This is a genomic window from Mesorhizobium sp. B2-4-3 (assembly GCF_006442815.1).
In the GTDB taxonomy this organism is placed as follows: domain Bacteria; phylum Pseudomonadota; class Alphaproteobacteria; order Rhizobiales; family Rhizobiaceae; genus Mesorhizobium.
Window position 1 is genome coordinate 1 of the sequence record NZ_VFVL01000025.1, and the last position, 57,013, is coordinate 57,013.

Sequence of the window (57,013 nt, forward strand, 5' to 3'; positions counted from 1 at the left end):
GTTCCTATTGGAGTCCCTGAAATGCCCATAGACCTCCTTCAAGCTTGCGCTGGCCGGAGTTCCTCGCACAAGAGCAAACAGGTCATAGTAGGGCTTGAAGCGCCTTGCATCGGAGTTGAGCTTCCACTTCCATCGCCACTTCCAACTCAGTTCCGACTGTCGGTTGTTTTGATCAGTTACGGTTCTGTCAATAACGAACCTGAAGATGTGATTGTTGCAGGCCTTTACGAATTGCTGGAGGGCGTCCGCAATGGCAGCAAGATCATCTCCCGACGCCGAGAAGATCGCGCCTACCAGATGTCCATGCCGAGGAAGCCCCAAGTCGTGCGCGTTCTTGTGCCCAAGGTAGCCAAAACGATGAACACAGCAATGTCTTAGATGGCAAATGCGATCGTACGTGACCATGGCTGCTTCGATTTCCGTCGGCAGGTGTTTCATGCCGATTTCGTTGAGCCTTGCCTTGAGTTCCTTCACTGACGCAAAGGAGTCCTCATAGAGGGCTTCGGCCAAACTATCGCGGTGCACAGCCATCGCCACTGAGAACAGTAGCTGCTTCTGGCCTAGGGCCTGCATAGTGATTTCGTCAATGTGAGCGAGGCGACTCAGCAGGGTGCGGAAGTATGTCTCAACCGCGGAAAGGTAACCAAGCACAACGACGGAGCACAGTTCTGGGCTGGGATCGCCTTCGGGCGCGGCGTTGGAGAGAATCCTGTTGATCGCGTTCGTGTTGATAATGAATTTGTCGATCGGACTCAGCGTCTCGCCAACGGTTCGGAACAGGCGAGTGGTGTCGATCGCCGGAATAGGATTGACCTCCACCAGAGGTGGCACGATGTGGCTGCTCACGACATCATCTCGTCGACGTAGGCTTCGACGCGGCCAAGAATCCTGTCGGATCTTGCCTTGGCGATGTTGGGAATCTTGCGCAATTCGGTGCCTGGATCACGAAATGAACGCAGGTCTCCGACCGTCCGGATGTTCGCACTTTCCATCTTCGAGATCAGGAAATCGGTGAGACCGGGCACACCATTAATTTCCATCGCCATGATCCGCGTGTAGATAAGTTCGTCGACAAGCTTGTTTCCGCAGTTCTGGCAGAACTTCTGCTTCGCGTTGTCCCGAGGAGTTTGACAAGCCTGACAAGGCGGGAGGTCGAGCTTCAGGTTTTCGTCTACACCCTGTTCCGCGAAGATCGTCTTGAACTTCCGACGGACGGGATGCTTTTCGTTCGGCCGATCGATGAAGTCGACGATACTGCCCAGCGAAGTACCGCGTTCGCCGGCGGAGAACGCTCGGGCGGCGATAAGCGCGGCGAGATGCGGCGTGAATCTCCGGTATTGTCGATCCCGACCGTGAGAGACATCCTCCTCCCTGTACAGAAGGCCAGCCTCCGCCAGGAGATCCACCATACGGGTTGTGAGCGGCTCGAAGTCATCGGCGTCGATGCCGAACGTCGTGGATTTTACGTTCTTGCCCTTGAGTTCTTCGTTGCGAGCCGTCATGGCGGTAACCACTCCGTCGAAAAACCGTTCCCCGACCCGGATCAAAGTCTTCAGCTCAACGACCTTCTCACCCAAGGACTGGAACTCGCGAATCCTGTTGTCGCGATGAGCCCGGATAGCCTTGGTGACGATGGCGGCGAGGCCCGTCTTAGTCGGCTTGGCTGCGTGAACGGAACGCAGAAGCGTCAGGTAGGCACGGGGAATACCGAACGCAGCATATTGCAGCAGGGTATTCGCCTCCGGCGTGACGGATTCGAGCCCTTCGCGATAACGCCGCTCCGCGATGGTCTGCATCATGGAGCGATATGCTGGGTCCCCAACCGCTGCCCAGGCGGAAATTGTGCGGCCTTCGTGGTCCGCATGGAACCTGGTACCGAACACCGTTGTGCCAGGGTAAATCGAGCACTTGGGGGCAATCTCAGGCGATTTTACCACCCGCAGGATGTCCAGGAATTCAGTCATGAACGCCGGAGTCAACGTCAGTGCCGCGTCGTCAAGCAGGAGAACCGCTCTCTTCCTGCGACTACGCCGGGCCAGGCCAATCAGCGCCCCCTGAACAGCCTGTACTGAGAGCTTGCGGTGAAGCTCCTCGTCCTCGCTGTCCAACTCGAAGTTCCGTTCGAGATTTTTGATCAGTTTTTCGAGCTGCTCTGGATCGGCGACCAGTTCCTGCCCGTTGTCCAGTTGCTGGTCACCAGTGATACGGTTGAAAGTTTCGTACGCTGCAAACAGGATTCGCGCCAGAATCCACGAATGAAAGAGGCTGTGCGCGTCGCTTCGGGTGCGGGACCATGGTTCCAGACTTAGATATCGATTGAGTGACGTGTACACGCAAAACGGTCGGGACGAATCCTCCAAGCATTCCAGCCACGCATATCGCATGAGATGCGTCTTCCCGCAGCCGCGAGGGCCTACCAGCAGTACGAGCCCCTTTGCGCAGAGGTGCTTGACCACCTCGTCGAATTGATCTCCGGTGGCTGTGCCGGACTTTATGACAGCCTCTTCGACATGGTCAGCACGTTCTTCGAAAGAGTCGTCCAGAACCTCATCGAACTCCTGATCGTTTCCGACAGCTGCCTCGCTCATGCGGTTTCGAGCTCCAGGTCCAGAAGGTCTTCCTTGTTTAACATCCGCGCGCCTACTCCTCGAGAGGCACAGACCAGGGCGGCCTGACCATTCGCTGACATTAAGGCGCGCGCTACCGAGCTGCGCCACATCGCCGGCACGCGAATGCGGTAAACGCAGTCGGTCATAACGGCCCGGCCCTCGATGACCAAGCAAACCTTGCGATGTAATTCCCGATCGACGCGAGCAAGAAGGATGTCGCCAGGTTCCGCAATACGTCGGCCGAGACGGTCTTGTCCTAGACGCTCGCGGGATAGCCTATAAGCAAGGGGATCGGCCTGCACGAAGCCGTTTGTATGGAAGACAGGATCACAGCATTCGCGCGCTTCGGACGATGAGAGTGAGCCTCTTGTAATGTCCGCATGGATTTCTCGGAGTGTGAACCTGTGGCCTGTCGTTGCCGTTCGCAAGCCGTAATAGCCATAGTCCATCCGAGCCTCGGCGGCCGAAGAAGAAATGGATAGCGGAGACGAGACGCCGTTGGCACCGAGGTTGCTGATATCGACGTCCTCGCCTCTCCCAAGTTCATTGCGGAAGACGATGACATGAGCCTGGGCTTCGGTTCCTCGGAATGACCCGCGGGGAAGCTGGACGACCCTCATAACGCGCACCCGCCTCAGCAGGGCCTCCCTTACGGCCCGCGAGCGACGCGCTGAGATCAGGCCGTCCGGCACGATGATACCGACCTCAGCGCCGGGTTCGGCAAGTCGCAGGATCTGCGCCAAGAACATGATGTCGGACGGTAGGGCCTCAGCCGGTACAGCACGAAGGTCTGCGAGGCCTGCCTCCGAAAGGATCCGGGCAAACCCGTCACGCCAGCGAATCTTTGCGTATGGAGGATTGCAGACTGCAAGATCGAAAAGAGGCCCACCAATCAATTCTGGCAGGTTTTCGTCGAGCACGTCCGCCACAAGATGGCTGTGCGCGAGATGACCGGCCGAGGCCATGCCAAGCCGAATGTTCTCTTCGGCGCCGAAATCCAGATCTACCGTTTGTATTCGAGCATCCGTCCAACGTTGGGCGGCAGCTACGGTGAGCGAGCCCCCTCCAGAACCCAAATCCAGAATCGAACTGGCATGCCGACGATCGAGGAGGCTCACGAAAGCCTGACCTATACTTGGGTCGGTATAGTACCGCCCCAAGGGATCACGTCCCGAGCCGAACTCCTGATGCATTTCCCCACTCACAGTAAATTGGTTCGCAAGAATCGGAGACGCGTCCCTTGCCCTCATTGGATCATTTTCCAATGGCCTCCGAGTTACAAGAGGCGGGCGCGAGGCAGTGGCAAGTCGGCGCTGTCATACATGTAGCTGCCTTCATCGGCCAGAACTGATCTGAACGGCACCGGGTTCGGACAAGGCGCACTTGGGCACAAGTGCTTTCCTTTTTCGAAGTTGTTTCAGGACGGATGCTCTGTCGTAGACCCAGGCGTTCGGGGAGCTGATCTCGAACCGCTCAATGTCCGATCTGTCATAGAAGAACGCGCCGATCTTTCCCGGAACCAGGTTCGGTACGATTCTGGCCAGCTGGAGAAGGGCGCGGACTCTCTTGTGATGCATGCCGGTCTTCTGGCAGAGCTCTCCAAGCGAGACGAAGCGTGACTTGAATGCCTCTGCGCTATCCCTCGAGACCACCGGAATCACGCGCCTTGCATCGGGACTGAATTCCTCGACTAGCGTGAGGTGGCCTGCCTCGATCAGCCTGTTCACGACGCGCTCATGTGTACCGGGAAGGAATGCCTCGGCCTCCGCCTTGGTGAGATTGGTGCGCGTCCCGCTTGAGCGCACCACCTGCGTCACCTCGTCGGCGTCGAGCAGCAACGCCATGTAATCATACCTGCCAGCCAGCCGTCCTTTCCACGTGAGCTTTCCCGTGAAAATCATGTCAAGGAGGTCAGGAATGGTACAAGTGGCCGCACGCCGCGCGCCGGTTACGTCAACCTGGCGTTCCGCCGGCTCGGAAATCTCCTGGGAGCCGTCGAATAGCCGATCTCGCAGTGCCGCGACATCGGCCTTCGAGAAGCGGCGCTTCGCGTTCCGTCTGCTGCCGGTTCCGGCCAGCCCGATCAGATATCCCTGGGCGACCAGTTCCTTCAGATGCAGTCGCGGAACGCCGAGCAAGCGCTCGACCTCCGGTGCGGTGATCGCGTCCTTCAACTCTGCGACTACGCGACTGACCTCCTCGGACTTGACGAGGATGCGATGGTCCATGACCCCGGAATGGTCCGCGGCCTCGTTGATGCCCATTCGCGTGAAAAGCCGACGGATGCTCAGGGCATGCATTCCGGAATCACGGGCCGCGGTTCGGACGGTATGAACCTTGCGCTTGCCTGCGATTTCGCCAAGGACGTCGGTGCCCGGCTCGATCGGCATAGTCTCGAGCGCGAACCTGCGCACCGCGTCTCGGAGCTTGCCGTAAGCCGGATCGCCGACCGTCTTCTGCAGGAGACCATAGGCATAGCCATAGGTGTCGCGCGGTCCCCAGAAACCCCTGGTCGAGGCCTGTCCACCGTTGAGCCGTTCGAGGAGGGTTCGCAGAGAGTCCTCGCCGGCGCTGGCGATGCGATAGCCTTCGTCGGCGGCTTGCGCCCAGTCTGATGTGGTGAAGCGCGCGACTTGGACCTTGGGCGGGTGCAACGACGACACGCCGAGCGCTTCGCAGAATGGAGCAGCGACGTAAAGAGGGAGGTCGTCGAGCCAGTTTTCCGTTGAACGGAGACCACGGAGCCGGCCCTGCAGCCATAGCTGGAAGGGAGAGGTGGCTGCGAACAAAGCCTGGGCGGCAGCCTGCCGCAGGGTTGGGACCAGGCTCTCAATCGTACCGCTGAAATCGAAGGGGGCGAAGGGTGTGCGCGTGGGATTCGTCGTCGTGAGGAAGACGTTATGCAGGGGACATGAACGGAAGTGCGAAAGCGTCCATTCGAGCCGAAGCCATGGCCTGCTGGAGGCCGGCCCTTCGTATCGGTTCATGTCCTCGAGCGCGCACCGCGGGCAATAGCGGAAATAGGTTCGGTTGACCGCCAGCCGGACTAAGGTTTCACCAGCGACTTCGAATAGCTTTTCAGTCGTGCGGACGGGTGTGTACCGAAGCAGCCGCGCGGGATCGGCCCGCCCCAGAATGGCCACGTCCCGTACCGCCGAGGCGATGCCCAAATCCAGGCTTCGCTGCCGAATGCTCATGTCGCGAAGGAGGTCCTTCAGCGATCTGCCATTCAGCGCAGCGAGGCGGGAGGCGAAGCCAGCCGCAGGCTCCAGCTCCTCAAGCTGGTAGGAAAATCCAAGCGGCCCGAGAATCCAACCGTTCGTCCTCACAATCACTCGTCCTCGATCAAGAAAAGGCCTGGCTCAAGCCGGTTCCAGTCGTCCACAAGGAAAGGGTTCATGTGGTCGTATCCACGGGCCTGCGAATGGTCGATGTATGCGTAGGCGAAGTGATCGCGCGTGAGGGTAGTTGCGTTCCTCAGTGCAGCCTGCTCGATCCCGGCGAGGACCACCTGTGCGATGCGCCCGTACCGATACCTGGCGACATGGGCAATGCGGTCTGGAATGTCGCTCTCGGTGATTGCGCGATAGCCGAGCCCCACCGCGTCGCACATGGCAGTGACAATGTTGAGGATCAGGATACGCTCCTCGGGAAGCGTGACGTCCGGCAGGTGCAAATGCCGTGACCGCCGCTCGATCTGATGGTCAAGCTTGCCAAGTGCGGTGATGCCGGGCATCCCCGACATGACGAAGCTCACCGGCCACGGCTTGTAGTTCATCACTCCCTTGATCGCCTTCCTGATTGAATCCCGCTCCCTGTCGGATTCAGTGAGCTTCAACAGGTGCTGCGTTTCGTCGATATGGATGAGCAGGATCTTCCGCAGGTGCAATTGCTCGGGCAGGATATCCCATACTTCACCCTGCTCGTATTTCCGCGTGATCTTGTATCCGGCCTCTTTCAGGATGTTCAGGCCTAAGAACTTGAGGGTAGAAGGTCCCATCAACGTGTGGCTGATAACGGGTTGGATAAGTCCGTACGATCTCTGGATCGGAGCCAGGGTAGCGTTCCCTGCGAGGATACGTTCAACGAGGGCGGTCTTGCCGGCGCCGCTTTCGCCGGTGACGAACAAGACGCGTCCGTCGTCTCGCCGGCCAGCTTTCTTTGCGAGCATCATCGCCACGAAGCGGGAAAGAAGCTCCTTGGCGCCCTGGTCGCGTCCGCAACTGACATAGACGCTCTTGGCCAGCTCGAGCGCCGCTTTGACGCGCTTCTCCTCGTTGGTCAGACGTTCGGAGACGGCGTCGAGAAAGTCGTCGTCCGACGCGGCGTCATTCCATTCCGATGCCGGCTCGATGTCTTTCGTGGCCGTCATTTATCTTCTCCGTCATAGAGGTTCAGGCTTCCGCCGAACGGCTTGGGCTTCGCTCTAGCCTCATGACTTTGTGGCGTGCTGGATTGGTCGGGACCGTCGCGCTTGGCCCGGCGCCTTGTCGCTGTCGCGACGAGTTCGCCCACCTGTCCGCCGTCGGTCTCCTCGGCCGCATGCTGGTCGGGGCCAAGCGCCGCTTGAGCGGCGAAGCGGATTCGCTTCTCCAGTATATCCAGGGCCTTCTCGGTGATCTCGTGGCTCGGGATCGCCGCCCTGTCCATGACCCCCCTGGAGAGATCCAGCAGATCCCGGTGCGCGCTGATGCGGATAGGCCTTCCCAACTCCTCCTCTTGCTTCAGGAGGTCGCGGACAGCGCGTTTGCCGAGCAGGTGATCGGCCAGCGTCTTGCCTTTGAAACCTTGGTCGACGGCAGGAACCCGTAGGAAGTGCTGGTTCTCAGGGATGCCTTCGAGCCGTCCCCGGATGCGCTTTGGGATCAGGACGTACAAATGGCCGAGATCCTCGGGCTCGACGATGGCGTCTACCTTCTTCTGGCCGATCTTCATGTGAAGCGTCGTCAGTTCCGTCGAGTTGTACGAGATGCCGACGGACTCCACTCCATGCTTGGTGATCGACCGCTGCCTGCGCGTCAGCCCGAAGGCCACGGCCAGCTGTTCATCAGAGGGAGAAGGCGGCAGCCCCGGCTTGGCGAGTTCCTCCCACATTGCGTAGGGAGTTCGCCCCTCAAGGCCGCGATGTGGCCTCATGTGGTAATGGTCCACGATGAACCTGATGAGGCTCCTGTAGAACTCCCCGACGGTCAGCGAGGCGAGTTGTTCCGCGGGATAGTCGCCCTGTTTCACGACGTTGGAGAAGGAGCGTCCCGCGAAATAGCGACAGAGCCGCTTGATGACCCTGAAGAACGCTTCGATCGTGCCTCGCTTGCGCGGATCCTGCTCCGGGACGACGCGGGGGACGCTGACCCTCGAAGCCGCAGTGTCGAATTCGCTACGAAATACGGGGCCGCCGTCCGTGGCCACGTTGAGCGGGCGGCCGTGCATGTGCCAGGACGCCGTCGCTCCCGCAGCATCGGCAAGTGCGCTCTTATCGATCATGACCGACCTGAGGGCGCTCTTCGTCGCGGCGGTTGAGGGCGGGCCGAACGCGAGGTTGAAGCCAACGATGGCTCGCGACGCGCAGTCGATCCCTGCCGTGAAAGTCGTTCGGATGCGCGGCACGAGGCTGCGTTGCTTAGGCGTCAACGATTTCCAGAAGCTCGACTTGGCGACGAGCGTGTGGAGGTCGACCTCCCAGTCGTCCATTTCGACGCGTCCTAACGCCTGCGTGACCTGCAATCCCCTACCGACGGGCGCGTATTTCCGAAAAGCGTAGTCGAGTCCTTTGCGGCCGGCGTCCACGATGAACGGATCGAGCAGGTGGATCTTGCGTCGAACGGCGTTGTGGCTCGCGTATACCTGCTGGTGTTTGGGCAGCTTCTTGTTGATGTCGTACATGGCGAGGTCCACGTTCTCGCAGATGTCGGCCATCCTGGGCTGCAGCAGGCTGGCGAATTTCCGGACCTCGATCGCGATCACGTCGGCGGCGCGAGGGTCCAGTTGATTGCGGTTGCCGCATTCGGAATAGTGCGGGCGCAGGCTCTCCATCCGGCAGTTGCCGCCGATGAAGCGCGCCAGCCATTTCTTCAGGGCGGAAGGACTAGGATAGTCAAAGGCCTTGCGGACCTCGCCCTGAATCCTTCGCCCCGGCCGCCTGCGCTCTCCGAACGTGTCGAGGTACCATCGATCCATGCGATCGTGGTTCTGCTCAATGAACCGAGCGAAGTCATCGATGATGCGGCGTGGGCGCCAATGCCCTTGCACGTTCGCGGCGGCGTCCAGGAAACGGACGCACCATTCTTTCTTCCAAGCGAGTGTCCTAAGTTCCTCCTCAGACAGGTCGGTCAAGTCGGAGTCGTCGAACCGCACACGCAGGATAGCCAAGGCTTTCGAATAGTAGCCCTCGTCGATGCGGATACGCTTCGACCGGATCAGCGCGTTGATCTCCTTGTCGGACTTCGTGACGAGGTAGTCTTCCGCGATCAGGTCGCCTGTCACGGGCTGGAGCACGTGCGTGTCCTTGACCTTCCTTTCGACCCTGAAGGATTGGCCATCGATGAGCAGCCTATCGTGGCGGCCAAACAGATGGGCTCTCTCGGCACTTGTTGCCGAGGCAGGATTCAATACTTTCATGCCTCCCCCCTTTTGTTGTTTTCTTTTGCCGTATCAAGCTTCTGTGATGAATGGATTAACGGCGCCGCTCATTGGCGCCGTGGTTGACAAGGATTGCTTGATCCCCGAGCCGGACGTTGGCAGGGACCACCAGGAGGCCCTTCTGGATCAAGGTGACGGCAGCCCGCCAGCCGCGCTCGCCAAGGCCGCTTGCTTGGGCGATCGCGTGGAGCGAGATTCGAGCGGGGAGTTTTGGCAACGCAGCGGCCACGATCGTCTGGGCTTCGAAGTCGTAGTCCGCTGCGTACGCCACGATGTCCTTGGCGTTCTCGATCTGTGTGAGGGTCAGGTCCTTCTCGGTGAAGATGCGGAACTCTTCGGCGATGCGGTCGCCGATCTGTTCGCATACGAGCCGAAGCGTCTCGCGCAGGTCTTCATCGACGTCGACCTTGTGCTTCACGGCGTACGCGATCCTGCCGCCCGACTGCCGCTGGATGAAGTCGATCCAGCACGTGCGCCTTTGCCCATTCTGGAAAAATTGTACCTTCTGCTGCTCGCGCAGTTCCAGCGTCTCGGGTTTTGCGAGAAGAAAGTACGCTACCGATTCCTCAAGGCCGCTCTCGTACCAGACCCTCCGCATGCGGAACGGGTCGGTAACGAAGCCGACCTTGGAGTCGCGCTTCTTTGGCTGCGGCACGCGGTCAGCGAAGCCTTCCTCAATTTCCAGGGCAGGGGCGTCCCGGCCCCAGTCACGTGCAGCGTCATCGGTATGGACAAGCCCCCGGCCGAGGTGCGGATGCTCTTCAACTGGTGGGCGACGACAGGTCCGTGCCCGAACTGGAATCCGTGGCTGTAGTTCTTCAAGGCTTCGGCCAGCAGCAGGTTATGACAACGCATTTCAAGGTCCCTTTCTTTGTCGATGCCGTGCATCGCCGGCGGGCGGCGAACGCCCGCAAGCCGACGGCTAGGCGGGAACAACGCGGGCAACGGTGAGACGCCGCGACCGTCAAGTCGCGAAATCCTCACATTCGCTGCCGCGGGGCAACCGCGTCGCCGTCGATCGATAGTGAAGGGACCAAAAAGCCGGACTTGATGCCCGGCTGAATATACCGGGGCCTCAGCCCTGAGCTTCGCGGACCTTCCGCACAGCTATCGATATGTTCATCGTCAACATGACCTGTCCTCGTAGGCGGACCTGGTCAGACAGGCCCGCGAGCGGGAGGCGAATACGGCGTCGACGCGAAGGTTGTCAAACGCTTTTTGGGACTTGCCTTCCCTTTCGGTGAGTGTGGTTAACAGCGTTTCGCTTGGTCTTCCGCGCCTAAACGAAGGGCAAACCATTCCGAGGCGGCGCGAGCGATCCAAACCAGTTGGGAAAGCCCTGCAACAAGGGCCCATTGACGTCTGCGACCTGGCGCCTGACCTTGGTTGGGTTCAAAGCTGAGGGGGGCGAAAGTTATGGGAGACGACAGCCAGAAGATCTACAGGACGAGCGAGGCGGAGAAGCTTGAAGTTCTCGCCTCGCTCGAATTGGCTGGGAGCGTCCGTACCTTGGACCGCCTTCTTAGGACGAGCTACGCCGGCTTGGCGACGTCGGTGTCCGAGGATGTCAGGGCGAGGTATGCACGATGGCAGGAGGTGGCCCGGAAGGGACTGGCCATCGAAGAAGAATGGGGCGAGGGTGCTCTCCTTAACCTCAATGATCCAATCTTCGTAGATATGCGGGCACGCGGCGAGATGAATCCGGTCCGTATCCGGAATGCAGAGGCATATGCCGTCGCTCATCTCCGGCGTGAGTTCAGTTCTCCGAGCTTCTTGTAAGCATCCCCCTGAGTGCCGACTATTTGGTTCCGCTCCCTAGTGCTGGCCGGAATCACAACGAAGGTTCCTTTGCGCGGGTCTGGCGTCTCTGATGGTTTCAGAACAATATAGATTTCACCGTCAGCGCTCTGATCGACGAGAAGCTCTTCATATTCAATGGCATTGTCTGGTTCGTCGCTTTCGTTTGTATATTCGGAACGTTCCGGATGCATATCCAACCTCCTCTTAGGGCCTGCACGTCGGCAAGCAGTAACCTCTGAACCTTGCGGTTTCGTTATCGCGCTTGTCGCATCAAAGGATTCGGGGGTGTTGCACCTAAGAATTACCTGATGCTTGCAAAACCTCTCGCCGGGTGTGGCGGTCGAGCTGTTTGATGTGTCCGGCGAGGGTGATCGCTCGGCCTGGCGCTGCGAGTCCGATGCAGCCGAAGCGAATACCATCTACGAATAACGCCTATTGACTCCGAAGTTTCTGTTCACTATTCGTTCCGTCGCCATGAAAACCGCCACGCACCTCATACGCTGACCGTTCCGACCCCCGCACTCTGCGGGCATTGCCGAACGAGTCCGCAGGTGCAGCAGTGACCAGCCTTACATACCAGCCGAACGAAGCCCTCGAAGTCGCGCTCTGCCGCGCGCAGTCGAATGCCTTCTTGCCGCGGGGAACGGTCCGCTGTCAGGGACCGCCTGCCTTCCGGACACAGCTGGCGCGAGATCTCGGCTGCCTTCTCGACGTTGACGAGGAAGTCGACGCTTGGTCGTGCCTTCCGGCCGCCCTTGGTTCAGCAGAAGGCACGCACATTCCGGATTTCCTAATTAAGCGCGGCCGCCGACACACGCTCGTCGACGCCGGCCCGGGGCCGGAACATCCTTGGCTCGACTGCGCGGCCAGGGAACGCGGTTGCGACTACCAAGTATGGCCGAAGCCCGCCATTCGGGAGGGGTTCCGTCTCTCCAACGCCAAGGACTTGCTGAGATACGCCCGATGGGAATGCCCCTTGGGCGACCGGATTCGGTTGCTTGGAGCGCTGGATGAGGAGGGTTCCCTGTCCGTAGGGGAATGCCTAGCCGCCTTCCGAGAAACCCGCCCGATGGCGGGGCTGGCGTCCTTGGTCCTGCAGCGCTTCGTTGAGGTCGAGCTCGACCAGGCCAGAATAGGTCCGGAAACGGCCGTTCGCCGCCGCCGGGATTGATCCATCCGACCAAGGTTGCCCGAATCACCCTAATCCACAGCTTTCATCGGAATATAATCATGAAGAACATGTCGCCACGCTTGCGCGCCAAGATCGTCTCAAGACCTGCGCGCTTTCTCGCATACTGCAGTTTAATGCGCGCCTTGCGAGGGCAGCGCACCTTCCTGCAGGACGGTCCCGGCGTCTTCGTCCTTGTCGTTCCCCAGGAGGACAGTGTCGAATTCTACGAGGATGCTTGCAAGTTTCCCGCCTTTGGGGAGAGCCTTGGCGGAGGATTTAGCGCAAACCACGAACGTACCGACATCGTAGCCTTGAAACCGGCGGCGCGCGGCAAACGGACAGCGCCGTACGATCTCGTTGACGCGTCCGTAACGAAGGACCGTCTGTTGGTGGTGACGACGTCGCGCGATCTTCTGGCAGAGGGCTTCGACAGCTTCGCTGACGCGGTTCTGGACATCGAGCCGCCGGATCCTCGCCATGTCCTCGCAGCAGCAAGGGTGTGCCATGGCGTGCAAATGGCCGCGGAGCAAGCGGAAGTGATCGCTGCCGCGCCGCTCAAGGCGATTTCTGCGGCTTGGCGAAAGGGTCGCCCATTCGACCGGGTCCTTAAGATGCTCAACGCTGCAACAAGCCCGAAAACGGTCGGGCCCGTCCTCGATGTCGCGCGTCCGTACCTGGACGATCTCTCTGGGCTGGGCGAAGCGGCCGAATGGGGCAGGGAACTCGCGATCGACTTGTTGGATTGGAAGGCTGGCCGCATCCGATGGGCGGATGTCGACAAGGGCATCCTGCTTTCGGGGCCGCCAGGATGCGGGAAGACCATGTTCGCTAAGGCGTTGGCTCAGACCTGTGGCGTCCACCTGGTTGTCGGGTCCCTGGCCCAGTGGCAAGCGCAAGGCCATCTAGGCGATCTGTTGAAGGCGATGAGAGGGGCATTCGATGAGGCCAAGAAGAATGCTCCCTCAATCGTCTTCATCGATGAGATCGATTCCGTAGGAGACCGAACTCGCTTCTCGGGCGACAATGCTACCTACTCCCGGGAAGTGGTAAACGGCCTTCTGGAATGCATGGATGGTGCGACGGGCCGGGAGGGCGTGGTTGTCGTCGGGGCGACGAACTTTCCGGACATGATCGACACGGCGATCAGACGGCCGGGCCGCCTGGACAGGCACATCCGGATTCCGTTGCCGGATGCCGAGGCACGTAAGGGCATCCTTAGTTTCCATCTCGGAGGGAAACTTGAGGATAGCGATCGGGCGCTGGTTGCCGATCGGACGGAAGGCTGGACCGGGGCCCGCCTCGAACAACTGGTCCGTGACGCGCGCCGTCGAGCTAGACGTGCCAGGCGGGAGATCAGTCGCAACGATCTCCAGTCGCAACTCCCTGAGCTTGTTACCGTTCCTGATGCTATGTTGCGACGCAATGCAGTTCACGAAGCGGGCCACGCGGTTGTCGGGCTTGTGCTGGGTATCGGAGAACTGGTTTATGTGGAAATCAAGGATACTTTCGATCCGTCCGGAGACGAACAGCAAAGGGGTGGCGGGGCCAGGTTCGATCGACCCTTCCTGGCCGAACGGACCAGACAGCAGTTCCTTGACCTGATCGCGATTGGACTCGCCGGACTGGCCGCGGAAGAAGTCGTGCTTGGGCAGAAGGGAGCGGGCGCCGGCGGAGCGAAGGGATCCGACCTTCATGGAGCCACGCTGCTGGCGCTGCAGTTCGAGGCTTCGTACGGGTTGGGGAGCGGGCTGACATACCTTTCGGGAACAACCGATCAGGAACTGCTGGTCACGTTGCACATGGACGGGCATCTCAGGAAGCGGGTGGAAGGAGTCCTGACCGCTGAGTTCGCTCGTGCCAAGAGCCTGCTCGAAGCCAAGCGGACGGAGCTGGCCAGAATCGCTGAGAATCTGTTTGCGAAAAAGAGATTGTTGGCCGACGAAGTGCGCGCTCTTGCGGGCATCGACGCTTCGACTGCGCGAGGCATTGCGAGCCGGTGCGCGTTGGATTGCCTTATAATTGATTTCGGAATTGGGAAGACATTTCCCGACTTTCTCCTGCATTCTTAAATGAAAGTGTCCTAAGTGACGGCACTTGGTACGTGAGCCGGATATGGAGTTTTGGTCCGTTCCGCAGTCGTTTCGACAAGCATAGTAGGGAGATTATATTGATGGATAGTTCGAAGGCATTGGGCGAAGCCACGCAGGAGCTCGAGCATGCTACGCGGCCAAGCGACGTCGCCGCGACTGCTCAGCGGCAGCCGAATAGCCGCCGGTCCGGTGCGGCGGAAACCGGCGAGCAGTCGATCGACTACGACAGCCTCGGCATCCCGAAAGCCGCTGTGGCCTCGTTCGAAGAGGCCCGGGAGATGTTCGCGTCGCTCGGCCGGAAGAGGACCGAGGAGGTCTTTGACTGCGGAGAGATGCTCGCGAAAGTGCGTGGCAAGTCGCCCAGCCAGGAGGTATTCGAGCGCTGGTCCAAACAGGCATGCCGGCTGACCAGGCGAGGGGCCGGCAACTACATCGCGGTGCACACCAACCTGCGCCCGCATCGGAAGATCCTGATTGGCTGCAGCGTGCCTGCCGCCGCCATGTACGCGCTGGCGACTGCACAGGACGAAACCGTCGCTTCCGTGGTTGCGGACCTCAAGGCGGGCAAGCGGCCAACGGTTCGCGAGATCAAGGTCCTGGTTTCAGGTGAATCCCATGCCGTGCAGCCGGAACCTGCCGACATCGCCGGTGTCGACGGCCTGAGAGCCTTGGCTCGCGCGAAAGTCCAAAACGGAGTGCCCATCCTCGTCGGGCGGCTTCGTGAGATGCTCTACGACATTCAGGCGGCACTCGAGCCCCATTTCGAAGGCAAGAATGTCGCCAAGGGAGCGCTTCTCGCGAAAGTGGAGCATCCCGCACGAAGGGCGCGCAGCGAACTGCAGAACCTGGCACTGTTCGTCGAACCGAACTCCCAAAGCAGCGAAACCTGGCGAGTACACTCTGCGCTCTTCCCGCATGGGAGCCAATGGGAGAAGGTCTCCATGGTTCTTTATAAGCTTGGTGGGCGCGAGGATTGGCCCGACGCCAAGGACCTGGGACTCTGGCTTCTTAAGGACGTCGTGCCCGCCCTCGAGTTCGCCATCGGAGCAAAGCCCTCAAAGGGTGCATCGAAGGAGTGAAGGCGCAGTGATTGCCTGATGGCGCGGGCGAGCAACTGCCACGAAACGGTGCGTCGGTGTCCGTGGCCGTCGTTGTCCGCCTTTCGGAAGGATGCTCCACTCGAGTGAAGCGGGGTCAAAAAGTCCCGGCAGCGGGAAATGACGGTCAATCCGAAGGAAGTCCTTCGTGTTTATCGTTGCCACGACGGCGCGATGCACGATGGCGGACGCCGCGATCGCGAGGTCCTGGTTCATTCTTGCCGACTTGGCTTGGGGAGATTGCATCCACAGGTCCTTGAGGTCGGGAACCAGGGTCATTCGGGCGTATAGCTTCGAAGTGTCAGCGTCCATGGGGAGGAAAGCCATGTCCGACCTTAAAAGGCGGTCAAGCCAATCCTGCAACTGGAGAGATCTTGCTACGTCCCTTTGTTGAAGCATCGCAATGCCCCGCTGAATCTCGATGACGCAACCAAAAGGGATCGCGAGCGAGGTGTCCTTTTCCGCTATCCAGCCGACCACGTTTGGGTGCGGTCTTTTGCGGATGAGCTCACTCACTACATTCGTGTCTAGGACAAACATTTTCAGATGTGGGCTCAAGGGTCCGATCCGACTACAATGGTGGCTTGAAATGTGCGGCGCGAACGTATGCAAGAAGCACCGGCAAATCGTTAAGCATAGTCTCAGAGTGAGTATAAGGATTCGGCATGGGCAAAGGTCCGGGAAAAGGGAGGGGTCCAAAGCCTACGGATACCGAATTGAACTCCTGGCCGGCTGCCGATGCGCAGGAGAGATTCGCGGAATTGCTCGACGCCGCAGCCAACCGGGGCCCCCAGACAATCGTCGACCACGACCGCAGTTTCCAACTGAGCCTGACGGGAAGCCGCTGGTCGCCCGAAGGAAAGGGGTTGCTCCTGAGCGGTCCGGACTCCGCGGACAGGAAGCGGAACAGGCCGAAGAAGTGACGGCGTAGGTCGGGAAATGTTTTCCCAAACAAGACCTGAACCGCGATCGTAGCTCGAGCGTTCCTAGATGCCCTGCTCGCGGGCAGCGCGCAGGGCATAGTTAGCTATAGCGACATGGAGAGCTACGACTTCCCTGATGGATTACGACGGGCGAATTCCACGTACTGCCGAGCCAAGAACTCTCGCCTGGCTTTGTGCTGCACCAGTCGCCCCGCAAGTTTCTCGTAGGCGCTTCCCTTCAGAGATGGCGCGACTATCACCCGGCTATCCACCGGACGAATGGAAATCAGCGACTTATCGAACAGTGTATGGATGTCGGCCCGAAGCAGTAGCCCGTTGCCCACGTCGTTTCGGAACTCAACGCCCTCAGAGAAAGGGACAATGTGGGCAGCCTCGATAACAGCTTCAACCTGATTTCCGCTAATCAAACATTTCGTGCCATATAGACGGATAAGGGCGCGCCTGAATGCTGCCTGCTCAGGACGCACCTCGACGTTGGCGAACCGCCTTTCGAACCCTTCAGCAATCTGCTGCCTATCGCCGTCGAGAGCCTGCTCTTCGGCGGATTTCGGCATGGATCGCATATAGGCTCCAATGCGCGCCTGCCTCTCGCGGTCAATCTTTCCAATCGCATTCCAGAACTGAGAGAGGTCCTCGTCGCTGACCTCGATCGTCCGCCTGTGACGGTTGCCTTTCAGGAAATCGAGCAGCGCGCTTCCGCTTGGTCCGGGCGGCTGTTCGTTCAGCCGAACATGAGGCTGTACTAGCTTTACCTCCTGCAGGACGACATCCAGAGTTTCCCCTCGATCCGTAACGGAGCCGGCCGTCGCCGTCGCCGTCAGGCCTTGCCCGTTTCCGAATTCAGGGTCCTCATGGGTCCAGACGACTAGCGCATCACCGGAGGCAATTTCCTTTCCTGGTCCACCTTCCAGCTTGCGAGGGCGCAGGGCCGATACGGTCGCTCCCTCCCATTGAGAAGCGTTGATCGGCCGCGGTTCAGCCCCGTGGAGGTGCAACTCGCAGTTTGTCTTCAGCAGGAAAGTCGTCATCGCTTTGATTGTCTGTTGGCCTGTTGTGGCCAACGGATCCGATTCAGGACGAATAGGTGATCAAGAATATTCTCCGGGCCGACGAGCCGGAAAGAACCTCTCGGCTAGCTCGCGGGGAAAGGTCTGGAATCCCTATCCGGTCACCAGTTCAAAAGCCAGCGGCATACGGTAGCGCATTAGGGTGACGTTCGGCGTGACCCTAGCTGCCAGAACCGCGCGCTCCTGGAAGTCAGGGGCGATTAGAATGCCTCGGATTTGTGCTAATGGCAGTTCCTTGGTGACGACGACCTCGCCCATGTAGGCGAGTATTTGAGCCAATGCTTCCTTGGTGGCCTTTTTCGCCTTCAGTTCGATGACTACGTGGCGACCCTTCGCATCCACTGCGGTGATGTCTCGAAAATCCATTTCCGATCCGCCGTCGAGTCACCTCAGACCCGGTTCGACGAGATCAAGGCTGTTCCTTAGGGTACGTTGCAGAGCGAGTTCGTCGCTCTTGATCAAGTTGTCGGAAACGGGCTCCGCATCGGCGGGGAATGGAATGCCGTTCTTATGCCGAAGCCATATCCGCATACCGCTTCCGTTGCCTTCGTAGACGACATCGTGGCCGAACTCCTTGAAGCGCTTGAACACGTTGTATTGGCTCTGTCCGGTGTGACTGCTGATCTCGCCCATGGTCGTACCATTCTTGCGTGCTGCCAATGACACGGCGATCGCGGCGTTTTCCCCCACGTTCAAGCCCCAGAAGTCCTTAAATTTCATCTGAGTACCTTGCCCTAAAAATTCCCGCAAACAGTTTGGCCGGCCGGAGGGTACATCATCGGCACTATTCCATCTGCCACTCGTCTCCGCGCGTAGGTAGTTCGGAACTGATGCGTCCAATCAATAGCTGTCACTGTCGGCATCGATACGGTGGCAACTGCAATGCGACTGAAGGTAAACGGCGAAGAAGCCTGATCCTCGGCCGTCAGTGGTAGCCGATGTCCGCCTTCACCTTGCCGCGGAACACCCAGTAGGACCAGCCGGTATACATGAGGATGACCGGCAGAAGAAACAGCGTGCCCACCGCGAGGAACGCCTGCGTGCTCGGTGCCGAAGCGGCATCCCACAGCGTGTAGACATGCGGCACGATCATCGGCCAAAGGCTGATTGCGATGCCGAGATAGGAGATCAGGAACAGGCCGATGGCGGCGCTGAACGGCGCCACTTCGGAGCTGTTGTTGAGCGAGCGCCATTCGAGCCAGCCTAGCAGGGCTGTCACCAACGGAACGGGCGAAAGGAAGAGCAAATTGGGCCAGGAAAACCATCGCGCGGCTATTCCGGCATTCGCAAGTGGCGTCCATACGCTGACGATCGCGATGGCTGCGAAAACGCCCAGGAAGCACCAGCGGCCGTGACGTCGCGCGCGCACCTGCAGCTCACCCTCCGTTTTCAGCACCAGCCATCCGGCACCAAGTAGCCCGTAGCCGAACACCAGTGCGACGCCCGTCACGACGGAGAAGGGTGTGATGAAATCCCACGACGATCCGGCGAAATGCCGGCCATCCACCTCGAAACCCTGGATGAAGGCGCCCAGAACCATGCCCTGCGCGAAGGTAGCGACGGTCGAGCCCCAACTGAAGCCATGGTCCCAGAAAGTTTTGTGCTCGGCATCGCGATAGCGGAATTCGAAGGAGACGCCGCGGAAGATCAGCGCTAGGAGCATCACCAGAATGGGGAAATAGACGGCAGGAATGATGATAGCGAAGGCCAGCGGAAAGGCGGCCAGGAGCGCCAGCCCGCCCAGCACCAGCCAGGTTTCGTTGCCGTCCCAGATCGGCGCGATCGAGTTCATGACCAAGTTGCGAGACGCGGTGTCCGGCTGGAAGCCGAAGAGGATGCCGACACCCAGGTCGAAGCCGTCCAGGATCACGTAGAAGCATACGCCGATCCCGAGGATCAGCGTCCATAGTGGCACGAAGTCGAGAACCAGCGGCTCCATGGATCAGCCAGCCTTTCCATGTCGCTGCGCTGGGCCGGGCAGGGCGCGCACGGGGCCGCCCGGGCGGCCGCTTTCGATCTCTTCCGGCTCGCTCTCGGCCACTTCCCGGCCCTTGCGAACGAAGCGCGCCATAATGATCAGTCCGGCCGGGAAGATCACCAGATAGGCGACCATGTAGCCGACAAGCGAGATCAGCACGTCGCTCCCCGTCAATGACGGGGAAACGGAATCAGCGGTCCTGAGAAGCCCATAAACCGTCCAGGGCTGACGCCCTACCTCGGTCGTGGTCCAGCCTGCCAGCACCGCCACGAACCCGAGCGGAGCGACCCATTGACAGGTTTGCAGATACCAAGCGGTATCGAAGAGCCTGCCTTTCCAGCGCAGCCACCAGCTAGCCGCCACCATCGCTAGCATCAGGAGGCCGATCCCGACCATTATGCGGAAGGCAAAGAACGGAATTGCCACCGGCGGTCTCTGGTCGCGCGGCCATTCCTTCAGGCCTCGGATCTCGCCATTGATATCATGGGTTAGGACCAGACTGCCAAGCAGGGGCACCTCGACCGCATAACGGTTCGCTTCGTTCCGCTCGTCGGGCAGGGCGAACAGCACTAGCGGCACGCGCCGTCCAGTATCCCAATGCGCCTCGATTGCCGCCAGTTTCGCGGGTTGATGCTCGAGCGTGTTCAGCCCGTGCTCGTCGCCGAGCAGGATCTGCAGCGGGACGAGGATCGTCAGCAGCCAGAACGTCATCGACAGCATGCGCGATCCCTCGGCCACGGAGCGGCCGCGCCGGACCAGCCAGGCGGCCACGCCTACGACGACGAATGCGGTGGTGACATAGAAACCGACCACCGTGTGGCCGAGGCGGTACGGGAAGGAGGGATTGAAGACGATCGCGAACCAGTCTTTCGGATAGAAGCGGCCGTCGACCAGTTCGTAACCAACCGGCGTCTGCATCCAGCTATTGGCGGAAAGTATCCAGAAGGATGACAGAAGCGTGCCGAAAGCCACCATCAGCGCCGCCACGAAGTGAGCCCAGCGCGGAACCAGATTCCGGCCGAACAGCAACACTCCGAGAAACGCGGCCTCAAGGAAGAAGGCGGTCAACCCTTCGTAGGCGAAAAGCGGCGACAGGACATTTGCCGTGGCATCGGAATAACGGCTCCAGTTGGTGCCGAACTGGAAGGGCATGACGATGCCCGACACCACGCCCATGCCGAAGGCGACGGAAAAAATCTTTATCCAAAAGCCTGAAATGCGGAAGTAGATCTCCTGTCCGGTGAAGAAATGCAAGCCTTCCAGGAGGGCGATATAGGACGCGAGGCCAACGGTGAAGGCAGGCAGCAGGATGTGCCAGCCGATGACCCATACGAATTGAAGCCGGGAAAGGAGCAGGGGATCGAGGTCCATCGATGGCCTTGCGTGCGCTCGGCCCCGTTCGGGAGGGACCACGTGGGCGAAGATAGCACGGCGAAGATGGGGAACAAGTCCGAAAGACGAGCCCGCAACGCGGCTTTCGGCGCGAATGGGCCCTCCCGTCCAGCGGCGAGCAGCCCGCGGAACGCATCCTCGACCGCATTGCGGGCAGATCTACGGTGCCAGGCAAGTCGAACAGATTTGACGACTCGGGCAGGCTGCGCAGATTGCGCTTCGAACGGCCCGCGAGACGGTGCCGAAGCTCGCCAGCTTCGCGGACAGCCTGCCCTCTTTCGAGGCTGCGACAAGCTCGTGAGCAGGCAAGCCGTTCACGTGCGCGCCTCCCGCCGGAGTCCCAGGGGGCGGGTATAGCACCGCCCTCAAAGGATGCCGTTGGGTGGCTCGGCGACCCTTTCGTCGAAGGATGCCATCCAATCGAGAGCCTCAGCCGGCGTCCCTGAAGTACGAACGCGGTCGCGGAGCTCGGGGTGGCGCACGAGACGGCAAAGTTGAGCCAAAGCGGGCAGGAAGCCCGCGCTGTCGGATTTCGGCCATAGGACGGCCAGCAGCAGATCGACCGGATCGCTATCGGGCGCGTCGAACCAGACAGGGCGCTGCAGCGTCGCGACCATCGCCGCCGGCGCAGATACCCCGTCAAGTCGTGCGTGGGGGATCGCGACACCGCGCCCGATCGCGGTCGAGCCGAGTCGCTCGCGGCGAAGCAGGGCCGCAAGAACGGCACCTTGGCCCACGCCCGCTCTTTCCCCGAGGCAGGCCGCGATTCTGGCGAGGGCTGACCGCTTTCCCTTGGCGTGCACGCCGAGCAGGATGTCCTGTTCTTCAAGCAGGTCGGTCACCGTCATCATGGGCCGTGCTTGGTCGCCCCGTTGATGCCGCGAGAAGCCGTGCGATTCATCGAGGGCAACGGAGCCGCCAAGATGGACGGCCCTCCCGGACGCAAAGCCAGCGTGGGGATCGCGTCCGGGCCGATGAGCGGCAGTACAGTCGAAGGCGATGCTCGCCGTGTCGGCACGTTGAAGCGCCAGGTTCAGCACCGAGTTCATAGCATCACCTGCCACGACGCGAAGCGGCCAGCCGGCGGACGGTGCGGCGGCGGGTGATCCACCAACGCGGCCGGCACGACTACCGAGGCTATGCACCAAGGGAACCGGGAGGCTGCTCTTGGCAATGATCGGCCGCAGGAAAGGCAAATGCGCCTCGAACGGGAAATTTTCATGTAACGCTCCATCGACGCGGCGCCGCAAGGGGCCGCTGGAATGAACCGCAGGTTTTATGGAAGGTCCCGGAGCAGGATTACGTGCGGGATCGAGGGATGGAGGGTCTGCTCCGGGAAAGGATCCGTCCTTGCCGGGCAAGCCTCGAAATTCTGACGAAAGTCTCCATGCACATGATACGCACCCTAGCCGATAAAGCCTCGTCTCTGAAAGCGACGCCAGTCCCGGCAAGCCGATACGCGAGGTTCAGATCGCCAGGAAAGCGACGAGCATCAGGGCGAAAAGGCCCACTGCGACAATTGTTCTTGTTGTCGTGTCCATTGCTGCTGCCCTTGTTAGACAGGTCGCTGAAATTGCCGATCGATTGGCGGATGCCTTGCGACGGAGCTCCACCTTCCATGTTCCGACGGCCTAAAGAAGCTTTCCGCTAACTGCGGGATTTCGTTTCGCGCTATCCCGATGTCTTCAAGGGTCCTGTCGTCCAGGCCTTCAAGCGCGGCCATGGCACGGTTCCGTTGCCAGCGTTGAACCGCCCGTAGGAACAGTTGCGCGACGGTGGCTCGGGATTGGCGAAGCGCAGGAGCCTGCCGTCGAACCGTGCGCGAGCAATACTTGGATATGGACATGTTGTCCTCCTTCGAGTTCGCCAGGCCCGTTCCACGCGGCCTTCGAATAGGCATCGGTGAACGGACTTGACGCAAGGCACCGGGCGCGCGTCTCCGACGCTCGCCGCATCGCTAGGAAGCAGCGCCGTGCCAGTCTGTCTGATTGTGGGTGAAGGTTCCCGAGACGGCGAACGGAGCGTTCGAGCCGCTCGGGCTACGAACGCGTCAGGAGGGACGCCGAGACGACCAGGTATTTTTTGCGACTGCCCGGAATAACCATGCTCCGGATATGGCCATTGGACGCAGCCGATTCAACGGGTTGGGACCGGGTGCGGCCTTCGGACGCTGGCAGTGCCATGCGCTGGCGATAATCGGGCGCAACGCCGCAAGCGAACCGCGCGGCGCCGTGCGGCATTCCATCCATTTGACTTCGAGCGCAGCCTGGCCATGATGTGTCTGTGAACAGGATTCCAACACGCGGACTTCCCTTCCGGAAGCGGCCCAAGACAGGCCGCTAGCCCTGGCCTAGCGGATCAATTCCGTCAGGTCAGGGAGCTTCCTATCGACTCAAATTCTCAGCGTTGCGCGTCCGCTTCGGTGGACCGCTCAACCATGCACGAAGGAAACCGGAAATGGCCAAGAGAAACGGCAATCGAGAAGCCCGCAAGCCGAAGCAGGGCAAGGACAGGAAAATTCAGGATGCGGCCACGGTATCGGAACTTGGCGCCAAGGCGGCCGGGGCCGGACGACGGCGTTAGGCCGTCCACAATCGTGGCGGCGCGTTCATTGGCCGCCGCCACTTTCCCCCTGCTGGTTTCGGCCACGCGGCGGTCGCAAGATCGATCGGGCAGGCACGCCCTGTTTTCCCTCCGCCCGGTCGCGATAAAGGGCTGCGCGTGCGAGCAGCATCAGCGTGACCGGGGTTGTGACGGTGATGAAGACGCCGATCAGGAGTTCATTCGCGACAGGGCGCGAACCCAGCGCCGAGAAGCGGACGATCGAGGCGAGCACAATGGCGACTGTTCCCCAGCTTGTACCCAGCGTCGGAGCATGCACGCGCTCGAAAAAGCTGCCGAACCTCAGGGTTCCGATTGCACCGAGGAGGGTCAGTCCGGCGCCCAGCAGAACGAGGAAAGCTGTCAGCAGCGCCGCCCAGGCGGGTAGTGCTCCAGCGTGTGTCATTCAATCACCTCGCCGCGCATGAGAAACTTCGCCAGAGCCACGCTCGAGGCGAAGCCCAGCACCGCGATGATCAGGGCCGCCTCGAAATAGATCGGGCTTCCGGCGCGGATGCCGACCGTGAGCACCAGAAGCATGGCGCTCACATAGATGGCATCGAGGCAGAGTACCCGGTCCTGCGCGCGAGGGCCGCGGATCAAGCGGTAGGTGTAGCAGCCCATGGCGGCCACCAGCATGATCTGTGCGGCCGTCACGGACCAAAGGAGTATGATGGCGGTCATTCGAATATCTCCATGAGAAGACTTTCGTAGCGGCTCTTGATCAGGGTGATCCATTCCTCTTCGTCGACGAGGTCGAGAACATGGATCAGAAGGACGTTCAAATCCTGGGCGTACTCGATCCATGCAGTGCCAGGCGTGCTGGTGACGATGCAGGCGAGCACGGCGAGCCCCGTCCTATCGCGAAGGTCGAGCGGTATGGCCACGAAGCCGGATTTGCGTTTGCGGCCGCGACGTTGGATCACAATGCGAGCGACAGCGATGTTCGAGCGCAGGATGTCCAGTGCCACGATCCCGGCAAGGCGGGGGATCAACTGCCACCGTCTCAGCCTTGGCTTCGACGGCTGCAGCGCCGCCATCGCACGGGAGGCCGCGACAGCGACCAGCCCTCCGAGTATGAACTGCGGTGGCGAAAATGACGTCAGCAGCATCCACGTCAGCAGCAACGCCGCAGTCAGAATGGGGTAGGGCAGCGCACGGGTCATCTGGCGACGGCCTTCGCTTGCTCCGGGCCTAAGACGCCCTGGATGTAGCTCGAAGGATCGTGCAGCGAGAGGGCCGCCGCTTCGGTGTACTCGATCATCGCGCCTCCCTTGACCGTCAGGAACAGGCAGAGCGCCAGCAGCCCAACGACCGGCGCGATCTCCACCACCAGCACGCGCGGAACGACGGCTTCGAGCGGCGCCCAAAAAGTGCCGATGCCGCTGCGCATCATGGCGAGCAGCGCCGCCAGGCCGGACAGAATGACCAGTGCGACCAGCAGCCAGGTTCTCGGTGGGATGCCGGCCGGAGTTCCCAGCCCGTCCAGGTTCAACATGCCCGTCAGCATGGCGAACTTGGCAACGAAGCCCGAAAGCGGCGGCAGGCCCGCAAGCAAAAGAGCGACGCATCCGAAGCACACGCCGAGGATGGCGAGCGCGCCCGGCATGACGACGCCGACTTCCTCGTCGTCACGTTCCTCGTCCTCGCCGCCGTCTTCGCCATAGGCTTCCCTGGTGACGGCGAGCAGGTCGGCGCCCGGTTCACGCGCGCGCTCCACCAGTTCAACCAGCATGAAGAAAGCCGCTGTCGTCAGGGTCGAGCTGACGAGGTAGAACAGCCCTCCTGACACGACCGCCGCGTCGCCCATGCCGACAGCGGCCAGCAAGGTCCCCGAAGAAACCAGCACGCTGTAGCCGGCCAGCCTCCCCATCGCCTGCGAGGCGAGCACGCCGGATGTGGCAAAGGCGACCGTCGCCATGCCGCCCCAAAGCATGACCGTCCCGCCGAAGCCTGTCAGTTCGCCTGCTTCGCTGCCGAAGAGCAGCAGGCTCAGGCGCAGGAGCACGTACACGCCGACTTTGGTGAGAACGACGAAGATGGCGGAGACTGGGGCGGCGGCAGCCATGTAAGCGGAAGGAAGCCAGAAGCAGAGCGGCCACATGCCAGCCTTGACCAGGAAGGCGATGCCCAGGATCGCCGCACCCGCCTGCAGCAGCATCCGGTCCTCGGCCGGAACGGCGTGCAGGCGAACCGCCAGGTCGGCCATGTTGAGCGTGCCGGCGACTCCGTAGATCAGGCTGACGCCGATGAGGAAAAGAAGCGACGCCGCCAGGTTTATCGCGATGTAGTGCAGTCCCGATCGGACGCGGAATGCTCCGGAGCCGTGCAGCAGCAGGCCGTAGGACGCCGCCAGCGTTACCTCGAAGAAGACGAAGAGATTGAAGAGGTCGCCCGTCAGGAACGCGCCAGCAAGTCCCATCAGCAGGAACTGGAAGAGGCTGTGGAAGTGCGGTCCGGCCCTGTGCCAGCGAGCCAGCGAGTACACCAGCGACGCGAACCCAATGACGGCGGCGAGGACGAGCATGAGGGCGGCCAGTCGGTCTAGCACGAGCACTATGGCGAACGGCGCGGGCCAACTCGCGACCGCGTAGGACAAGGAAACGATATCGCTTGCGCCCGGAACGCTATTCGCCATGCACATAAGCATCACGCTCGCGACGAGGAGCAGCGCCGTTGAAGCGAGGCTGACCAGCGCCTTCAATGTGTGCCGCGACTCGTCGATCAGAAGCAGCAACGCCCCGGTCACCAGCGGGAGCAGGATCGGAACGACCAGAAGGTGTCGCGTCCACTCCATCAGCGCGACTCCCGCCCGTCGACGTGGTCGCTGCCGGTGAGGCCGCGGGCGGCGATCAGGACCACCAGCAGAAGAGCGGTCGTTGCGAAGCCGATCACGATTGCAGTGAGCACCAGCGCCTGCGGAACCGGGTCCGCGAAGTCGGCAGGATTTCCGGAGCCGTCCGCACCCAGTACGGGAGCTGCCCCTACGCGCAGGCGACCCATGCTGAAGATGAAGAGGTTCACCGCGTAGGAAAGCAACGAAAGGCCGATGACGAGCTGGTAGGTGCGCGGTCGTAGGATCAACCAGACGCCCGATCCGGTAAGAACGCCGATGGCGACTGCAAGCGTCAGTTCCATTGCCGGCTCTCCTCCACGACCTGGCGTTCCTCCTCGAGGCGAGCCGCCCGCAGGCGACGGATCGACTGGTGGGCGATCGCGATCAGCATCAGCACCGTGGCGCCGACGACGAGACTGAACACGCCGAGATCGAACATGGTTGCGCTCGCCATCGGGAGTTTCCCGAGGAGCGGCAGGCTCACGTACCGAAAGTATGAAGTGAGGAAAGCGTCGCCGACCAGCATGGAGGCGGCGCCCGTCAAGGCCGCCAGCAGAAGGCCGGCGCCGATCCATCTGACCGGCAGAATGCGCAGCCGGTCTTCCACCCAGACCGTTCCCCCTGCCATGTACTGCAGGACGAAGCCCGCCGCCATCGCCACGCCCGCGGCGAAGCCTCCCCCCGGGGCGTCATGGCCGCGCAGGAAGAGATAGGCCGCCAGCACAATCACCACCGGGAACATCCATTGCACGAGCACAGAAGGCACATAGAGGTATTCCGCGGGCGTCGCGCCTGCCCCCCGGTCCGGCTCGGCCTCGTCATAGGACAATTGGACACGCTGCTGCTCCGGTCGTTCAATACTGTCCGGCGCAGGGCGGAAGCGCCGCAGCAGGGCGAATACGGTCAGCGCGACGATGCCAAGCACGGTGATCTCACCCAGCGTGTCGAAGCCCCGGAAGTCGACGAGGATCACGTTTACGACGTTGCGTCCTCCGCCTTCGCTGTAGGCCTTTTCAATGAAGAAGTGGGCGATGGTGTCGGGCGGTTTGCGCGTCATGACGGCGTAGGAGATCGCCGTCATCCCGACACCCGCCACCACGGCGATCGTGAGATCGCGGAAATGTCGCGCGCGGGCGAGTGGCCCGATTGGCTCGCGCAGCGCTTCGGATCGTTTGGGCAGCCAGCGCAGGCCGAGTAATATGAGCACAGTCGTAACGATCTCGACGAGGAGCTGTGTCGCCGCAAGGTCCGGTGCCGACAGCCAGACGAAAGACAGGCAGGTGACGAGCCCGGTTCCCCCGAGCAGCACCAGAGCCGCGAGACGGTGGAACTTGGCCCGCTGCGCGGCCGCGACCGCGCAGACCATGCCAATGGCCCACAGGCCGGCGAAGGCGAAATCCGTCCGCCCGCCGCTATAGGTTCCGAAGCCAAGCCCCGAGGCGAAAAGCGGGGTCGCGGCGGCGGCGACCGCGGCGGCGACGAGCAGATGCATCTGCGGCTGCAAGCGCCTCGTGCCGAAGACCTGCTCGACAAGGCGCGCGCCTCGCCATGAGATCGCGACCATGACCAGCTCGAAGATGCGTCGGCCCTGTATCCGGCCGAAAAGGAACTGGCTTTCGGCCCGTTCGAGGTAGCCGCCGGCGAACAGGTAGAGCAGTGTGCCGGCCGCCAACGCTATCGCGCTCATCGCCAGCGGCAGGGTGAAGCCGTGCCATACCGCCAGACTGTATTGGGGTGTCGCGGCGCCAAGCACCGAGGACACCGCGACCTGCAGGAACGGTCCGATTGTCAGCCCCGGAATGATGCCGACGACGAGGCAGGCCACCACCAGGAACATAACGGGGAAGCCCATCCAGAAGGGTGGTTCGTGCGGCTCGCGCGGAAAGCTCTCGGGGGGCACCCCGAGGAAGATCGAGTGGATGAGCCGTATTGAATACGTAACGGCGAGCGCGCTGCCGAGAACGGCCGCGTAAGGCGCCGCCGTGTCCAGCCAGGAGTCGGCATGGGTCTCGACCGCTTCCGCGAAAAACATCTCCTTTGACAGGAAGCCGTTCAGCAGTGGCACGCCAGCCATGGCGGCGCTTGCGACCATGGCCAAGGTGCCCGTGACTGGCATGTATTGGAACAGGCCGGAGAGTCGCCGCAGGTCGCGCGTGCCCGTCTCATGGTCGATGATACCCGCGGCCATGAATAGAGATGCTTTGAAAGTGGCGTGATTGAGCATATGGAAGATCGCGGCGACCGCGGCGAGCGGGCTGCCGAGACTGAGCAACAGCGTGATCAGCCCCAGATGGCTGATCGTGGAATAGGCCAACAGTCCTTTGAGGTCCTGCTGGAACATCGCGAGATAGGCGCCGAGCACCAGCGAGATCATTCCTGCCAGACCAACGATGAGGAACCATTCAGGCGTACCTGAAAGCACTGGCCACAACCGGGCCATGAGGAAGACGCCCGCCTTGACCATGGTTGCCGAATGCAGGAACGCCGAGACGGGCGTGGGTGCGGCCATGGCGTTGGGCAGCCAGAACTGGAAGGGAAACTGCGCGCTCTTGGTGAGCGTTCCGAGCAGGATCAGCAAAAGCGCCGGGACATACAAATCGTGGTTCCGGATAGCGTCACCCGATGCCAGCACCGTGTCGAGATCGTAGCTGCCGACGATATGACCAACTACGAGAACTCCGCCCAGCAGCGCTAGGCCGCCGATCGCCGTGATCGTCAGCGCCATGCGGGCGCCGTCGCGCGCGGCCTGGTTATGATGCCAGTAGCCGATCAGCAGGAAGGAGAAGATGCTGGTGAGTTCCCAGAACACGACTAGGAGGATCAGGTTGCCGGCGAGCACCACGCCCAGCATCGACCCCGTGAACGCCAGGAAGAAAAGATGGAAGCGGCGGACGGGATCCTCTGGCGAGATGTAGTAGCGCGTATATACGACGACGAGAAGCCCGATCCCACTGATAAGCGCCGCGAAGATCCACGCGAACCCGTCCATCCGCAGGGCAACGTCGAGGCCCAGCGAGGGAATCCATTCGAACCTTTGCCGGACAATCCCTCCGCCATGGACGGAAGGGTAGAGCGAGAGCGTCAACGCCAGACAGGCCAGCGTCGTTGCGCATGCCAACCAGGTCGCGGGTGCGCGCGAGTCCGACGGAAGCAAGGTGGCCGCAAGACCTGCCACGAACGGAAGAGCGATGATCAGAGGCAGCGAATAAAGCTCCATCACTCTCCTTGTGTCGAGGCGGTACGATCGTGCGGTATGCTACGGTTCTACGCTATCGTTGATTGTCCGCCAATGACAGGCCTGGTGCTCGCGATGGACTGGCGGGGAAGAAGGTCGGTCGCCGGGCGAGGCCCCCGGATGCCGCCGAGCCGATGGCCAAGACTTCGACCCACGGCGGTTCCGGCAGGCCCGTGCCGACGACGGGCATGCGGTCGCCGGCCGACAGCCCGAGCAGCGTGATTCCCAAAGGCGTCGCCACGGATACCTCCGCGGGGGGCCACATCTGGTCTTCCGGATGGATCAGAAGGCGCCGCTCAGATCCCTCCGAGCCCATGATCCGGTAGGTAACGAAGCGGTCGAGTGACACCGTGTCTTGCCGCATGTCGTCCGGATCGCGCAGTTCAGCAAGGTCGAGCTCGCCTGCAAAGACCGCCGCCAGCGGATGCGACTGTTCCGCGAGCGAACGGGCGAGCGCTTGCAGGCGCATATGGTCGCCCGCAGATATGCGGCGATGGGGAAGGGACAGCTTGCTCATCATGCTTGCCTCCAGATGGATAATGACGGATCCCCGGTGCCTTCTGGTTAGACTAGACGGCACCGGAGATCGTGACTCGTGCGAAGAGAGGACGATCCAAAGCCTTCAGCCTCACGCGGCGGAGGGGTCCGGATCGTCGAGACCCTCGGATACCGCGGAAACCAGCTGCGGCTGGCCATCGAACGCGCAGCGGATCAGCTTCAGCGACGGCTTCCGTCGTGCATGATCGGACAGGCCGACCAGCGCTTCGTCTTCTCGGCGTGCGGCCTCAGGTTGGTACTGGACCTTCTCCAACACGACCCTTTCGTCGCGCCCTTCGTTGCCCGTCAGCACGAAATCCTGTCCCTCGACGAGTCCCAGCAGCGCTAACCCCCCGCGCCGTCGTGACGGGCAGGAAGATTCCGACCGCCGGCGTCGTGCGCTCATGGGACAGGATGCGGGTGTCCGGATCCCGTCCATCGACGCTGAAGGTGATGCGGCTGCTCATCGTAGCGACGTTCACGGGAACATCCTCGCGGAAGACTACTACGGCGGTCTCGATTTTCCTCTTCAGGATCTCCGCCAGAGGATCCTCCATGCTGAGGCAGCGGTCGCGCAAGACCTCAAGAATGGTGAAGTCTTTGGTCGTCAGTATGCAGGTATCGGTAAACATCGCAGCTCTCCATCGCTCCGCTCGGGAGCGGTTGCGTTGAAACGGAAGGGAGATCCCTGGCCGCTATACAGCGGCGCAGGGGCTACGATCCTGCGAGGAGGCAACCTCCGAAGAGCGAGAGGCGACAGGGCGGCCGGACCTCCGTCATGACCCGGCCCGCAACTCGACAGGCCGTTGACGGTGTCGAAGCCGGCATCGGGGCCTCGACGCTTTCCGCCGTCAAGCGATGGACGCGGCCGTCGCGCGCGGTCCAGTTGATCGACTGCCCAGCCGAAAGGCCGATCAGCGCAGCGCCGATCGGCGTAAGGATCGAAACCTTGCCTTCGGCGATATCCGCCTCGCCTGGGAAGACCAGCGTCACGCGCCTGTCTTCTCCAAGGTCGCTGACAAAGCGAACGGTTGAGCCCATGCGGACGACGTCGACCGCGATCCGTCCGTCTGCCACGACACGCGCGCGATCGAGTTCCGCCAGAAGTTCATCTGCGGCCGCAGGATTTCGCGTCGCGTGAGTGTCGGCCAGCCGCAACAGCCTCTCATGGTCGGTGCGTGTCATGGTGATCGTCGGTTTGCGAAGTTTTTTCGTATCGGAAGCCATTCGTGGACTTCCTTTCTGATGCTTGGACCGCAGGCGTATTGTGGCGCCGCTACGGTCGATTATTGGATATGATGGATTTCTGTCGCCCTGACTGCCCGCGTCGATCCCACTTGTGGGACTGCAGGCTCGACCCCCTCACCCGGAGCGCGACACGACCGGGCCGGGGGTCAGTGGTCCGCGATTGGACACAACCGCGTAAGGAAAATGGCGAAGCGCTTGGTCGACATGCACCACACATGGGATGTCTGGCGCGGAAAGTCAAGGATCGACAGGGTAGGCAGCAGCATCGAGCAACCGAGTTGCTGCGTGTCAGCGGTGAATTTGCTGCGATCGGGGGCGGCTCGACAAGATTTAAGTCGACATACGCAAGCAAGAACCATACGTTTGCTCCACGAACAGCATGCGCATGACCCCAACACTTCAAAGAACCGTGACAACCGTCTGCGGCAGCATTTCCGACATTCGGAGCGGTTCTTTTTTCTGAAGCCGAAAGATGGTGTGCATGGCCATGCTCCGATTGTCGGTCTCACTGTGTCAGTGATGTCGGCCCTTCTGAGCGCTGGCCGCGATCAACCACGCGCGGGCAAATGCTTCGCCACCTCGATAAAGTTCCGGACCGCCTTGGCACGGTTGGCGCGCTTCCACACCAGCACCGTTTGAATGCGGAAATCCTGATGGAGGATCGGCCGGATCTCGACGTTGCGTCCGAGGAAGTTGATCAGGCTTTCTGGATAAATCGTGATGCCGAGCCCCGCGGCGACAAGGCCGAGCAGCGCCAGCGTGTTGGAAGCCTCCAGCTTGATGTTGAGCCGCGTGCCTTCGGCAGAAAACATGTCGTCGAGGCGCCAGCGATAGGCCTCCCACTCGATCATGTCGCCGAGAATGATGTCTTCTTCGGCAAGGTCTGTCGGCCGCACTTCGTGCAGCCGTGTAAACCGGTGGTTCCTCGGAGTGACCACGTAGAGCGGGTCGGCAGAGAGAAGGAGGGTATGGAAATCGGCGTGGTCGAACGGGCCGATCATGTAGCCGACGTCGACTTCGTCATGCGCGAGTGCAAGCTTCTGGCCTTGGGTCCGGATGTAGCGGAGGTTGACGTCGATATGCGGATAAAGCTGCCGGTAGCGTGACACGGCGAAGGGCATCAACTCTGTTGCGGCAAAGGCCATGTACGCTACCCGCAGGCTGCCAGTCTTGCCTTCGGCGATTAGCCGGGCCGCCTTCACCGAATTGGAATAGCTCTGCAGAAGCGCGGCATTCTGCTCGTAGAAGGAGCGTCCAGCCGGCGTCAGGGTCACTTCGCGCGTCGTGCGTTCAAACAGCGCGAACCCCAATATGTGCTCCAGCTTTTGAATACGTCGAGTGAGCGCCGACTGATCGACGTTAAGACGCTCGGCGCTGCGGCGGAAGTTCAGCTCCTCCGCCACGACGAGGAAGGAATGGGTGAGCTCCAGGCCCGCTTCGGTGTCCATGACCATCCCTGCCCGATTGATGCGTTTGGCGCAAGAATAATTGGCCAAAGACCATTTCAGCTCAAGATGGAGACGCGGCAATCTTTCGGCGGATACCGGCGGACGGGAATGTTCCTCGGTCATCGGAAGCAACAATGCCGCAATGCCGGCACAGACAGAGGAACCGTCATGAGCGACGTGGACAACAAGGAACTCGATCGCATGCTGCAGCAGGCGTTCGCGGCATCGACCAAAATCTATCAGGAACGCGGTTTTCAGCGCCGCGTAGGCTTCGGCAAGCGGCCCGCGCTGGTTAGTGTCGATCTCGCCAACGCATGGACGCGACCCGGCAACCCTTTCACCTGCGACCAGGATGCAATGGACAATGAGATCATCCCGGGCATGCAGAGGCTGCTGAAGGCCTGCCGTGCCCACGGCCACCCGGTCATTCACGTCACGACGGCCTATGAGATCACCGATCGCAATGCCGGTTTCACCGACATGGGCCTCTGGCACTGCAAGATCCCGATCGATGTCGTCAACCTGAAAGACAAGGAACTGTGGGCGATCGACTCCCGCATTGCGCCGATCGAAGGCGAATACACGCTACTCAAGAAGCGGGCGAGCTCTTTCCATGGCACCGGCTTGGCCGGCCTGCTTCGGGCGGCTGGCGTCGACACGATCCTGGTGACCGGTGTCACCGCGACGGCATGCGTGCGCACCACGATCTGCGATGGACTGGCAGACGGCTTCCGTACCATCGCGGTGCGTGAGTGCATCGGTGATCGCGTTCCGGGCGCGGTTGCGTGGAACCTCTACGACATCGACGCGAAGTTCGCCGACGTCCACAGCGTGGACGAATGCGTCGAGTATCTCAACACGGTCAACGCCGCGCGGATTGCGGCTGAATGACTTGGCTGGCGCGTCCCTCGGGACGCGCCTTCGTCCATCGGGAGGAAGTGAACATGGCGCGCATTGGCGTTGACGTCGGCGGAACAAATACGGACCTGGTGCTCGAATGCGCCGGAGGAGTGTTCTATCACAAGGTTCCGACGACCTTGAAAAACCAGTCCATCGGCGTGGTCGAAGGCGTCAGGGGCATTTGCGGCCTGGCCGGGATCGAGCCGTCCGAAGTGGATGTTATCGTCCATGGAACGACCACCGCGACCAACATCACGATCGAGCACAACGGCTCGGAAACAGGGATGCTCACGACGCGCGGCTTCCGTGACATCCTGCATATCGGGCGGCACAAGCGCCCGTACAATTTCTCGCTTCACTTCATGGTGCCATGGCAGAGCCAGCCTCTGGTGAAGCGCCGCAACCGCATCGCCATCTCCGAGCGCATCCTCCCGCCGCGCGGCGATGTCGAGACGGCGCTTGACGAGAACGAGGTGCGCGAGGCGACCAGGCTCTTCAAGAAGCGCGGCATCAACTCGGTCGTGATCGGCTTCATGTTCTCGTTCCTGAACGATGCCCACGAGCGCCGTGCCAGGGACATCGTGCTGGAAGAGATGCCGGATGCCTATGTGACGCTGTCGAGCGAGGTCGCCAACGTCATGAGGGAATACGAGCGCTTCTCGACCGCGGCGATGAACTCGTATGTCGGCCCGAAAACCGCGTTCTACCTGCGCGATCTGGAATCGAAGCTGCGCGAGGCCGGAGTGTCGTCCAAGCTGCGCATCATGCAATCGAACGGCGGCGTCTCCACCGTCCAGGCCTGCGCGACGCGCCCGGTGCGCATCCTGATGTCCGGTCCGGCCGGCGGCGTCATCGGCGGCGCCTCGGAAGGCGAGATGGCGGGGGTGAGAAACATCATCACCGTCGATATCGGCGGCACCTCGGCCGACATCAGCACCATCCCGGACGGGCGGGTCAAGATCATGAACCCGCGCGACACCTACGTGTCCGGTCATCCCGTGCTAACGCCGATGATCGATCTCGTCACGATCGGCGCCGGCGGCGGTTCGGTCGCCTACATCGACGAGGCGGGTGCCTTCAACGTGGGGCCGCGCTCGGCGGGTTCCGAGCCGGGCCCAGCCTGCTACGGCCGCGGCGGCACGGAGCCTACGGTGACCGACGCGCAGATCGTGCTTGGCCGCCTCGACCCCGACCTGGTGCTGGGTGGCGACCTGAAGCTCGATCCGGCGCTTTCAAGGAGGGCGATCGAGGAAAGGATCGCGAAGCCGCTCGGTCTGTCGGTGACGGACGCGGCGCTCGGCATCATCAAGATCATCAACAACAACATGGCGCTCGCCATCCGCTCCAATTCGGTGGCGCGCGGCATCGACCCACGCCAGTTCTCGATCCTACCTTTTGGCGGCGCGGGACCGCTGCACGGCGCGGCGCTGGCGGAGGCGATCTCGGCGCGAGACGTGATCGTTCCTGTGGCGCCGGGCATAACGGCAGCCGTTGGCCTGTTGAAGACCGACCTCCAATACGAGCAGACCGAGGCCATTATCGTCGAGCTCAACGCGGCCGGCGATGCGCAGCTCGAGCGTGTCAACCGCGCCGCTGCCTCGTTGCGCGAGCGGGTCGTGGCGGACCTCGACGCAGACGGCATTGCGCGCGACCAACAGAAGATCGAGATCGTCGCGGAATGCCGCTATCACGGCCAGGGCTTCGAACTGCGCGCAAAGATGCCGGAGGAACCAGTCACGCAAGCCAACAAGGCGGTAATCGTCACCAGCTTCCACGACCAGCATCAGCTCGACTACGGCTACAGCTATCGCGAGCAGGAGGTGGAGCTGATCACCTTGCGTGCCATCGGCCGCGCCGCCGTGAAACGTATCGCTATACCGAAAGTCAGGCCCACAGACGGCTCCAGCATCGATCGGGCACTGATGTTCGTCCGGGCGACGACCTTCGACGACGGCCGCACGCTGGAGACACCTCGCTACGATCGCACGAAGCTTTACGCGGGCGACAAGGTGACCGGACCGGCGATCCTCGTCCAGCACGATTCAACGACCCTGGTGCCGCCCGGCTACGTCGCCGAGACGCTCGAATACGGCAACACGCGTGTCCATCGCGCCGGCGTGGCTTGAAACAAAGGGAGGAAATCATGATCAGTATGGCTCAGGCCGTGGCGCTCAAGGAGATGCCGGCCGAAATCGATCCCATCACGCTGCAGGTCATCCGCGGTTCATTCGAAACCATCGCCGAGGAAATGGCGCATGTGCTCTACCGCATGTCCTTTTCCTCGATCATCCGTGAATCCGAGGATCTCGGCGCTGGCCTGTTCGACGTCGAGTTCAACACGCTGTGCGAGTCGGAATCGACGCCGATGCACATCGGTTCGATCCCCGGTTACCTGCGCGGTATCCAGGCAACGCTGGAGGACGGCGAGTGGTACGATGGCGACGTGGTCGTCCACAATCATCCCTACCACGGCTCCAGTCACACCCCCGACCTCGCGATCGTGGTGCCCGTGTTCTGGCATGGCCGCCTGATCGGTTTTGCCGGCAATACCGCCCACCATGTGGACATCGGAGCGGCGACGCCCGGCCTCATCATCGACGTTCCGGATGTCTTTGCCGAGGGCATGCTGTTTGCAGGCACCAAGCTTTACCGCAAGGGCCAGCCCAACAATGCGATGTGGACCTTCATCCGCAACAACAGCCGCGCGGCCCAGCAACTGGTGAGCGACATCGAGGCCCAGGTCGCTTCGGCCAGGCTTGGCGCCAAGCGCTTCGTCGAACTAATCGAGAAGTTCGGGGAAGACACGGTCTTCCGGGCGGCCAACCAGCTGATGGACTATGCCGAGCGCATGATGCGACAGCGCATCCGCGAAATTCCCGACGGCGAATATACGGCCGAGGGCTGGCTCGACGACGACGGGCGCAATCGCGACCAGCGCTTGAAGGTCAAGGTCACCGTCCGTGTCAGGGGCGACGAACTCGACGTCGATCTCACGGGCTCTGCCGACCAGACACCGACCGCCTACAATGTGCCGTTCGAGGGTTCGACCAAGGTTGCCGCCTATGCGGCTTTCCGCAAGCTTCTGCTCGACGCCTACACGTCCGACGTGCGCGTGCCCTCCAACGAAGGTTCGTTCAGGCCGATCAACGTGATCGCGCCGCTTGGCTCAATTTTCAACCCGAAACCGCCGGCATCCGCGGAGGCGCGCTTCACCCAGTGCAATCGCATGATCGACCTGATCATCCGCGCGCTGGCGCCCGTCATGCCGGATACCGTGATCGCAGGCAGCTCGGCGTCGATCTCGTTCGCCGCCTATTCGGGTGTGCGTCCGAGCGGCGACTACTGGGTGTTTCTCGAAGTGAACGAGGGAGCCTATGGCGGTCGCCCGCGCTCGGACGGCCCCGACAGCATCGATAACCTGATGGCCAACACGCGCAACAATCCGCTCGAGGACCTGGCGATGCATATTCCGATGATCTGCGATCGCTACGAATTGCGCGACGACGTGCCTCCCGGCGCCGGGGAGTTCAGGGGAGGGCTCGGCGTGGTCAAGGCGCAACGCGTACTGACCGATGGCTTCATCACCCATGAATCGGAACGTCACAAGGATGCGCCATGGGGCATCTTTGGCGGCACCGACGGCGCGGTTGGCAAGTGCCTGATCTACAACGCCTTGGCCGCAGGCGAGGCCCGCGAGATGCATTCCAAATTCTCCGGACTCGCCGTAAAGGCCAACGACACCATGGCCTATTTCAGCCCCAATGGGGGCGGGTACGGCTCGCCGCTGAAGCGGCCTGCCCAGAAGGTGCTCGAGGACGTGCTCGACGGCTTCTATTCGGCGGAGCATGCGCGCGATGTCTACGGCGTCGCGGTCGATGTCGAGCAGGAAACGGTCGATATCGAGGCGACCGCCGCGCTACGGGCAGCGCTCGCAAAAGCCTCATAGCACCCGCGAATTGACTCTTGGGCGTCTGGAACACGCCCTGATCCACGACAACAATGGGAGGAGAGCATGTTCGAGACTACCGCAAATAGCGCTGGCAAGGGCGCGAAGGACGTACGCTACGCGACCTGGGTAACCCTTTTCGCCTGGGTTTTCGCGGTTTACGACTTCATCCTGTTCGGGACGCTGCTCCCGGAGATTGGCAGGCACGAGGGCTGGAGCACTGCCTTTCAGGCGGAGCTCGCGACGTGGATTGCCGTCGGCACGGCGGTCATTGCCTTGCTGGTTGGACCGGCGGTCGACCGTATGGGGCGGCGAAACGGAATAATTCTGACTGTCTCCGGGGCAGCCGTCTGCTCGGCCCTCACGGCCATCGGCGGCGGTTTCGGCAGCCTGGTGCTGGTGCTGATCCGCTCGCTCGGCGGCTTTGGCTACGCCGAGCAGACAGTGAACGCTACCTATCTCAGCGAGCTTTATGCCTCCGCGCCTCCCAGCGTGGCGCGGCGCCGAGGCTTCCTCTACAGCCTCGTGCAGGGAGGTTGGCCGATCGGCGCGCTTTTGGCCGCCGCGCTGACGGCAATCCTGCTGCCATTTATCGGCTGGCAAGGTTGCTTCATTTTTGCGGCGCTTCCCTCGCTCGTGATCGTGCTCTTCGCACGCAGGCTGAAGGAAACCCCGCAGTTCTTGGCACACCAGCTGGAACGCAGCCAGCCCGCAGCTCAAGATCGGGATCAACACGGTTTGCGCGCGACGCTGCAGGGCTCGACGCGGCGGAAGACGCTGGTCCTTGGAGCCGCGTTCCTGCTCAATTGGTTTGCCATCCAGGTATTTAGCGTGCTTGGGACGACCGTGATCACCGACGTTCATCATGTCTCGTTCGAGAACTCGTTGATCGTCCTGATCCTGTCCAATCTCGTCGGCTATCTAGGCTATCTCGCCTTCGGCTTTCTCGGCGACCGCATCGGCCGGCGCAATGCGATCGCTTTGGGTTGGACCATAGCCGGCATATTGTTCACCGGCATGCTTTACGCCCCTCATAGCCTCGGTCCGGTCATGGCGCTCTACAGCCTTGGTCTGTTTTTCCTTATCGGTCCTTACGCGGCGCTGCTGTTTTTCATCGGCGAGAGCTTCCCGACGACCATCAGGGCCACCGGTGGCGCGCTCGTCGCCGCAATGGGACCGATCGGCGCAATTCTGGCCGGGCTTGGTGCAACCTACCTTCTAAACGCCGGGTCGACATGGCAGCTCGCCGCGCTCTATTTCGGAGCCGTGCCTTGCTTCGTGTCCGGACTGCTGATCTGCGCTGCCCCGAAGGTCATTCCGGACGATGTCTCCGAAGCGAAACTTGGCGGCGCGGCAGGGTCACTGGCTTGATGCGCAACCGATGCGCCGTGAGTGAGCACCCGGGAGGGGAATCCCCCTCCCGGCCGACAGCGCCGCTCGTCGCGAGGCCTACCCTGTAGGCATTCGGAACCTTTGCTTCCCTAGGCGAATCTCTGACCACCTGTTCTGGTTCCTTAGCTGCTACGGAACTTTCCTTTCAGCCAACCGCGGCATTTCAGATCGAAATGCAAATATAAGCGGTATCAATTGTTAAACAAAAAATAGAGCGGCTATTCTGGATTTGGCTGTGGCGGGTCTCAACTGAGAAGTGTGGCCAACCGAATACAAGAGTGGCTGGCGATAACTCAATCTCATTGCCACGCCGACCTTCGGTCATCGTCCGCCTGCTAGGATAGTCGTTGTAAACGCCCTCCTTGATGTCCGTCAGGAACGGGATTGACTGGGAACGGACGCAGAAATGAAAAAGTTTGGATTTGTCCTCGTCCGAAATTTCACGCTTTCTCCACTGTCGATGTTCATCGACACGCTTCGCCTGGCTGGTGATGATGGCGATCGAAGCAGGCGCGGGAGGTTTGACTGGCAGATCATCGGAGAGAAGGGCCTGCCAATTCGATCAAGCTCCGGTGTAGAGGTGTTGCCAACCAGGCAGATTGCGGCTCCTGAGGACTATGACAATATCGTGGTCGTCGGAGGCCTTCTCACCGGGGGCCAGCATCTTAGCGCCGAAAAGGAAGCCTTTCTGCGGCTCGCTGCTCGACGCGGTATCCCGCTAACCGCACTCTGCACGGGCAGTTTTGTGCTTGCTGAGTATGGGCTGCTCGATAGCTATCGCGCGTGCGTAAGCTGGTTTCACGTCAAGGAATTCCGAGAACAGTTCCCTCACGTTCGGGCCAGCGCCGACACGCTTTTCCTGGTCGACAGAGATCGGGCCACCTGCGCAGGCGGAGCTGGTGCAGCGGATTTGGCCAGCCACTTCGTGTCCAAGCTCGCAGATGACAGAGCCGCCGAAAAGGCGGCAAGGATCCTAGTCCTGGACCGAATACGCACTGACCGCGATGTGCAACCCAACGGGGAGCTATTCCCGACAGCTGTCAGCCGCCATATAAGGCGCGCCCTGCTTATGATGGAAAGCAGTATCCAGGAAAGGACCTCCGTGTCCGACATAGCGAAGAAGCTCGGCATTTCCAGGCGGCAACTGGAACGGTTGTTTTCCGAGGAGATTCAGACAAGCCCCGCGGCGGCACATCTCGCATTGCGTTTGCGGTACGCTGGGACCCTTTTAGCCAACACTGACCTTCAGATAGGCGAAGTCGCGTACAGGTGCGGCTTTCAGAATGCAGGACACTTTAGCCGGGTGTACCGTCAGCATGTAGGAATTCCGCCGTCGAATTTTCGAAGGACCGGGACACCGCCGGGCCCCGCAACGACTTGTCAATGCATCGCGCCCAATTGATGGTAATCTCCTTCTCTCAGCCGATAGGTCATATTTCAAGCGCGCTTTGGGAACTACCGCGTCTTGACGGCCTAGATGGCCAGGACAGGGGCACTGCGCGGCATTCGTTGAAGGTGAACGATGGAGCCGCTCTGGCCTCTGTTTCTAGACGATGATCACGATGTTCGAAAAGGCGGAGAGCTAAAACGTCTGCGGACATCAGCGGAAAGGAACACGCGCTGCCGCGACATGCCATGCGGACTAAAGACCGCATTAGGCACGCGTCAGCGGCCTAAAGGAATAAAAGTCTGCTGGCTCCTGAAGCGTTTCGCCTCCTAACCCGTTGCCTCGTCTTTCTACGTCGGATTGGTAACGCGCAGCAGGATTGCTGGCTGCTCCACCTTGAAGGAAGACGTAACGCCATCGAGCGAATCGAGCTCGGGCGGAATGCTTGGGCCGCTGCCTGACGATCGTGATTTGATATAGCACGAGCGTGAGATTGCTCGGCGCTGAAAAGTCCCATGGTGCGGAGCTTCGCGCCCGGATTGTCTCGATCGCAATCTGCAGGAGGCGCGGCATTTGGACTGCAGCAAGGTAGACTTGAGGCACATCAAGGCCAGGGCTGCGCGTTTCGTCAGCCCCTGAGTTCTTCGGAAGGGTCGATAACGGTTCCTCATGAAACCATGCGATGTACTTATTTGCTGCCAGCCCAACCGCAAATTACCGTTCCGGAATGGCCGAGGTTCATAAGAAAAGCGAAGCCAAGGCCTCCTTTGCCAACAAGAATGGGAGTGGCGGAAATGGGAAATCGCTTTAGGGGTAGCATGCTTGCTCTGTCGTTGGTGGCGAGCCTGCCGATGTTCGCAACGTCAGCGCTGGCGCTAGATAAGCTTTCCGTGATGAGTTTCGGCGGCGCGTACCAGGAAGCGCAGCGCAAGGCTGTGTTCGAGACGTACGCGTCGAGCATGGGCATCAAGATCGACGAGCAGGAGTATGGCGGCGAGATCGCCAAGATCAAGGCGATGATCGAGTCCGGCAACACCACGGTGGACGTCGTCGACGTCGATGCTCCGACGCTGTTGCAGGGCTGCGACGAGGGCATCTTCGAAAAGATCGACTGGTCGGCCATCGGCCCGAAGGAAGACTGGATCGCGGGCACCACGTCCGAATGCGGCGTCGGCACCATCGTATACGCGACCACGCTGGCCTATGACGGCGCCAAGCTGCCAGACGGCCCTAAGACCATAAAGGACCTCTTCGACACCAAGAAATTCCCTGGCAAGCGCGGCCTATGGAAGAATCCGGCAACCAACCTGGAATTCGCCCTCCTTGCCGACGGAGTGCCCGCCGACAAGGTCTATGAGACACTGTCCACGCCAGCGGGCGTCGACCGCGCCTTCGCCAAGCTCGACACGATCAAGGACAGCATCGTCTGGTGGGAGGCTGGCGCGCAGGCGCCGCAACTGCTTGCATCGGGCGAAGTGGTCATGACCACCGCCTGGAACGGCCGCATCTACAACGCCAACAAGGAAAGCAAGGACTTCCGCATCGTATGGGACAACCAGATCCTCGATTCAAATTACTGGGTCATCCCAAAGGGCGCCAAGAACCCAGCGGGTTCGCTCGCCTTCATCAAATACGCCGTGGAGCCGAAGGTGCTGGCCGGCATCATCAAGTATATCCCCTATGGTCCGGTGCGGAAATCATCCGCCCAGTTCGTGGCTCCAGAGGATGCCAAAAACCTCCCCACCAGCCCGCAGAATCTGACGGTGTCGCTGACGCTGGACAATGCTTTCTGGGCCGACAATGGCGACGAGATCCGCAAGCGCTTCACGACCTGGCTCGCAAAATAGACGAGGGCATAGAGGAGAGCATCGATGAACTTTTCCCAGCGAAGGTCGTTTGCGGCGGACAAGCCAATCGATGCCCTCGTTCGTTTTGAGGACGTGAAGAAGTCCTATGACGGCGTCAACTTCGTCGTGAAGGACCTCAACCTTGACGTTAGGCGCGGCGAGTTCCTGACCATGCTGGGACCTTCGGGCTCCGGCAAGACCACCACGCTGATGATGCTAGGCGGCTTCGAACGACCGACGCTCGGCCGCATCCTTCTTGACGGCAGGCCGGTCGAGCGACTGCCGCCCGAGAAGCGCAACATCGGCTTCGTGTTCCAGAACTACGCCCTGTTCCCGCATATGACCGTGGCGGAGAACGTCGCCTTTCCATTGCGCTACCGCGGCATCAGCGGACCCGCCGCGGCGGCGAAAGTCCGCGAGGCGCTCGGTCGCGTCAGCCTCGATACGCTGGGGGACCGCCGTCCTTCGCAGCTTTCGGGCGGCCAGCAACAGCGCGTCGCATTGGCACGGGCGCTAGTGTTCGAGCCTTCACTGGTGTTGATGGACGAGCCGTTGGGTGCGCTCGACAAGCAGCTGCGCGAACGCATGCAGATCGAGATCAAGCAGTTGCAGACCTCGCTCGGCATCACCATGGTCTATGTCACGCATGACCAGTCCGAAGCGCTGACGATGTCGGACCGCATCGCGGTTTTTCATGACGGCCGCATCCAGCAACTGGCCGATCCCGAGACACTTTACAATGAGCCGGCCAACCGTTTCGTCGCATCCTTCATCGGCGAGAACAACACTTTGTCCTGCACGCTGATGGGTCGCGAGGGAGACCTCGGCATCGTGCGCATGGCCGATGGCTCAACGTTCAAGGCCGGCAGCTCCTCAACCTCCGGAACTGGGGCCGAATTCAGCCTGTCCGTACGTCCGGAAAGCATCGCCCTTGCCGGCAGCGGCGCCGGCACCGACGTCAACCGGATGACGGGCACAGTCCGCGACGTCTTTTTCCTTGGCGATCACATGCGCCTGTCGCTGGAGGCGCTCGGCGGCCAGCTCGTAACCGCGCGTATCCCGGCGCGCCGCGTCGGACCGTTCGCGCCGGGCGATGCCGTGACGCTCGAATGCAACGTGCGGGACTGCCGCCTGCTGGAGGCCTGAGAGATGACTGCCGTGGACATCGACCGCATCAACATCTTCATGGCCGTGCGTCGGGCGGCGAGGCCTGCCCGGCGATCGGCGTTCTCGCTCGCGCTGCCGCTGCTCGCTTTCCTCGCGGTGGCCTTCGTCGCCCCCATCCTCTACCTCCTTGTCACCGCGGTTGCCAATCCGGAAACGCGCGAGGTGCTGCCGCGCACGCTGGTGGCGCTGCAGGACTGGGACGGCAAATCCGCGCCGGACGAGCGCGTCTATGCCGCGTTGGCAGAGGATCTGAAAGTCGCCAAGGACAACAGCACCGCAGCCCTGCTGGGCAAGAGGCTGAACTACGAGATCTCCGGCATGCGAAGCCGCGTCCTGGCGGCCGCCAGGATGGTTGAGAAATCGGATGGCGGACCCTACAAAGAGAAGTTCGTCCAGCTTGGACAGGAATGGGCCTCGCCGGAGACGTGGGCGGTCATCAGGCGCGACGGCGCTTCCTTTACTCCATATTATCTCTTGACCGCCCTCGATCTGAGGCAGGCCCCGGACGGCTCCATTGAGCGTGTCCATGGCGACCAGGCGATCTTCCTCGATGTCCTGGGCCGCACGCTGTTCGTGGCCGGCCTGGTGACGCTGTTCACGCTGCTTCTGGGCTATCCGGTCGCCTATGTGCTGACCATCGCGCCCAAGGCAATCGCCGGCATCATGATGCTGATGGTGCTCCTGCCGCTGTGGACGTCGCTGCTGGTGCGGACCACCGCATGGGTGGTGCTGCTGCAATCGGACGGCATCATCAACGACATATTGCTCGGCCTGCACCTGACCAGCGAAAAGCTTCAGCTCATCTTCACCCGGTTCGGCACCGTGACGGCGATGACGCATATACAATTGCCCTTCACGATCCTGCCGATCTACAGCGTCATGCGAGCCATCCCTGCCACACAGCTGCGCGCTGCCCGCTCGCTCGGCGCCGGACCGTCTTCGGCGTTCTGGCGGGTCTATGCGCCGCAGACGCTGCCCGGCGTTGTGGCCGGCTGCTTGATGACCTTCATCCTGTCGCTCGGCTACTACATCACCCCGGCGCTCGTCGGCGGCCCGCGCGACCAGATGGTGTCGAACTTTATCTCCGTCTACATCAACCGTGACCTCAACTGGGGCCTGGCCGCCAGCCTCGGTGTGGTCCTGCTGGTCGTGACGCTCGCCATCTACCTGTTGTTCCTGCGCCTTGTCGGCGCCGACAAGATCAAGCTTGGGTGACGCCATGTGGCTGCCTTCCTACGCAACCCCTTCCGAACGCCTGTTGCGAACTCTTGTTGTCATGCTGGCGGTCGCGGTCCTCCTGTTCCTGATCGCTCCGCTGTTCATCATCGTGCCGCTGTCATTTTCCAAGGACCCGTTCTTCACCTTGCCCGTGCGGGAATATTCGCTGCGCTGGTACGAGGACTTCTTCGGCAACGCGCGCTGGATGACGGCCATCTTCAACAGCGCGGTGGCGGCGGTTGCGACGACAATACTGGCAACGACGCTCGGCACCTTGGCGGCGCTAGGCATTTCACGCCCCGATTTTCCGGCGCGGCGGCTCGTCATGGCGCTGCTGATCTCGCCGATGATCGTGCCGATCGTCATCGTTGCCGTAGGCAGCTACCTTTTCTTCGGCCAGTTCGGCCTGACCAACACGCGAACCGGCCTGGTGCTGGCCCACACAGCGCTGGCCACGCCCTTTGTGGTCATCACCGTGACGGCGATGCTGTCGACATACGACACCAACCTGACGCGGGCCGCGCTGAGCCTCGGCGCGCCGCCCACCGCGGCCTTCTTCCGCGTAACATTGCCGAACATCATGCCGGGGGTCGTATCGGGAGCGATCTTCGCCTTCGCGACCTCTTTCGACGAAGTGGTCGTGGCGCTGTTCATGACCGCGGCCGAGCAGCGCACGCTGCCAGTGCAGATGTTCTCTGGCATACGCGACCAGATCAATCCGACCATCATGGCGGCCGCGACGCTGCTTCTGGCGCTGTCAATCATCCTGTTTTTCGCCCTGGCGATGCTCACGCGCCGTCGCGCCCGGTAATCGCCGTTTGCCCTTGTGCTGACCGCTGGCGCGATCGGGTTACGGCGGGGCGACTCTTGCATCGCCGTTTGTCGCCGGAGCCAGGTTGCGCTTTGGAGTCTTCGCTAACTGGCGAGCGCGCCGGGATCGCCCGCGACGAACATATCGGCGAACCGCGCCGCGAAGCTCCGCGCCACGGCCGAGCGCTTGCGGTCGGCGCTGACATAAATGCCCACCACGACATCGGCCAGCCGAGGCAGATGCGCCCCCGGTTCGACGACGCGCAGCGCGGACGGCACGATGCGGTGCGCGAGGACGGTCATGCCGAAACCAGCCCCTACAGCCGCCTGCAGGCCCGACAGGCTGGGGCTTGTGTAGACGATTTCGAAACTGCGTCCATCCCTCTGCAACGCCGTCAGCATGTTGCGCCGGTAGAGGCAGCCTTCCGGATAGCACACGATGCGCAGCGGAACTTTTTCTTGGCTGCCCGTGAGCGTGTCGCCACTCCCGGCGGCACCGACCCAGGCGAGCTGCTCCTTCCAGGTCATAAAGGCGCCCTCGGATGGGCCGTCCGGCGTCATCGCCACGACAATGTCGTACTGCCCCTTGCGCATGCCCTCCAGAAGGTTGTGCGAAATATCGCAGACCACATCGAAGGTGATATCGGCGCCGTCTCGCGCGAAGCTTGCCATCAGCCTGGGCAGGAAATGGTCGGCGTAGTCATTGGGAATGCCGAGCCTGAGCTTTCCAGTGCTTTCGCGGCTGGAGAGCTTGAGCATCATCTCGTCGTTGAGCGCCAGGATCTGGCGGGCATAGCCGGCCACCAATTCACCCTGCTCGGTCAGTTGCGTGCCGCCTTCCTTTGCGAACAGCGAGACACCGAGAAGGTCTTGCAGCTTCTTCATCTGCAGGCTGATCGCAGGCTGCGTGCGGCCAAGCTGCTCTCCGGCCCGCGTGTAGCCGCGCAGGTCGATGATGGTGATGAAGGCTCGAAGCAGATCGGTAGGAATGCTGCGCATCGATGGCCCCCTGGCGCGACAATGAGCGCATGTTGCGCTCATAAGATCACCTGTTTCCCGGCAAAAGCAAGCGGGCCTCGGCTTGCGCCAAGGCCCGCTGGATTTTTGAACAGGCCTCAGGCCCTGACGATGTTGTGCTCGGGACCGAACGGGAATTTCGTGATATTCTCGGCACCGTCCTCGGCGATGACCAAGATATCGTGCTCACGGTAGCCGCCGGCACCGGGCATGCCTTCGGGCAAGGTCACCATCGGCTCCATCGAGACCACCATGCCGGGCTGGAGCACGGTGTTGATGTCCTCGCGCAGCTCAACCCCGGCCTCGCGACCGTAATAGTGCGACAGCACGCCGAAGGAATGCCCGTAGCCGAACGAGCGGTAGCCGAGCAGGTCATGGCTGCGGTAGATGTCGTTCAACTCCGTCGCCACGTCGCCGCAGCGCGCGCCCGGCCGCAGCAGTTCCAGCCCGCGCCGGTGCACCTTGCAGTTGATTTCCCAGATGCGCAGGTGCTCGTCGCTGGCATGATCGAGGAACAGCGTGCGTTCCAGCGCGGTGTAATAGCCAGAGATCATCGGAAAACAGTTCAGCGAAAGAATATCGCCGTTCTCCACCTTGCGCGACGTCACCGGATTGTGGGCGCCGTCCGTGTTCACGCCAGACTGAAACCACACCCAGGTGTCCATCAACTCTGCGTGGGGGAAAGTCTTGGCGATGTGACGAACCATGGTCTGTGTGCCCGCCAGCGCCACCTCGTATTCGGGAACCCCCTCGCGGATGGCGTTGCGGATAGCCTCGCCGCCGATGTCGGCCGTGCGGGCCCCTTCCTTGATCAGCGCGATCTCCTCCGCCGATTTGATGGTGCGCAACCACATTGACGGTGCGCCGATATCGACGAATTCAACTCCCGGGAAGGCATCCTGCAGCAAATTGCGCAGGTCGAGATTGACATCGTCGAACTCGATGCCAAGGCGCTTGGCACTCGGCAACTGTTGCTGGAGAGCATGGAAGTAATTGTCGCGCTGCCAGTCGGTATAGGTGACGTTGTCGCCGAAGGTGCGGCGCCAAGGCTGGCCCGCATCGATGCCGGCGGAAATGGAAACCGCTTTCTTGTCCGTCACCACGAAGGCATAGCGGCGACCAAAGTAGCAATACAGGAAATCTGAGAAATAGCAGATGTTGTGGTAGGAGGTGAGGATGGCGCCGTCGAGTCTCAGTTCAGCCAGGATCTTGCGCAGGCCGTCCTGACGGCGTGTCATTTCGGCGGCACTGAAGGTCGGGACAACCTTATGGCCATTGTGCATGTTCTGCAGCCGCAACAGTTCGTTGGGCATGCCCTTGGCATAGATGTTCATTATGTCCTCCGTACCGCGAAAAGGGATGATCAATGCGTCGCTTCGGACAATACGGAGGCGGCTAAGGCACGGGAAATTAGAAGTCGATATCAGCCAATTACAGTTGCTAATCGCTACTGCGAAAAGAGAGGGGAGGTGTCAGGTCGCAGGTTCACGAAACGCTCCAACTGCCTGCTACACGAACATCATGACGATGATCGCGCCGATGACGATGAGGACGAGGCCACCGATCAGCATCGGCAACAGACTGTTGTCCGGGTCGATACCAGATTCAAACTGCTTTTCCATCGGCGTACCGTTCTTCTTTGGCTCAGTCATGGCTCATCTCCTCAAGAGAGAAATCGGCGTGCGTCTTGTGAAGGGCCAAGCCTGCATAGCAGCCTCCTGCGGCTGTTGGCCGCTTCCCGATCGATCCAGCGATGAGATTGTGCCGCTCTCGGTCCTCCGCGACGAAGCATATCGTTCTGAGCACATCGACCTCATCTACCGACCCGTGCCATACCCGAAGCGCGCCGTCGCGAGGACCCTCCAAGGAAATCTTGAGGCATCAGTGCAACATCGGCCAACGTGTAACGATCGAGGACGCTCTGAAAGGATGCTATGGCTTCGCCGAACATGCCTGAAAGCTTGCAGGAACTGGTGAGCACACATTGGTTTCCGGTGGCAAAGCACTCCACAACAGCGAAATCCGGCTCAGTCAGCCGTATGACGTCGCCGACCCGGATCTTCTCGGGCGGGAGCCCCAGTGTGAGCCCCCCGGAGCGGCCGCGTACCGCCTTCAGGTAGCCGCCGCGCGTCAGGGTATTGGCGACCTTGTTGAGGTGGGTCTTCGACACCTTAAAGGTGCGGGCGGTTTCCTCGATCGTAATCAGGCGATCGCCAGCCGAGGCGGCAAACATCAGCATCCTCAAGGCAAAATCGGAGAAGTTGGTCAGCCTCACGGATGGTGCCTCCCTTGGACTGGCATGCCCCTGTGGGGATCACTCACCTGCCTTTTCCGCGTCACAGCTCTTTCTCGACAATCGGTTCGATGTCAGTCGTTGTCTCGCCTCGGTTGAAGGCGACCGCCAGGCGAAAACTGTGGGCAATACGCAGGGCTCGATTCATGAACAGCGCCGCAACGTCCGGCGGACAGATGCGGCGCACGGTGGCGCGAAACAACTTCAGCCAACGCCGGAAATGCGCCTCGCCAAGGCCTTCGATCGTCAGATGTGGCGGTAAGGGCCGTCCTCCGTACCGAGCCGTCCGCAGCAATGTCGCGGACCAGAAGTCACACATTTTGGCCAGATGAGCCGGCCACTCGGCATGCGCTATCCTTTGGTGGAAGATGGGGCCGAGAAGCTCATCGCGGCGAATTTCATCATAAAAGCCGTGAACCACGCTACGGATCATGGTTTCGTCGAGTACTTCCGACAGCGCGGCGCCATCGACGATGATCGTTCTGTTGCTTCGACTGTTTCCGCTCATTTGCGCGCAACCGTCTCCTCAAGGGCAAGCCCATTCTTGACGCCGTCGCCAGGTTGCCGCGTGCGAGGGTACCTGGGGACGTCGATCTGCCGACCCTGAACCGGGCCTGCGGCCCCGTCCTGCGACGAGGGTTCATGAGTTTGCGTTCCAACGCCAATCCTGGCGGGTCGGCTCAACATTCCAACTAAAACACAGATTGTCAATATATGTTTTATGAAGGCTGTCGAGAATGCAATGCACTACCGACGCAATCAGTAGGCGTGTGGCTGGTTTGGTATTGCTCACGGCGCATTGCCGTGAAGAGCGTTGGACAGATCAGATCGAGCCGAAGCCAGGGCCGCAAGATCCCGTTCATCGGCAATCAATGGCGCCTAAGCATCGTTTAGTTGCGTCGGCACGACAGCGCCAGGCTCGGCTTGGCAAGGGCGCGGACCAATGGCAATGCCCAGACTTGGACCAGCATTAAGTATCGCCATCACCTCAGCACCAGAATGCGCCAGCCGCAGTTCTTCTCTGATGCGAGGTGTCCGAAGTATCCGGCAAACCTGTGAAAGAGCGGGAAGGAAGGCGGAGACGGCGGAGCGAGGCCACAGCACCGTATAGACGATATCGACGGGATCGTCGTCCGGCCCGCCGAAATCGACAGGCGGATGCAGCCGAGTGAAAGATGCCATGGGAGAAGAGATCGCGTCGAACAAGGCGTGTGGGGTCGCAACGCCGCGGCCGATACCTGTCGAGCCGAAACCCTCGCTGCGCCAAAGGCTGTCGAGAACCATCTGTTCGTCAAGTCCGGCTCTCCGCGCCATCCTGACGGCTATTTTCGTCAATGCGGAATGCTTTCCCTTTGTCGCGAGGTCTAGCGCGATGTCTTGTTCCGACAAATAGGGGATCATCACGGTCGCCTCTAATTGATCCAAGCGCAGTCACGAGCGACGGTTGAGTCACATCGCCAACGCAGGGCAACGTTCACTTTGAACTGAATTGGAATCCTGGCTCTCCCGGACACGAAGCCAACGTCTTTCGCGTCCGGGCTAGAGGCCTGCTTTAAGGCGCCGTGGATATCGTCGGAGATTTTTCATGAAAATATGCATAACGTCAAAAATGTAGTGAAGGTCTTTTTGGAATCAAGCGACGCCAGTAGTGACGGGTCGCTTCAGAGTTATTCGGTGTCGCGGGTATAATTCCTTCGACCCATTTGACACGTGCCGCCTCGGTTCGCGAGATATCGCGAGTGATCCTCGGCCCTTGCCGATGCGCATTCTGCGATCTTCGCCGACGCGTGACTGAAGAGAATTCTTGGATGCGAACAAGGGGCACCAGACAAACGCAAAAATAATGCACTGAAACGCCATTTAATTTCGTTTGACGAAGATGGCCGTCTCCTCCTTGCTTGGGCGAGACCGAACGGGCCGTGTCAGCGCGATAGGATCGGATTTTAGGCCTTCCAGATTTCGGCTGTCGCACGGCTTCTACCCAAGCAAGGAGTACCGTGATGAAAAAGCTTGCCCTCGCAGTTGCCGTGACAATGGCCAGTTCGTTTTGCGCCATGGCGGCTAGTGACGTCGCCAAATCGCCGCCGCCTGCTCCTTACGAACAGGTCAGCAAACTTGTGAAATTGCCCGACTTCCTCCCGGGCATGGGTCAACTCTTCGTCGATCCGGCGACGTTGCCGGCCGGTCCGTTCCTTGCCTATGACCACGACGGCAAGCTTGTCAGCAGCATCTACATGCTTCCGATCAAGGAACTCAATCCGGACAAGCGTTTTGACAACCTCGCGGCGCCGGGCGGCAACGTCGACCATGTCGACGTTTACTACAATGCCGGGCACCCTGGCGTTCCAGAACCGCACGTCCACGTGGTGCTGTGGCATGTCTCGGCCACCGACGAGGCGCGGGTCGCCAAATGACACTCACGCGCCGTGAGATACTTGGCGCGGGCGGCGGTTTCGCCGCCCTGGCGCTTTCGTCTTTAGCCGTGTGGGCCGGCGACATCGTCGACATCGCGATGAAGGGTCGCGTCGATGGCTCGCACGTCTGGTTCGACCCTATCGGCGTTCTGATCAAGCCAGGTCAGACGGTCCGCTGGACAAACCTCAATCCTGGCAACTCGCACACGACCACGGCGTACAGCCCGAAGAATTTCGGGCGGCCGCTGCGCATGCCCAAGGCCGCAAGACCATGGGCCTCGGACTACCTCCTGCCTAACGAGACCTTTTCGGTGGCCTTCACCGAACAGGGTGTCTATGACTATTTCTGCATTCCGCACGAGCATGCCGGAATGGTCGGCCGCATCATCGTCGGCGAACCCGTGACAAACGGCTGGACCCAACTTGACGGAGCCAATGGCGACCTCCCGGAGGAGGCCCTCAAGGCGTTTCCGACAGTCGAGGAAATCATGGCGAAATTGATCGTCCCGCCCGCCTAGGCCATGCACCAGACACACGACCGCCAGCAACAAGGAGAATTGAATACGACGATGGGACGGGAGCGCCAGATTCCCCGCCATCGTCAGCGTCGATCAATTTGGGGGTGATCTTTATGACAGCCAGTATTTTTCCATGCGGACCTCAATCACGATCCCAGGCGAGGCGGGACGACGGCGCTCATGCGCTGGACATGCCTCTCGATGTGCCGACCGCAGCCCAACAGCGTGAGCGTGCGACGAACCGGCTTGCTGCCTTGGGCGAGATGACGGGCGGCATTGCTCATGACTTCAGAAACCTCCTGGCAGTCATCGAATCCGGCCTGCGGCTTGCCGAAAAGCGAGCCGAGGAACCAGAAAGGGTGCGGGCCTACATCGCGTCGGCGCGGCAAGGAATCGATCGAGGGATCGAGCTTACGTCTCAACTGCTCGCCTTCGCGAAGCACCAGGAACTCGATGCTCATGCGGGGGACCTGAATGAGTTCCTCAGGTCTTTCGAGCCTTTCCTCAGGTATGGCGCCGGGTCCGATGTCAAGGTCAAGCTTGAACTCGGTCCCGATGTCCCGCTCTGCATGGTCGACCCCGCGTTTTTCGATGCAGCGGTGCTTAATCTCGTCATCAACGCGCGCGACGCCGTCTCAAATGGCGGCGAAGTCCGGGTTGCCACTGGACGATTGGTGCAGGCGACCGCCTCTCCTGATCCGCCCGGGCCAGGAACCTACGCGTACGTTCGGGTCGAGGACCGCGGCTGCGGCATGGCTCCGGAGGTGTTGCAGAAGGTTTTCGATCCCTTCTTTACGACGAAGGGCGAAAAGGGCACCGGCATAGGACTATCGCAGGTGCAGGCATGGCTGGAGATGGTGGGTGGCCGGATCCGCATCGCAAGCGAGGAGGGGGTCGGAACTACGGTCGACCTCCTGTTCCCGTCAATCCAAGCGGAAACGTAAGCCTTACAAAGGCTCGTGCTGTCTCGTCTCATCGCGTGCAACGAAGTGCAATCCTGCCAGGGCTGGGCCTACTACGCTCTCGTCCGCATTGGCGGATTGCACCGCATAGACCGGATAGGAGAACTGCGGCATTTCAGGCACAAGATGAAGTCGTCCGGCCGCCAGGTGAGGCTGCACTGAGCTCATTCTGAAATATCCTGCGCCGCCAGCGGCCAGAACATAGTTCAATGCGAGCGGACCGAGGTCGAAAGAAAGATCCGGCGCGGCACTCGGGAAATTCACCCCGTGGTGAAGCCCGAAGTCAGGCCCCCAATCCATATAGACATATGATTCATCCACCACACGCGCATCGGAATTGGTAGTCACGAGGACGAGTTTTTCTTCCAAAAGCAGATCGATTTTCAAACCCGGTCTGTGCGGGGGCGCGTACATGATAGCCAAGTCGACCAGCCCCGAGGCGACCTGGTTGATGAGATCCTGTGGCACGTCGACGTGCACTCGCAGCGCGATATCCTGCAGCGATTGGCGCATCCAGTGGACCCAGTCGAGCAGAAGAGGTTGTGCAAGGCTGACTTCGCTGCCGACCGTCAGCACGGCCCGGCGTCCCGGAGGCACTGCAACCTGGTGAAGGGTGCGTTGCCATAGTTGGACGAACATCGGCGCGTGACGCAGAAATTGCTCGCCCGCGGGAGTGAGCGAAGCTCCGCCTTTATGCCGAACGAACAGTGGTCGGCCCAATTGTTGCTCCAGGTTGCGGATCCGTGCGCTGACGGTCGTCTGGGCAACGTTCAAGCGCTCCGAAGCCCGAATGAAGCTCCCTGTCGAAACGATCTCGATAAAGGTGCGGGCGAGTTCAATATCCATGACCGCTAATAGCATAAAAATTGCGCTTAAATGTCAATGAATTTCGTTTGTCACATAGCAGGTGCGAATATTAGGCTGTCCAAATACTCACCGGATTGAGCGCTGAACGCGGCGCAGCGCCGGGATGGAGCAGGCATAGGCCTCTCCATCCTCACCCCTCGTTTGCCCACAGTGTCACAGGAGCGATCATGTCGAAGAGAGAGAAGAATGGCCAAGGCGACGTCGGACGTCGTGACTTTCTAAAACTGTTCGGCGCGGCTGGCGCGGCAGCGGGCACCCTGCCGTTTGGCGGATCCGCATCGGCGGACGAGATCGTGGCAGCCGCCGCCACGGACACGAAGCACCATCACGCCGCCGAACCTCATACTCGAGGCGGCGGCTACGAATTCTTCAATGTCGACGAATCCGCCTTCGTCGAAGCGGCGGTCGATACGCTCATTCCAAAGGATGCCACCGGTCCCGGAGCCAAGGAGCTTGGCGTGGCGACATACATCGACCGGCAGATGGCCAGCGGATACGGCAAGGGCGACCGGCTTTATCTGGAAGGGCCCTTTGGCGAGGGTACGCCCGAGCAGGGATACCAATTGCCGATGACGCCCTCGGAGCTGATCCGGGCGGGAATCGCCGACGTCAATGCCGTCGTACAGAAAAGCCACAAGAACAGTTTCGCGGCCCTTTCGGCAAAGGACCGTGCCGCCGTTATGGCGGACCTTGAGGCCAAGAAGACCGACCTTCCAACGGTGCCGGTCGCAACCTTCTTCAGCCTCCTTCTGCAGCTCACGATCGAGGGCTATTTCGCAGACCCGATGTACGGCGGGAACGGGGACGCGGCTGCCTGGAAGATGATCGGCTTCCCCGGCGCGGATGCCATGTACGCGGACAAGATCGAGCCGTTCCGGAACAAGCCCTACAAGGCTGAACCGAAGGGCATCCAGGACCTCATTTGATCGGCGGAAGAAAAAGGAGACTTTGACATGGCCACCAAACTGAACCCGGTCGATGTGCTGATTGTCGGCCTTGGGTGGACAGGCGGCATCATCGCCAAGGAGCTTGCGTCCACCAAGCTCAAGATCGTTGCCCTAGAGCGGGGAGGCCCGCGCGACACCAATCCGGACTTCATCGATCCGGAAATCCATGACGAATTGCGCTACGCAGCCCGCTACGACCTCATGCAGAACGTGCGGAGGGAAACCATCACATTCCGCAATGGTGAATCGCAAACGGCGCTGCCTATGCGTCAACTCGGCTCCTTCCTGCCCGGCCTGGGCGTCGGCGGCGCCGGCGTGCACTGGAACGGCGTGACCTGGCGCTGGCTCGAATGGGATCACCAACCGCGTACCCGGACCGTCGACAAGTACGGCGAAAAGATCATCCCTTCGGACATGCACCTTCAGGACTGGCCGATCACCTATGATGATCTCGAGCCCTATTACGACAAGTTCGAAAAAACCTGTGGCACCTCCGGCAAGGCCGGCAATATCAACGGCCGGAAGATCGATGGCGGCAACATCTTCGAAGGATCGCGAAAGGAAGAATACCCCAATCCGCCAATGATCGCCGCGCAGAGCATGGTGATGTTCGAGAAGGCGGCGCGCAATCTCGGCTATCACCCTTTCCCCAACCCGTCGTCAAACGCGTCGAGGGATTACGTCAATCCCGATGGGGTAGCCTTTGGCCAATGCCACTATTGCGGCTTCTGCGAACGCTTCGGCTGCGAGGCCAATGCCAAGGCCAGCCCGCATTTCACAGTCATCCCGCTGGCGCTCAAGAACCCGAATTTCGAACTGCGCACCAATTCGATCGTGCTGAAGGTCAATCTCGATTCGACCCGCAAGAAGGCGGTCGGCGTCACATATCTCGACGCTCGCGGGCGCGAATTCGAACAGCCCGCCGACCTGATCATCCTGTCGGCCTTTGCGCTTCACAACGTCAATCTGCTGCTTCAGTCGGGAATTGGCGCGCCCTACGACCCGGCAACCGGGAAGGGCGTGGTCGGCCGGAACTATGCCTATCAGTGCGGCGGCGGTGCCACTGCCTTCTTCGACAAGAGGACCGTTCTGAATCGTTTCATGGGCGCCGGCGCGCTCGGCACCTGCATGGATGATTTCAACGGCGACAACTACGATTTCGTCAAAGCCGGCTACATCGGCGGCGGCGGCATCAGTTGCAGCAACTCTGGCGCTCGCCCCATCCAGTCGCATCCGACGCCGCACGGCACGCCGCGTTGGGGCTCGGAATGGAAGAAGGCGGTGGTCGACAACTATGACAATGCGGCCAACGTTGGCAATCAAGGCGCGGTGATGGCCTATAGGCAGAACTACCTCAGCCTCGATCCGACCTACACCGACGTCTTTGGCCGTCCGCTGATGAGGATGACATTCGACTTCCAGGACAACGAGGTAAAGCAGATGAACGGTCAGGCCGACATCTGCGTGACAATCGCCAAGGAGATGGGAGCGACCAAGGTCGACCGGAGCATCCCGCCCGTGCCCTATTCGATTGTGCCCTACCAGAGTACGCACAACACGGGCGGGGCGGTGTTCGGTGCCGACCCGAGCACCAGCGTTCTCAACAAATACCTTCAGGTCTGGGATGTCCCGAACGTATTCGTCACCGGCGCCTGCGTATTTCCGCAGAACGCCGGGAAGAATCCGACCGGGCCGGTGGGCGCTCTTGCCTACTGGGCGGCGGACGCGATCAAGAATCAATATTTGAAGAACCCCGGCCCATTGGTTCCCTCCTGAGGCAAGTCTGCCGGGTCCCGATCCACGCTTCGGACCCGGCAGGCTGTGCGTTTCGAATAACGATGTAACCAGGGTGGCTTGGCGACAACCAAGCCGCCCCTCATTGAAAGCACTCGAAGATGAAATCGACCATTCTTGGATTGACGACCGCGGTTCTCGCCGCAGTCGGCTCTGCGCAGGCGCAGGACAAATCTCCTGGCGATCCTGACGCCGGCGCCTCGGTCTTCAAGAGATGCATGGCCTGCCATGCGGTCGGCCCCGACGCCAAGAACGGAGTAGGGCCCGTATTGAATGGCGTCGTTGGCCGTGCGGCAGGCACTTACCCGGGTTACAACTATTCCGCGGCGAACAAGAATTCGGGCCTGACCTGGGATGAATCGACGCTGACCACATATCTGCACGCGCCGCGCAAGTTGGTGCCAGGCACGAAGATGACATTCGCCGGTCTCAGCAAGGATCAGGAGATCGCCGATGTGATCGCCTATCTAAGACAGTTCAACGCTCAAGGGCAGAAGGCCTCCCCCTGAGCCAGGACGATCTGTCCCGGCTTGCAAAGCACAACCTTATGAAGTTCCTCCTGCATCGGGGCCTGGGGTATTCCACGGTTCATCAGATCGGTGACTACCTGCGAAGCCATGGAACCGGCCATCACTGGATCGAGCGATATCGCGGCAGCATCTTCGTGATCGTATCCGATCAGGCCGACGAGATGATCCTTCGAAAGGAGTTCTCCGAGCTTCTCGATGCCGTCAGCGAAAAGGAGACGGACGGATGAGCGGAAAAGTCTTCGACGAGCGAGTGAAACTGAAGCGGGCATATGAGAGCCCTGCCGCCGACGATGGCACGCGGGTGCTGATTGA

Annotated in this window: 52 protein-coding genes (1 of these 52 cut by a window edge); 21 read left to right on the forward strand and 31 right to left on the reverse strand. The window is 61.1% G+C overall.

All coding sequences use genetic code 11. The annotated features are described in order from the left end of the window. The 7 genes from FJ956_RS21505 to FJ956_RS21535 all read right to left on the reverse strand — a co-directional run. Positions 1-846 (reverse strand): hypothetical protein (locus FJ956_RS21505; RefSeq protein WP_140781982.1); only part of this gene is annotated, 846 nt, incomplete at its 3' end. After that, the gene (locus FJ956_RS21510; RefSeq protein WP_140680854.1) at positions 843-2,588 is read right to left on the reverse strand and encodes a zinc ribbon domain-containing protein; all 1,746 of its coding nucleotides are present in this window, start codon (positions 2,586-2,588) and stop codon (positions 843-845) included. The genes FJ956_RS21505 and FJ956_RS21510, both read right to left, overlap by 4 nt. Further along, complete coding sequence (locus FJ956_RS21515) at positions 2,585-3,859, reverse strand: N-6 DNA methylase (protein ID WP_140680856.1); 1,275 nt, start codon at positions 3,857-3,859, stop codon at positions 2,585-2,587. Before FJ956_RS21515 ends, FJ956_RS21510 begins: the two co-directional genes overlap by 4 nt. A gap of 84 nt (positions 3,860-3,943) precedes the next feature. Beyond that, on the reverse strand, positions 3,944-5,938 hold the full coding sequence (locus FJ956_RS21520) for a TniQ family protein (RefSeq protein ID WP_181170289.1): 1,995 nt from the start codon (positions 5,936-5,938) through the stop codon (positions 3,944-3,946). 2 nt (positions 5,939-5,940) lie between these two features. Continuing rightward, entirely contained in the window at positions 5,941-6,981 is a 1,041-nt protein-coding gene (locus FJ956_RS21525; protein ID WP_140680860.1) for an ATP-binding protein, read from the reverse strand. Further along, positions 6,978-9,227, reverse strand: a complete 2,250-nt coding sequence (locus FJ956_RS21530) for a hypothetical protein (RefSeq protein ID WP_140680862.1) — start codon at positions 9,225-9,227, stop codon at positions 6,978-6,980. Before FJ956_RS21530 ends, FJ956_RS21525 begins: the two co-directional genes overlap by 4 nt. Positions 9,228-9,282: 55 nt before the next feature. Then, positions 9,283-9,903, reverse strand: a complete 621-nt coding sequence (locus FJ956_RS21535; protein WP_140680864.1) for a hypothetical protein — start codon at positions 9,901-9,903, stop codon at positions 9,283-9,285. Between the two features lie 761 nt (positions 9,904-10,664). Here FJ956_RS21535 and FJ956_RS21540 point away from each other — a divergent pair. The 3 genes from FJ956_RS21540 (at position 10,665) to FJ956_RS21555 (ending at position 15,388) form a co-directional block, all read left to right on the forward strand. Next, positions 10,665-11,027 (forward strand): hypothetical protein, encoded by a 363-nt coding sequence (locus FJ956_RS21540; protein ID WP_140680866.1) that lies wholly within the window; start codon positions 10,665-10,667, stop codon positions 11,025-11,027. A gap of 1,251 nt (positions 11,028-12,278) precedes the next feature. After that, positions 12,279-14,288: an AAA family ATPase gene (locus FJ956_RS21550; RefSeq protein WP_140680870.1), complete on the forward strand. Its 2,010-nt coding sequence runs from the start codon at positions 12,279-12,281 to the stop codon at positions 14,286-14,288. Between the two features lie 101 nt (positions 14,289-14,389). Continuing rightward, a complete protein-coding gene (locus tag FJ956_RS21555; protein WP_140680872.1) occupies positions 14,390-15,388 on the forward strand; it encodes a hypothetical protein in 999 nt (332 codons plus the stop codon). Here the strand turns inward: FJ956_RS21555 and FJ956_RS21560 are convergent. The 7 genes from FJ956_RS21560 to FJ956_RS21590 all read right to left on the reverse strand — a co-directional run bounded on the left by FJ956_RS21560 (position 15,365) and on the right by FJ956_RS21590 (position 21,836). Beyond that, on the reverse strand, positions 15,365-15,964 hold the full coding sequence (locus tag FJ956_RS21560) for a PIN domain-containing protein (protein WP_140680874.1): 600 nt from the start codon (positions 15,962-15,964) through the stop codon (positions 15,365-15,367). The genes FJ956_RS21555 and FJ956_RS21560 overlap by 24 nt on opposite strands. A 487-nt stretch (positions 15,965-16,451) precedes the next feature. Further along, positions 16,452-17,378, reverse strand: a complete 927-nt coding sequence (locus tag FJ956_RS21565; RefSeq protein WP_140680876.1) for an HNH endonuclease — start codon at positions 17,376-17,378, stop codon at positions 16,452-16,454. A 132-nt stretch (positions 17,379-17,510) separates the two neighbouring features. After that, a complete protein-coding gene (locus FJ956_RS21570) occupies positions 17,511-17,783 on the reverse strand; it encodes an endonuclease NucS domain-containing protein (RefSeq protein ID WP_140680878.1) in 273 nt (90 codons plus the stop codon). A gap of 18 nt (positions 17,784-17,801) precedes the next feature. After that, on the reverse strand, positions 17,802-18,137 hold the full coding sequence (locus tag FJ956_RS21575) for a hypothetical protein (RefSeq protein WP_140680880.1): 336 nt from the start codon (positions 18,135-18,137) through the stop codon (positions 17,802-17,804). 205 nt (positions 18,138-18,342) lie between these two features. Further along, positions 18,343-19,356, reverse strand: a complete 1,014-nt coding sequence (gene cydB / locus FJ956_RS21580; RefSeq protein WP_140680882.1) for a cytochrome d ubiquinol oxidase subunit II — start codon at positions 19,354-19,356, stop codon at positions 18,343-18,345. A 3-nt stretch (positions 19,357-19,359) separates the two neighbouring features. After that, a complete protein-coding gene (locus FJ956_RS21585) occupies positions 19,360-20,766 on the reverse strand; it encodes a cytochrome ubiquinol oxidase subunit I (protein ID WP_140680884.1) in 1,407 nt (468 codons plus the stop codon). Between the two features lie 386 nt (positions 20,767-21,152). Beyond that, entirely contained in the window at positions 21,153-21,836 is a 684-nt protein-coding gene (locus FJ956_RS21590) for a PTS sugar transporter subunit IIA (RefSeq protein ID WP_140680886.1), read from the reverse strand. Between the two features lie 1,408 nt (positions 21,837-23,244). Between FJ956_RS21590 and FJ956_RS31050 the strand changes: the two genes are divergently transcribed. After that, positions 23,245-23,370 (forward strand): hypothetical protein, encoded by a 126-nt coding sequence (locus FJ956_RS31050; protein ID WP_281405627.1) that lies wholly within the window; start codon positions 23,245-23,247, stop codon positions 23,368-23,370. Positions 23,371-23,395: 25 nt separating this feature from the next. Here the strand turns inward: FJ956_RS31050 and mnhG are convergent, their stop codons facing one another. The 10 genes from mnhG to FJ956_RS21650 all read right to left on the reverse strand — a co-directional run bounded on the left by mnhG (position 23,396) and on the right by FJ956_RS21650 (position 32,692). Further along, entirely contained in the window at positions 23,396-23,794 is a 399-nt protein-coding gene (mnhG, locus tag FJ956_RS21600; RefSeq protein ID WP_140680890.1) for a monovalent cation/H(+) antiporter subunit G, read from the reverse strand. Next, on the reverse strand, positions 23,791-24,072 hold the full coding sequence (locus FJ956_RS21605) for a K+/H+ antiporter subunit F (protein ID WP_140680892.1): 282 nt from the start codon (positions 24,070-24,072) through the stop codon (positions 23,791-23,793). The genes mnhG and FJ956_RS21605 overlap by 4 nt, the downstream gene beginning before the upstream one ends. Further along, on the reverse strand, positions 24,069-24,554 hold the full coding sequence (locus FJ956_RS21610; protein WP_140680894.1) for a Na+/H+ antiporter subunit E: 486 nt from the start codon (positions 24,552-24,554) through the stop codon (positions 24,069-24,071). Before FJ956_RS21610 ends, FJ956_RS21605 begins: the two co-directional genes overlap by 4 nt. Further along, a complete protein-coding gene (locus FJ956_RS21615; RefSeq protein ID WP_140680896.1) occupies positions 24,551-26,185 on the reverse strand; it encodes a monovalent cation/H+ antiporter subunit D in 1,635 nt (544 codons plus the stop codon). The genes FJ956_RS21610 and FJ956_RS21615 overlap by 4 nt, the downstream gene beginning before the upstream one ends. After that, positions 26,185-26,526, reverse strand: a complete 342-nt coding sequence (locus FJ956_RS21620; protein ID WP_140680898.1) for a Na+/H+ antiporter subunit C — start codon at positions 26,524-26,526, stop codon at positions 26,185-26,187. The genes FJ956_RS21615 and FJ956_RS21620 overlap by 1 nt, the downstream gene beginning before the upstream one ends. Next, positions 26,517-29,441 (reverse strand): monovalent cation/H+ antiporter subunit A, encoded by a 2,925-nt coding sequence (locus tag FJ956_RS21625; protein WP_140680900.1) that lies wholly within the window; start codon positions 29,439-29,441, stop codon positions 26,517-26,519. The genes FJ956_RS21620 and FJ956_RS21625 overlap by 10 nt, the downstream gene beginning before the upstream one ends. Before the next feature lie 52 nt (positions 29,442-29,493). Next, a complete protein-coding gene (locus FJ956_RS21630) occupies positions 29,494-29,979 on the reverse strand; it encodes a transcription elongation factor (RefSeq protein WP_181170291.1) in 486 nt (161 codons plus the stop codon). A gap of 108 nt (positions 29,980-30,087) precedes the next feature. Continuing rightward, positions 30,088-30,309: a hypothetical protein gene (locus FJ956_RS21635; RefSeq protein WP_181170292.1), complete on the reverse strand. Its 222-nt coding sequence runs from the start codon at positions 30,307-30,309 to the stop codon at positions 30,088-30,090. 401 nt (positions 30,310-30,710) lie between these two features. Beyond that, a complete protein-coding gene (gene rnk, locus FJ956_RS21645; protein ID WP_140680906.1) occupies positions 30,711-31,223 on the reverse strand; it encodes a nucleoside diphosphate kinase regulator in 513 nt (170 codons plus the stop codon). 569 nt (positions 31,224-31,792) lie between these two features. Next, positions 31,793-32,692 carry a LysR family transcriptional regulator gene (locus FJ956_RS21650; protein WP_140680908.1) on the reverse strand — a complete coding sequence of 300 codons (900 nt, stop codon included), beginning with the start codon at positions 32,690-32,692 and terminating at the stop codon, positions 31,793-31,795. On the opposite strand from FJ956_RS21650, the gene FJ956_RS21655 reads away from it, so the two are divergent. The 9 genes from FJ956_RS21655 to FJ956_RS21695 all read left to right on the forward strand — a co-directional run bounded on the left by FJ956_RS21655 (position 32,660) and on the right by FJ956_RS21695 (position 45,360). Further along, a complete protein-coding gene (locus FJ956_RS21655; RefSeq protein ID WP_246672158.1) occupies positions 32,660-33,583 on the forward strand; it encodes an isochorismatase family protein in 924 nt (307 codons plus the stop codon). The genes FJ956_RS21650 and FJ956_RS21655 overlap by 33 nt on opposite strands. A gap of 53 nt (positions 33,584-33,636) precedes the next feature. Further along, positions 33,637-35,718: a hydantoinase/oxoprolinase family protein gene (locus tag FJ956_RS21660; RefSeq protein WP_140680910.1), complete on the forward strand. Its 2,082-nt coding sequence runs from the start codon at positions 33,637-33,639 to the stop codon at positions 35,716-35,718. Positions 35,719-35,735: 17 nt separating this feature from the next. Further along, entirely contained in the window at positions 35,736-37,538 is a 1,803-nt protein-coding gene (locus tag FJ956_RS21665; RefSeq protein ID WP_181170293.1) for a hydantoinase B/oxoprolinase family protein, read from the forward strand. Between the two features lie 66 nt (positions 37,539-37,604). Then, positions 37,605-38,909, forward strand: a complete 1,305-nt coding sequence (locus tag FJ956_RS21670; protein ID WP_140680912.1) for an MFS transporter — start codon at positions 37,605-37,607, stop codon at positions 38,907-38,909. Between the two features lie 427 nt (positions 38,910-39,336). Beyond that, a complete protein-coding gene (locus tag FJ956_RS21675; protein WP_140680914.1) occupies positions 39,337-40,332 on the forward strand; it encodes a GlxA family transcriptional regulator in 996 nt (331 codons plus the stop codon). 836 nt (positions 40,333-41,168) lie between these two features. Next, positions 41,169-42,164 (forward strand): ABC transporter substrate-binding protein, encoded by a 996-nt coding sequence (locus tag FJ956_RS21680; RefSeq protein WP_246672159.1) that lies wholly within the window; start codon positions 41,169-41,171, stop codon positions 42,162-42,164. Between the two features lie 24 nt (positions 42,165-42,188). Further along, positions 42,189-43,310, forward strand: a complete 1,122-nt coding sequence (locus FJ956_RS21685) for an ABC transporter ATP-binding protein (protein WP_140680918.1) — start codon at positions 42,189-42,191, stop codon at positions 43,308-43,310. 3 nt (positions 43,311-43,313) lie between these two features. Further along, a complete protein-coding gene (locus tag FJ956_RS21690) occupies positions 43,314-44,546 on the forward strand; it encodes an ABC transporter permease (protein WP_140680920.1) in 1,233 nt (410 codons plus the stop codon). Between the two features lie 4 nt (positions 44,547-44,550). Then, positions 44,551-45,360, forward strand: coding sequence for an ABC transporter permease (locus FJ956_RS21695; RefSeq protein ID WP_140680922.1), 810 nt, complete (start codon positions 44,551-44,553; stop codon positions 45,358-45,360). Positions 45,361-45,464: 104 nt separating this feature from the next. On the opposite strand, the gene FJ956_RS21700 is transcribed toward FJ956_RS21695, so the two are convergent. The 6 genes from FJ956_RS21700 to FJ956_RS21720 form a co-directional block, all read right to left on the reverse strand. Further along, a complete protein-coding gene (locus FJ956_RS21700; RefSeq protein WP_181170294.1) occupies positions 45,465-46,358 on the reverse strand; it encodes a LysR family transcriptional regulator in 894 nt (297 codons plus the stop codon). A gap of 116 nt (positions 46,359-46,474) precedes the next feature. Next, positions 46,475-47,689: a M24 family metallopeptidase gene (locus tag FJ956_RS21705; protein ID WP_140680978.1), complete on the reverse strand. Its 1,215-nt coding sequence runs from the start codon at positions 47,687-47,689 to the stop codon at positions 46,475-46,477. A 195-nt stretch (positions 47,690-47,884) separates the two neighbouring features. Next, entirely contained in the window at positions 47,885-48,028 is a 144-nt protein-coding gene (locus FJ956_RS30585) for a hypothetical protein (protein WP_181170295.1), read from the reverse strand. Positions 48,029-48,189: 161 nt separating this feature from the next. Further along, positions 48,190-48,651, reverse strand: coding sequence for an Rrf2 family transcriptional regulator (locus FJ956_RS21710; RefSeq protein ID WP_140680926.1), 462 nt, complete (start codon positions 48,649-48,651; stop codon positions 48,190-48,192). A gap of 61 nt (positions 48,652-48,712) precedes the next feature. Continuing rightward, positions 48,713-49,177, reverse strand: a complete 465-nt coding sequence (locus FJ956_RS21715; protein ID WP_140680928.1) for a group III truncated hemoglobin — start codon at positions 49,175-49,177, stop codon at positions 48,713-48,715. Positions 49,178-49,548: 371 nt separating this feature from the next. Further along, positions 49,549-50,070 carry a PTS sugar transporter subunit IIA gene (locus tag FJ956_RS21720; protein WP_140680930.1) on the reverse strand — a complete coding sequence of 174 codons (522 nt, stop codon included), beginning with the start codon at positions 50,068-50,070 and terminating at the stop codon, positions 49,549-49,551. A 599-nt stretch (positions 50,071-50,669) separates the two neighbouring features. Here FJ956_RS21720 and FJ956_RS21725 point away from each other — a divergent pair. The 3 genes from FJ956_RS21725 to FJ956_RS21735 all read left to right on the forward strand — a co-directional run bounded on the left by FJ956_RS21725 (position 50,670) and on the right by FJ956_RS21735 (position 52,545). Further along, complete coding sequence (locus tag FJ956_RS21725; RefSeq protein ID WP_140680932.1) at positions 50,670-51,083, forward strand: DUF5602 domain-containing protein; 414 nt, start codon at positions 50,670-50,672, stop codon at positions 51,081-51,083. Then, the gene (locus FJ956_RS21730) at positions 51,080-51,601 is read left to right on the forward strand and encodes a plastocyanin/azurin family copper-binding protein (RefSeq protein WP_181170296.1); all 522 of its coding nucleotides are present in this window, start codon (positions 51,080-51,082) and stop codon (positions 51,599-51,601) included. Before FJ956_RS21725 ends, FJ956_RS21730 begins: the two co-directional genes overlap by 4 nt. A 191-nt stretch (positions 51,602-51,792) precedes the next feature. Then, on the forward strand, positions 51,793-52,545 hold the full coding sequence (locus FJ956_RS21735; protein ID WP_140680934.1) for an ATP-binding protein: 753 nt from the start codon (positions 51,793-51,795) through the stop codon (positions 52,543-52,545). A gap of 3 nt (positions 52,546-52,548) precedes the next feature. Here the strand turns inward: FJ956_RS21735 and FJ956_RS21740 are convergent, their stop codons facing one another. Continuing rightward, positions 52,549-53,409, reverse strand: coding sequence for a LysR family transcriptional regulator (locus tag FJ956_RS21740; protein WP_140680936.1), 861 nt, complete (start codon positions 53,407-53,409; stop codon positions 52,549-52,551). A gap of 188 nt (positions 53,410-53,597) precedes the next feature. On the opposite strand from FJ956_RS21740, the gene FJ956_RS21745 reads away from it, so the two are divergent. From FJ956_RS21745 to FJ956_RS21765, 5 genes are all read left to right on the forward strand, one after another. Beyond that, positions 53,598-54,356, forward strand: coding sequence for a gluconate 2-dehydrogenase subunit 3 family protein (locus FJ956_RS21745; RefSeq protein WP_140680982.1), 759 nt, complete (start codon positions 53,598-53,600; stop codon positions 54,354-54,356). A 27-nt stretch (positions 54,357-54,383) separates the two neighbouring features. Beyond that, positions 54,384-56,153, forward strand: coding sequence for a GMC family oxidoreductase (locus FJ956_RS21750; RefSeq protein ID WP_140680938.1), 1,770 nt, complete (start codon positions 54,384-54,386; stop codon positions 56,151-56,153). A 119-nt stretch (positions 56,154-56,272) separates the two neighbouring features. After that, positions 56,273-56,680, forward strand: coding sequence for a cytochrome c family protein (locus FJ956_RS21755; RefSeq protein ID WP_140680940.1), 408 nt, complete (start codon positions 56,273-56,275; stop codon positions 56,678-56,680). A gap of 38 nt (positions 56,681-56,718) precedes the next feature. Continuing rightward, on the forward strand, positions 56,719-56,928 hold the full coding sequence (locus tag FJ956_RS21760; RefSeq protein WP_140680942.1) for a hypothetical protein: 210 nt from the start codon (positions 56,719-56,721) through the stop codon (positions 56,926-56,928). Beyond that, positions 56,925-57,013, forward strand: the 5' end (the start) of a protein-coding gene (locus tag FJ956_RS21765; RefSeq protein ID WP_140680944.1) for a DUF488 domain-containing protein. It continues 283 nt past the right edge of the window; 89 of the gene's 372 nt are visible here — the first part of the coding sequence; it begins with the start codon at positions 56,925-56,927; the stop codon falls past the right edge of the window. The genes FJ956_RS21760 and FJ956_RS21765 overlap by 4 nt, the downstream gene beginning before the upstream one ends.

What these genes read in the sequence shown, in the direction of transcription:
- FJ956_RS21510 (WP_140680854.1), bottom strand. Translation starts at nt 2,588, where the DNA reads ATGAGCGAGGCAGCTGTCGGAAACGATCAGGAGTTCGATGAGGTTCTG.
- FJ956_RS21515 (WP_140680856.1), bottom strand. Translation starts at nt 3,859, where the DNA reads ATGAGGGCAAGGGACGCGTCTCCGATTCTTGCGAACCAATTTACTGTG.
- FJ956_RS21525 (WP_140680860.1), bottom strand. Translation starts at nt 6,981, where the DNA reads ATGACGGCCACGAAAGACATCGAGCCGGCATCGGAATGGAATGACGCC.
- FJ956_RS21530 (WP_140680862.1), bottom strand. Translation starts at nt 9,227, where the DNA reads ATGAAAGTATTGAATCCTGCCTCGGCAACAAGTGCCGAGAGAGCCCAT.
- FJ956_RS21540 (WP_140680866.1), top strand. Translation starts at nt 10,665, where the DNA reads ATGGGAGACGACAGCCAGAAGATCTACAGGACGAGCGAGGCGGAGAAG.
- FJ956_RS21550 (WP_140680870.1), top strand. Translation starts at nt 12,279, where the DNA reads ATGAAGAACATGTCGCCACGCTTGCGCGCCAAGATCGTCTCAAGACCT.
- FJ956_RS21555 (WP_140680872.1), top strand. Translation starts at nt 14,390, where the DNA reads ATGGATAGTTCGAAGGCATTGGGCGAAGCCACGCAGGAGCTCGAGCAT.
- FJ956_RS21565 (WP_140680876.1), bottom strand. Translation starts at nt 17,378, where the DNA reads ATGACGACTTTCCTGCTGAAGACAAACTGCGAGTTGCACCTCCACGGG.
- FJ956_RS21570 (WP_140680878.1), bottom strand. Translation starts at nt 17,783, where the DNA reads ATGGATTTTCGAGACATCACCGCAGTGGATGCGAAGGGTCGCCACGTA.
- FJ956_RS21575 (WP_140680880.1), bottom strand. Translation starts at nt 18,137, where the DNA reads ATGAAATTTAAGGACTTCTGGGGCTTGAACGTGGGGGAAAACGCCGCG.
- cydB (WP_140680882.1), bottom strand. Translation starts at nt 19,356, where the DNA reads ATGGAGCCGCTGGTTCTCGACTTCGTGCCACTATGGACGCTGATCCTC.
- FJ956_RS21585 (WP_140680884.1), bottom strand. Translation starts at nt 20,766, where the DNA reads ATGGACCTCGATCCCCTGCTCCTTTCCCGGCTTCAATTCGTATGGGTC.
- FJ956_RS21590 (WP_140680886.1), bottom strand. Translation starts at nt 21,836, where the DNA reads ATGAACTCGGTGCTGAACCTGGCGCTTCAACGTGCCGACACGGCGAGC.
- FJ956_RS31050 (WP_281405627.1), top strand. Translation starts at nt 23,245, where the DNA reads ATGGCCAAGAGAAACGGCAATCGAGAAGCCCGCAAGCCGAAGCAGGGC.
- mnhG (WP_140680890.1), bottom strand. Translation starts at nt 23,794, where the DNA reads ATGACACACGCTGGAGCACTACCCGCCTGGGCGGCGCTGCTGACAGCT.
- FJ956_RS21605 (WP_140680892.1), bottom strand. Translation starts at nt 24,072, where the DNA reads ATGACCGCCATCATACTCCTTTGGTCCGTGACGGCCGCACAGATCATG.
- FJ956_RS21610 (WP_140680894.1), bottom strand. Translation starts at nt 24,554, where the DNA reads ATGACCCGTGCGCTGCCCTACCCCATTCTGACTGCGGCGTTGCTGCTG.
- FJ956_RS21615 (WP_140680896.1), bottom strand. Translation starts at nt 26,185, where the DNA reads ATGGAGTGGACGCGACACCTTCTGGTCGTTCCGATCCTGCTCCCGCTG.
- FJ956_RS21620 (WP_140680898.1), bottom strand. Translation starts at nt 26,526, where the DNA reads ATGGAACTGACGCTTGCAGTCGCCATCGGCGTTCTTACCGGATCGGGC.
- FJ956_RS21625 (WP_140680900.1), bottom strand. Translation starts at nt 29,441, where the DNA reads ATGGAGCTTTATTCGCTGCCTCTGATCATCGCTCTTCCGTTCGTGGCA.
- FJ956_RS21630 (WP_181170291.1), bottom strand. Translation starts at nt 29,979, where the DNA reads ATGATGAGCAAGCTGTCCCTTCCCCATCGCCGCATATCTGCGGGCGAC.
- rnk (WP_140680906.1), bottom strand. Translation starts at nt 31,223, where the DNA reads ATGGCTTCCGATACGAAAAAACTTCGCAAACCGACGATCACCATGACA.
- FJ956_RS21655 (WP_246672158.1), top strand. Translation starts at nt 32,660, where the DNA reads ATGGGTGAGCTCCAGGCCCGCTTCGGTGTCCATGACCATCCCTGCCCG.
- FJ956_RS21650 (WP_140680908.1), bottom strand. Translation starts at nt 32,692, where the DNA reads ATGGACACCGAAGCGGGCCTGGAGCTCACCCATTCCTTCCTCGTCGTG.
- FJ956_RS21660 (WP_140680910.1), top strand. Translation starts at nt 33,637, where the DNA reads ATGGCGCGCATTGGCGTTGACGTCGGCGGAACAAATACGGACCTGGTG.
- FJ956_RS21665 (WP_181170293.1), top strand. Translation starts at nt 35,736, where the DNA reads ATGATCAGTATGGCTCAGGCCGTGGCGCTCAAGGAGATGCCGGCCGAA.
- FJ956_RS21670 (WP_140680912.1), top strand. Translation starts at nt 37,605, where the DNA reads ATGTTCGAGACTACCGCAAATAGCGCTGGCAAGGGCGCGAAGGACGTA.
- FJ956_RS21675 (WP_140680914.1), top strand. Translation starts at nt 39,337, where the DNA reads ATGAAAAAGTTTGGATTTGTCCTCGTCCGAAATTTCACGCTTTCTCCA.
- FJ956_RS21680 (WP_246672159.1), top strand. Translation starts at nt 41,169, where the DNA reads ATGTTCGCAACGTCAGCGCTGGCGCTAGATAAGCTTTCCGTGATGAGT.
- FJ956_RS21685 (WP_140680918.1), top strand. Translation starts at nt 42,189, where the DNA reads ATGAACTTTTCCCAGCGAAGGTCGTTTGCGGCGGACAAGCCAATCGAT.
- FJ956_RS21690 (WP_140680920.1), top strand. Translation starts at nt 43,314, where the DNA reads ATGACTGCCGTGGACATCGACCGCATCAACATCTTCATGGCCGTGCGT.
- FJ956_RS21695 (WP_140680922.1), top strand. Translation starts at nt 44,551, where the DNA reads ATGTGGCTGCCTTCCTACGCAACCCCTTCCGAACGCCTGTTGCGAACT.
- FJ956_RS21700 (WP_181170294.1), bottom strand. Translation starts at nt 46,358, where the DNA reads ATGCGCAGCATTCCTACCGATCTGCTTCGAGCCTTCATCACCATCATC.
- FJ956_RS21705 (WP_140680978.1), bottom strand. Translation starts at nt 47,689, where the DNA reads ATGCCCAACGAACTGTTGCGGCTGCAGAACATGCACAATGGCCATAAG.
- FJ956_RS30585 (WP_181170295.1), bottom strand. Translation starts at nt 48,028, where the DNA reads ATGACTGAGCCAAAGAAGAACGGTACGCCGATGGAAAAGCAGTTTGAA.
- FJ956_RS21715 (WP_140680928.1), bottom strand. Translation starts at nt 49,177, where the DNA reads ATGAGCGGAAACAGTCGAAGCAACAGAACGATCATCGTCGATGGCGCC.
- FJ956_RS21720 (WP_140680930.1), bottom strand. Translation starts at nt 50,070, where the DNA reads ATGATCCCCTATTTGTCGGAACAAGACATCGCGCTAGACCTCGCGACA.
- FJ956_RS21725 (WP_140680932.1), top strand. Translation starts at nt 50,670, where the DNA reads ATGAAAAAGCTTGCCCTCGCAGTTGCCGTGACAATGGCCAGTTCGTTT.
- FJ956_RS21730 (WP_181170296.1), top strand. Translation starts at nt 51,080, where the DNA reads ATGACACTCACGCGCCGTGAGATACTTGGCGCGGGCGGCGGTTTCGCC.
- FJ956_RS21735 (WP_140680934.1), top strand. Translation starts at nt 51,793, where the DNA reads ATGCCTCTCGATGTGCCGACCGCAGCCCAACAGCGTGAGCGTGCGACG.
- FJ956_RS21740 (WP_140680936.1), bottom strand. Translation starts at nt 53,409, where the DNA reads ATGGATATTGAACTCGCCCGCACCTTTATCGAGATCGTTTCGACAGGG.
- FJ956_RS21745 (WP_140680982.1), top strand. Translation starts at nt 53,598, where the DNA reads ATGTCGAAGAGAGAGAAGAATGGCCAAGGCGACGTCGGACGTCGTGAC.
- FJ956_RS21750 (WP_140680938.1), top strand. Translation starts at nt 54,384, where the DNA reads ATGGCCACCAAACTGAACCCGGTCGATGTGCTGATTGTCGGCCTTGGG.
- FJ956_RS21755 (WP_140680940.1), top strand. Translation starts at nt 56,273, where the DNA reads ATGAAATCGACCATTCTTGGATTGACGACCGCGGTTCTCGCCGCAGTC.
- FJ956_RS21760 (WP_140680942.1), top strand. Translation starts at nt 56,719, where the DNA reads ATGAAGTTCCTCCTGCATCGGGGCCTGGGGTATTCCACGGTTCATCAG.